Annotated in this window: 32 protein-coding genes and 2 tRNA genes (1 of these 34 running past the window's edge); 18 read left to right on the top strand and 16 right to left on the bottom strand. The window is 38.3% G+C overall.

Going from position 1 to position 42,780, the window contains the following annotated elements:
- Positions 1–164: 164 nt before the first annotated feature.
- Complete coding sequence (gene folD / locus BMW53_RS05560; RefSeq protein ID WP_038554468.1) at positions 165–1,040, bottom strand: bifunctional methylenetetrahydrofolate dehydrogenase/methenyltetrahydrofolate cyclohydrolase FolD; 876 nt, start codon at positions 1,038–1,040, stop codon at positions 165–167.
- A 144-nt stretch (positions 1,041–1,184) separates the two neighbouring features.
- Positions 1,185–2,525, bottom strand: a complete 1,341-nt coding sequence (gene ffh, locus BMW53_RS05555; RefSeq protein WP_074780304.1) for a signal recognition particle protein — start codon at positions 2,523–2,525, stop codon at positions 1,185–1,187.
- Positions 2,526–2,680: 155 nt separating this feature from the next.
- Here ffh and BMW53_RS05550 point away from each other — a divergent pair, with 155 nt between their 5' ends.
- On the top strand, positions 2,681–4,816 hold the full coding sequence (locus BMW53_RS05550; protein ID WP_038554471.1) for a Tex family protein: 2,136 nt from the start codon (positions 2,681–2,683) through the stop codon (positions 4,814–4,816).
- Positions 4,817–4,892: 76 nt separating this feature from the next.
- Here BMW53_RS05550 and BMW53_RS05545 read toward each other — a convergent pair whose 3' ends face one another.
- Positions 4,893–5,114 (bottom strand): PspC domain-containing protein, encoded by a 222-nt coding sequence (locus BMW53_RS05545; RefSeq protein ID WP_038554475.1) that lies wholly within the window; start codon positions 5,112–5,114, stop codon positions 4,893–4,895.
- Positions 5,115–5,158: 44 nt separating this feature from the next.
- Entirely contained in the window at positions 5,159–5,410 is a 252-nt protein-coding gene (locus BMW53_RS05540) for a DUF8828 family protein (RefSeq protein ID WP_051567513.1), read from the bottom strand.
- A gap of 736 nt (positions 5,411–6,146) precedes the next feature.
- On the opposite strand from BMW53_RS05540, the gene BMW53_RS05535 reads away from it, so the two are divergent.
- Both BMW53_RS05535 and BMW53_RS05530 read left to right on the top strand, forming a co-directional pair.
- On the top strand, positions 6,147–7,877 hold the full coding sequence (locus tag BMW53_RS05535; protein WP_038554481.1) for an alanine/glycine:cation symporter family protein: 1,731 nt from the start codon (positions 6,147–6,149) through the stop codon (positions 7,875–7,877).
- Positions 7,878–7,979: 102 nt separating this feature from the next.
- Positions 7,980–9,017 (top strand): sialidase family protein, encoded by a 1,038-nt coding sequence (locus BMW53_RS05530; RefSeq protein ID WP_038554484.1) that lies wholly within the window; start codon positions 7,980–7,982, stop codon positions 9,015–9,017.
- Positions 9,018–9,027: 10 nt separating this feature from the next.
- On the opposite strand, the gene BMW53_RS05525 is transcribed toward BMW53_RS05530, so the two are convergent.
- Positions 9,028–9,495 (bottom strand): hypothetical protein, encoded by a 468-nt coding sequence (locus tag BMW53_RS05525; RefSeq protein ID WP_038554487.1) that lies wholly within the window; start codon positions 9,493–9,495, stop codon positions 9,028–9,030.
- 816 nt (positions 9,496–10,311) lie between these two features.
- Between BMW53_RS05525 and BMW53_RS05520 the strand changes: the two genes are divergently transcribed.
- From BMW53_RS05520 to BMW53_RS05510, 4 genes are all read left to right on the top strand, one after another.
- On the top strand, positions 10,312–12,804 hold the full coding sequence (locus BMW53_RS05520; RefSeq protein ID WP_074780300.1) for an endonuclease MutS2: 2,493 nt from the start codon (positions 10,312–10,314) through the stop codon (positions 12,802–12,804).
- A gap of 70 nt (positions 12,805–12,874) precedes the next feature.
- Positions 12,875–13,201, top strand: a complete 327-nt coding sequence (locus BMW53_RS21105) for an HAD family hydrolase (protein WP_217642893.1) — start codon at positions 12,875–12,877, stop codon at positions 13,199–13,201.
- Positions 13,149–13,568, top strand: a complete 420-nt coding sequence (locus tag BMW53_RS21100) for an HAD hydrolase-like protein (protein WP_217642892.1) — start codon at positions 13,149–13,151, stop codon at positions 13,566–13,568. Before BMW53_RS21105 ends, BMW53_RS21100 begins: the two co-directional genes overlap by 53 nt.
- Positions 13,569–13,624: 56 nt before the next feature.
- Entirely contained in the window at positions 13,625–15,478 is a 1,854-nt protein-coding gene (locus BMW53_RS05510; RefSeq protein ID WP_083404946.1) for a right-handed parallel beta-helix repeat-containing protein, read from the top strand.
- Between the two features lie 1,403 nt (positions 15,479–16,881).
- Here BMW53_RS05510 and BMW53_RS05505 read toward each other — a convergent pair.
- A tRNA-Ser gene (locus BMW53_RS05505) sits at positions 16,882–16,966 on the bottom strand.
- A 284-nt stretch (positions 16,967–17,250) separates the two neighbouring features.
- On the opposite strand from BMW53_RS05505, the gene BMW53_RS05500 reads away from it, so the two are divergent.
- Entirely contained in the window at positions 17,251–17,523 is a 273-nt protein-coding gene (locus BMW53_RS05500) for an HU family DNA-binding protein (protein WP_038554490.1), read from the top strand.
- Positions 17,524–17,607: 84 nt separating this feature from the next.
- Positions 17,608–18,288, top strand: a complete 681-nt coding sequence (locus BMW53_RS05495; RefSeq protein WP_038554493.1) for a TrmH family RNA methyltransferase — start codon at positions 17,608–17,610, stop codon at positions 18,286–18,288.
- A 244-nt stretch (positions 18,289–18,532) separates the two neighbouring features.
- Here the strand turns inward: BMW53_RS05495 and BMW53_RS05490 are convergent, their stop codons facing one another.
- From BMW53_RS05490 to BMW53_RS05475, 4 genes are all read right to left on the bottom strand, one after another.
- On the bottom strand, positions 18,533–19,723 hold the full coding sequence (locus tag BMW53_RS05490) for a glycosyltransferase family 2 protein (RefSeq protein WP_038554495.1): 1,191 nt from the start codon (positions 19,721–19,723) through the stop codon (positions 18,533–18,535).
- On the bottom strand, positions 19,720–20,922 hold the full coding sequence (locus BMW53_RS05485; RefSeq protein ID WP_038554498.1) for a glycosyltransferase family 4 protein: 1,203 nt from the start codon (positions 20,920–20,922) through the stop codon (positions 19,720–19,722). The genes BMW53_RS05490 and BMW53_RS05485 overlap by 4 nt, the downstream gene beginning before the upstream one ends.
- Positions 20,923–20,928: 6 nt before the next feature.
- A complete protein-coding gene (locus tag BMW53_RS05480; protein WP_038554501.1) occupies positions 20,929–22,410 on the bottom strand; it encodes an LptF/LptG family permease in 1,482 nt (493 codons plus the stop codon).
- A 121-nt stretch (positions 22,411–22,531) separates the two neighbouring features.
- On the bottom strand, positions 22,532–22,912 hold the full coding sequence (locus tag BMW53_RS05475) for an START-like domain-containing protein (protein WP_038554504.1): 381 nt from the start codon (positions 22,910–22,912) through the stop codon (positions 22,532–22,534).
- Between the two features lie 148 nt (positions 22,913–23,060).
- Between BMW53_RS05475 and BMW53_RS05470 the strand changes: the two genes are divergently transcribed.
- Positions 23,061–23,134, top strand: a tRNA-Met gene (locus tag BMW53_RS05470).
- Positions 23,135–23,725: 591 nt separating this feature from the next.
- Positions 23,726–24,091 (top strand): hypothetical protein, encoded by a 366-nt coding sequence (locus tag BMW53_RS05465; protein ID WP_038554507.1) that lies wholly within the window; start codon positions 23,726–23,728, stop codon positions 24,089–24,091.
- A gap of 121 nt (positions 24,092–24,212) precedes the next feature.
- Here the strand turns inward: BMW53_RS05465 and BMW53_RS05460 are convergent, their stop codons facing one another.
- Positions 24,213–24,836, bottom strand: a complete 624-nt coding sequence (locus BMW53_RS05460; RefSeq protein ID WP_051567515.1) for a recombinase family protein — start codon at positions 24,834–24,836, stop codon at positions 24,213–24,215.
- Between the two features lie 537 nt (positions 24,837–25,373).
- Between BMW53_RS05460 and BMW53_RS05455 the strand changes: the two genes are divergently transcribed.
- From BMW53_RS05455 to BMW53_RS05425, 7 genes are all read left to right on the top strand, one after another.
- Positions 25,374–25,622 carry a helix-turn-helix domain-containing protein gene (locus tag BMW53_RS05455; RefSeq protein WP_038554509.1) on the top strand — a complete coding sequence of 83 codons (249 nt, stop codon included), beginning with the start codon at positions 25,374–25,376 and terminating at the stop codon, positions 25,620–25,622.
- A gap of 82 nt (positions 25,623–25,704) precedes the next feature.
- Entirely contained in the window at positions 25,705–26,511 is an 807-nt protein-coding gene (locus BMW53_RS05450; protein ID WP_038554513.1) for a hypothetical protein, read from the top strand.
- 154 nt (positions 26,512–26,665) lie between these two features.
- A complete protein-coding gene (locus tag BMW53_RS05445) occupies positions 26,666–27,208 on the top strand; it encodes a hypothetical protein (protein WP_038554525.1) in 543 nt (180 codons plus the stop codon).
- A 229-nt stretch (positions 27,209–27,437) separates the two neighbouring features.
- Complete coding sequence (locus BMW53_RS05440; RefSeq protein ID WP_038554529.1) at positions 27,438–28,277, top strand: radical SAM family protein; 840 nt, start codon at positions 27,438–27,440, stop codon at positions 28,275–28,277.
- Positions 28,278–28,584: 307 nt separating this feature from the next.
- Positions 28,585–28,773, top strand: a complete 189-nt coding sequence (locus tag BMW53_RS05435; protein ID WP_139178028.1) for a hypothetical protein — start codon at positions 28,585–28,587, stop codon at positions 28,771–28,773.
- Positions 28,757–30,880 carry a VapE domain-containing protein gene (locus BMW53_RS05430; RefSeq protein WP_038554535.1) on the top strand — a complete coding sequence of 708 codons (2,124 nt, stop codon included), beginning with the start codon at positions 28,757–28,759 and terminating at the stop codon, positions 30,878–30,880. Before BMW53_RS05435 ends, BMW53_RS05430 begins: the two co-directional genes overlap by 17 nt.
- A 29-nt stretch (positions 30,881–30,909) precedes the next feature.
- Positions 30,910–31,509 carry a DUF1281 family ferredoxin-like fold protein gene (locus BMW53_RS05425; protein ID WP_038554538.1) on the top strand — a complete coding sequence of 200 codons (600 nt, stop codon included), beginning with the start codon at positions 30,910–30,912 and terminating at the stop codon, positions 31,507–31,509.
- 144 nt (positions 31,510–31,653) lie between these two features.
- On the opposite strand, the gene BMW53_RS05420 is transcribed toward BMW53_RS05425, so the two are convergent.
- From BMW53_RS05420 to BMW53_RS05400, 5 genes are all read right to left on the bottom strand, one after another.
- Positions 31,654–34,917, bottom strand: a complete 3,264-nt coding sequence (locus BMW53_RS05420) for a helicase C-terminal domain-containing protein (protein WP_038554541.1) — start codon at positions 34,915–34,917, stop codon at positions 31,654–31,656.
- The gene (locus BMW53_RS05415; RefSeq protein ID WP_074780296.1) at positions 34,914–36,734 is read right to left on the bottom strand and encodes a phospholipase D family protein; all 1,821 of its coding nucleotides are present in this window, start codon (positions 36,732–36,734) and stop codon (positions 34,914–34,916) included. The genes BMW53_RS05420 and BMW53_RS05415 overlap by 4 nt, the downstream gene beginning before the upstream one ends.
- Positions 36,718–37,962 (bottom strand): DUF6361 family protein, encoded by a 1,245-nt coding sequence (locus tag BMW53_RS05410; RefSeq protein WP_038554546.1) that lies wholly within the window; start codon positions 37,960–37,962, stop codon positions 36,718–36,720. Before BMW53_RS05410 ends, BMW53_RS05415 begins: the two co-directional genes overlap by 17 nt.
- A gap of 67 nt (positions 37,963–38,029) precedes the next feature.
- Positions 38,030–41,320, bottom strand: a complete 3,291-nt coding sequence (locus BMW53_RS05405) for a DUF499 family protein (RefSeq protein WP_038554549.1) — start codon at positions 41,318–41,320, stop codon at positions 38,030–38,032.
- Between the two features lie 14 nt (positions 41,321–41,334).
- Positions 41,335–42,780, bottom strand: partial view of a DUF1156 domain-containing protein gene (locus tag BMW53_RS05400; RefSeq protein ID WP_038554552.1) — the 3' end only. 1,608 nt of this gene lie beyond the right edge of the window; the window shows 1,446 of its 3,054 coding nt (coding positions 1,609–3,054); its start codon lies off the right edge, out of view; its stop codon occupies positions 41,335–41,337.

The following is a 42,780-nucleotide window of genomic DNA, read 5'->3' as shown; positions in this document are numbered from 1 at the left end:
GCTTCCTTCAGATTCCACCTCACGATGGACACCCTTGCCTTCGGCTAATGGTTGGCACTACAAACCCCCATTCAGGACTTTCACCCTATAGCTATCTACCATGCACGGCACACCAAAAAAAGGGGACACCGTTATGTCCCCTTTTCTTACGATATAATTTCGTTTTATTTATAAATCTCCTTTTTTGCCGACAGCAAGGTATTTAACAACAGCGAGGTACGTGTCATCGGTCCTACTCCACCCGGAACCGGTGTGATGTACGAACATTTTGGAGCTACCTCATCGTACAAAACATCGCCTTTCAGTTTCCATCCCGACTTTGTTTTATCCGATTTTACTCGGGTAGTACCCACGTCGATAACAACGGCACCTTCTTTAACCATATCGGCCGTTACAAACTCAGGAACTCCCATCGCAACGATTAAAATATCGGCATTGGCACAAACTTCTTTCAGATTAGCAGTGCGACTATGAGCAACGGTTACAGTGGCGTTAATTGCCTTTTGCGACATCAATACACTCATTGGGCGGCCAACAATATTACTGCGGCCCAAAACCACACAGTTTTTACCGCTGGTTTCAATGTTGTAGCGCTTCAGCAATTCAACAATTCCGTAGGGAGTTGCCGAAACAAACGACGGCAAACCAATTACCATGCGTCCAACGTTTATCGGGTGAAATCCATCAACATCTTTTTTCGGATCAATGGCTTCAATTACTTTCTGCTCCGAGATATGTTTTGGAAGTGGCAATTGAACAATAAAACCATCCAAATCGTCATCGTTGTTCAATTCTTCTACCTTGGCAAGCAATTCCTCTTCGGTTACATCGTCTTCATAACGAATCAGCGAAGACTTAAAACCAACGGCTTCACAATCTTTAATTTTGTAGGCAACATAGGTTTCGCTACCCCCATCATGACCAACCAGAATAGCTGCCAAATGAGGTTGTTTTCCTCCGTTGTCGATGATTTGTTTAACCTCTTCTGCTATTTCCTGCTTAATTTCAGCAGCAACTTTTTTTCCGTCGATCAAATTCATATTGTCTAATTTCTCGCAAAGGCGCTAAGACGCCAGGTTATTATTATAGAACTGTCAATTGCGTTTTTTAATCGCCAGTGGATAATTGCCACTTTCCAATGACCAGTGACTGATGACCAGTGTCCAATGACCAGTGACCAGTGACTAAAACTTACGTCCCTGCCCTTGCATTCCGGCCATCATGCGTTGAACATTTTTCCCCTGCGATACCATACGCATCATTTTACGTGTTTCGCCAAATTGTTTCAGCAAACGGTTTACTTCCTGAATATCGGTTCCCGATCCGTTGGCAATACGTTTTCTGCGGCCTCCGTTAATCAACGATGGATTTTCACGCTCGGCCGGTGTCATTGAAAAAATAATGGCTTCGATGTGCTTAAATGCGTCATCGTCGATATCCATTCCTTTTAACGCTTTTCCCATGCCCGGAATCATTCCCATCACATCTTTCAGGTTACCCATTTTTTTAATCTGGTTAATCTGTTTCAGGAAATCGTTAAAATCAAATGTATTTTTCTGCAGCTTTTTCTGCAGGCGTTTTGCTTCTTCTTCATCAAATTGTTCCTGGGCTTTTTCAACCAGCGACACAATATCACCCATTCCCAAAATACGGTCGGCCATACGATCGGGGTGGAAAACGTCGAGCGCATCAACTTTTTCGCCGGTACCCACAAACTTAATCGGCTTTTCAACCACTGCACGAATCGATAAGGCAGCACCACCGCGGGTATCACCATCGAGTTTGGTAAGAACAACGCCGTCGAAATCCAGGCGGTCGTTAAATTCTTTTGCTGTATTTACCGCATCCTGACCGGTCATCGAGTCAACCACAAAAAGAATCTCATCCGGATTGATGGCTTTCTTAACGGCAGAAATCTCGTTCATCATCTGCTCATCAACGGCCAAACGACCGGCGGTATCCACAATCACCACATCGTTACCATTGGCTTTTGCATGTGCAATTGCTGCTTTGGCAATTTTCACCGGATCCATGTTTCCTTCTTCGGTATAAACCGGAACATTGATCTGCTCGCCCAGAACTTTCAACTGATCGATTGCAGCCGGACGATAAACGTCGCATGCCACCAACAGCGGATGACGGCCTTTTTTGCTTTTCAGCATATTTGCCAGTTTTCCGGAGAAAGTGGTTTTACCCGAACCTTGCAACCCCGACATCAGGATGACCGCCGGTTTATTTTCAAGCTTAATATCGGTAAAAGTACCACCCATCAATTGCGCCAGCTCGTCTTTCACGATCTTTACCATCATTTGCCCCGGTTTTACGGCAGACAAAACATCCTGCCCCAAAGCTTTGACTTTTACGTCGTCGGTAAATTTTTTGGCAATTTTAAAGTTAACGTCGGCATCCAATAACGCACGACGAATATCTTTTAGCGTTTCCGCCACATTGATCTCGGTAATTTTCCCTTGTCCTTTAAGTAGTTTGAAGGACTTCTCCAGCCTGTCGCTTAAATTATCAAACATGCTTTTACTTCTTTTTGAAAATGAGGTGCAAAAATAGGGAAAAAAGTTTGAAGAAAGAAGCCGGTTGTATGAAGTTTCTTTACAGATTTACAGGAAGTCATCTTTTTGAAATGATGATATGCTTGTCTACCTTTGCGATTCAAGAAAAACAAAATATGCAAAACAAAATCATAGATCTAATTGCCCTCAACCTGGGACTGAACACCACCCAGGTTTTAAACACCATAAATTTGCTGAATGAAGGCGCCACCGTTCCGTTTATTTCGCGCTACCGAAAAGAACGCACCGGCAGTCTCGACGAAGTGCAGGTGCTACAAATTAAGGAGCAAAACGATAAATATGCTGAACTTGCCAAGCGCAAAGAAACCATACTGAAAACCATTAACGAACAAGAACAATTAACTCCGGATCTGAAAAAGCGAATTGAAGATTGTTTTGATTCGGTTGAGCTGGAAGACATTTACCTGCCCTACAAACCCAAGCGCCGCACCAAAGCCACCATCGCCCGCGAAAAAGGATTGGAACCACTGGCAAAAATTGTAATGAAACAGCTGGAACGCGATCCGGAATACCGGGCCAATCCGTTTTTAAACGATGAAGTGCCTGCAGTTGAAGATGCACTTTCGGGAGCCCGCGATATTATTGCCGAATGGGTAAGCGAAAACGAACGTGCCCGGAATATTGTGCGAAAAGGATTTGACCTGGGAGCTTACATTAGCTCAAAAGTTATAAAAGGAAAAGAGGAAGAAGCCGCCAAATACCGCGACTATTTCGATTGGAGCGAACCCTTGAAAAAATGCCCTTCGCACCGATTGCTGGCCATGCGCCGCGGCGAAAACGAAGGATTTTTGCGTGTTTCCATTTCGCCAAACGAAGAGCGGGTACTGGAAAACCTCGAACGTTTTTTCGTAAAAGGCAACAACGACAGCTCGCAACAAGTAGCACTTGCCGTTAAAGACAGCCTAAAACGCCTCATCCAGCCATCGATAGAAACAGAATTTGCCAAACTATCGAAAGAAAAAGCGGATGCAGAAGCCATAAACGTTTTTACCGAAAACCTGAAACAGTTGTTGCTGGCACCTCCGCTGGGGCAAAAACGAACCCTGGCCATCGATCCGGGCTACCGCACAGGCTGCAAAGTGGTTTGCCTCGATGAACAGGGAAACCTGCTGCACAACGAAAATATTTACCCGCACAAACCGCAGGAAGAAAAAAAGATGGCGGCAAAAAAAGTATCGTCGATGGTAGAAATGTACCAGATTGATGCCATTGCCATTGGAAACGGAACCGCCAGCCGCGAAACGGAAGCTTTTATAAAAAAGCTGCGTTATAACCGCGAAGTGCGTGTGTATGTCGTAAGTGAAGATGGTGCTTCGGTTTATTCGGCCTCGTCGGTCGCCCGTCAGGAATTTCCGCAATACGATGTAACTGTGCGAGGAGCCATTTCAATTGGCCGCCGCTTAATGGATCCGCTGGCTGAGCTGGTGAAAATCGATCCGAAAAGCATTGGCGTTGGGCAGTACCAGCACGATGTTGATCAGAAACAGCTGAAAAATAGTCTCGATTCAGTGGTTGAGCTGAGCGTAAACGCGGTTGGCGTAAATTTAAATACCGCCAGCAAACACCTGCTCACCTACATTTCGGGGCTTGGCCCGCAACTGGCAGAAAATATTACCACTTACCGAAAAGAAAACGGGATGTTCGAATCGCGCGACTCACTAAAAAAAGTTCCGCGAATGGGACCAAAAGCTTTTGAACAAGCCGCCGGGTTCCTGCGTATTCCTGATGCGAAAAATCCGTTGGACAATTCAGGTGTACATCCCGAATCGTACAAAATCGTATCGAAAATTGCCAAAGACCTGAAGTGTGAAGTGAAAGACCTGATCAGAAACGAAGAGCTGATTTCGAAAATTGATTTCAAGAATTATGTAACTGCCGAAGTAGGCCTCCCTACCCTCACCGACATAAAAAATGAATTGCTTAAACCGGGTCGCGATCCGCGAAAACCAATCAAAGTTTTTGAATTTGCCGATGGTATTTTCAACATCACCGATTTACAGGTGGGCATGGTACTGCCCGGAATTGTGAACAACATTACCAAGTTTGGCGCTTTTGTTGATGTGGGCATTAAAGAGTCGGGATTGATTCACGTTTCGGAAATGGCCGATCGTTTTATCTCCGATCCGAATGAAATTGTAAAACTGCACGAACATGTAAAAGTGCGCGTAAAAGAACTGGATATTCCGCGCAAACGCATTCAGTTGTCGTTAAAAGGTGTTGATCAGGAATAAATGATGAGAAATGGTGGTATTTCGATTATAACGTTTGGGAAGCCTTTCCCGTTAATGGATCTTTTGTTTGAAGAGCTTACGAATTAGTTTCCTCATTATAAGGATTGAAAGGTTTCTCAGGCGTTACAATCCAGAAAATAATATAAACCAGCAAGCCGGGAAATCCGGCAGAGAAAAGCGATAGCAGCACATAGATTACCCGTACCAAAACCACATCTATCGAGAAATATTCGGCAAAGCCGGCCAAAACACCTCCAAGTACCCGGTTACGCGAACGATATAAACGATCTGCTGCCATTGCTCTTCTGTGTATTTTGCTGAATTAAATCAGCGCGTTAGAAACTACTCCTCGTCGTCTTCTGCCAGTAGTTCTTCGTTTTCAAATTCTTTTTCCAAAAATTCTTCGGCTGCCTCCACCAGTTCTGTAATAAATTTTTCATCTCCTGGTTCTCCGTCAATCCAGTGAATTTCCTGGTTGTTCCAGAAATCATCAATATCTGCTTCAATAATAAAACGTGGAGTTTCGGTATGAACCACAAAAATAGTATCAGGCGTTTCCTGCGAATTGTCGGCTAATAAAAACTTTGGTAACATGATTAATTGTTTTTTATGTTGTTTATGCGAAATTACGAGAAAATACCTTCGCTTTGGTCATTTATCTGAAAGAAAATGGAAATTCGGTTTTAGTTTGGTATTGGGCACTGGTCATTGGTTGACGGAAGCTCCCCTGATCAGGAAAGCCGGCATCAAGCTACTTTCTGCGTTTCATTGAAGCTGTTTTCCCTTTTTAAGGGAAAATGTCGACAGACAAAAGGGTAAAGCAGTTTTCAATACATTTTTTATTTTAATATCCGTACCCCTCATCCGTCAGTTGAGCTTGCGAAATCCCGTACTTTACATCGGGAACAGAAGGGTACTGAAAATAAAAAGAAAGGATGCTGGTTATTGGTCATTAGTCACTGGTCATTAGTCATTAGTCACTGGTCACTGGTCATTTCCGGTATTAAGCAACAATTTTACAATTTCACAGTTTAGCAATTTAACAGTTTCACAATTTAACAGTTTATCAATCCTCCTCAATCTTCAATCCATCTTTTCTCAATCTTCAATCAACCGCAGCGCATCAAAGTCATCTCGTGTCTTCATTTAATAACATTTTAAAAATAAAAATCTCATTTTTTAGCAAATTGAACAGGATTGCTATTTTTAACTCAGTTTTTGAAACGAGCATACAATAATGCCTTTTATCCGAATAAAAGTATTGGGCGATGCGGGGTTCAAAAGTCATCTTTTGAATGAACAATTCAACGTATAAAAAAAACTGCAAATAATGAACAAACTCAATGAGATTCTCTCAACCATCGACGACCATATTGGAGGCTCGGAATGGTTTGTATTTTTATTACTCGGAACCGGTATCTTTTTTACTATTTATCTGAAATTTCCCCAATTCCGTTACATGAAACATTCGCTGCGAATTGTAAGAGGAAAATTCGACAAAGAAGGCGACGAGGGCGATACATCCCATTTTCAGGCCTTAACAACAGCCTTGTCGGGAACAGTGGGAACCGGAAATATTGCAGGTGTGGCGCTGGCCATCCACCTGGGTGGTCCGGCAGCCCTTTTCTGGATGCTGGTAACAGCAGCCCTGGGTATGACCACCAAATTTGTGGAAGTTACCCTGTCGCACAAATACCGCGACAAAGCTGCCGACGGATCGATTGCCGGTGGCCCCATGTATTTCATGAAAAAACGTTTGAACATTCCTTTAAAAAATAACAAGCTTTTAAAAACAGGCACTTTGCTGGGCGGGCTTTTTGCTATAGCCACCATACTTTCGTCGTTTGGCACCGGAAACCTGCCGCAAATCAACAGTATCTCCAACTCGCTGTTCGAAACATTTGGCATTAACCACATGGTAAGTGGAGGTATTTTGGCCGTACTGCTTGGGCTGGTAATTGTTGGTGGAATTAAACGTATTGCCAATGTTACCTCGAAACTGGTGCCACTAATGGCCATTATTTATTTTGTAGGAGCGCTGGCTGTTATCACTTATAATTACGAAAATATTATTCCTTCTATCGCTGCTATTTTCGGCGACGTTTTCAATGGTTCGGCAGCAGTTGGCGGTTTTTTGGGCGGAAGCATTGCTTTTGCTTTTAACCGTGGCGTAAACCGGGGATTGTTCTCGAACGAGGCCGGACAAGGATCGGCGCCAATTGCCCACGCCGCTGCCCGTGCTCACGAACCGGTTTCGGAAGGGTTGGTTGCCTTATTGGAACCATTTATCGATACCATTATTATTTGTACACTAACCGGGCTTGTGCTTTTATCGTCGGGGGTTTGGACCGAAAAACACCAGAACCTTTTTCAGGAAACCGATATTGTAGTGCTCGACGGAACATATTCGGAAGCCAACCAAAACGATGTTAAGCAGTTACACAACTACCTGGTTGGAAAAGCTGATTTGCCGCTATTCAACAATAGTCTTCAGGTACAAAACGGAGAAATTGTAAACCAGCCAACCATCTTACATGCACGCTCGGTAGCCGAAGATATTCGCGTTTTTGTGGACAACCAACCCTATTCGGGAGAAATAATAATTACCGGCGGTAAGATTGACCGGTCGCCGGACAGCCCGAATCCCAAAGGCCTGGTGCTGGAAGGAAAATCGCTGATGCACAGTGCTCCGCTTACCACCATTGCTTTTACACGCAGCTGGTTTGGCGACTACGGAAAATACATCGTTTCAATCGGGCTGTTGCTGTTTGCCTTCTCAACTGCCATTAGCTGGTCGTATTACGGCGGCCGCGCGGTTACCTATTTGTTTGGCGTGAAGGGCGTTGTTTGGTACCGCCTGGTTTATGTTATCGGCTTCTTCCTGGCATCGTTTACCGACACGACAATTGTTTGGACACTTTCGGGAATTACCATTGCATTGATGACGATTCCCAACCTCATCGGTCTGCTTTTCCTTTCAAAAGAAATGAAGAGCGAGGTGAAATTATTCTGGGTAGAATATGGAAAACGTTTCCCTGACGAGAAAGTACCCAAAGGATAGCTTTCAAAAATACACTCAGTATTTTAAACGGGAAAGGGATGTCATCTTTTCGAAAAGATGACATCCCTTTTTCAATAAAAAGAAAATCACGACATTTGATTTATGAAAAGATCAATCCTGGCGCTAAACTTTCTTTTTCTACTAATTGCGAGTTGCCGCCAAAGTAAAAACATAAACTATACAATTGTTTCCGAAAGCTACATTTCCGACTCAACCCAATACGCCCAATGCCATGCTTCAACAATTATCGAAACCAACAACGGACTTTTGGTATCGTTCTTTGCCGGGCCTTACGAGCGGCACCCCGGGGTTAGCATTTACACAGCTGCTTTTGAACGCGAACAATGGCAAAAACCACAAAAAGTAACCGATGGCAAAGTTAACACAACGTTGTTCCCAACATGGAATCCGGTTTTGTTCAGAAGTGCAAAAAATCAAATTGACCTTTTCTATAAAGTTGGCCCCAGTCCAAACGATTGGTGGGGAATGGTTATGCACTCAACCGACGAAGGAAAAACCTGGTCGACACCCGAAAAACTGGCCGACGGAATTTTTGGCCCTATCCGAAATAAACCGATTCAACTGGCTTCCGGTATAATTCTTAGTCCGTCGAGCACCGAAGAAAGCCACGAGCTTTGGAAATCTCATATTGAACGATCAACAGATGGCGGGCAAACGTGGACAAAAATTGCTATTCCTTCACCCGATTCAGTAAAAGTTATTCAGCCCACATTGCTTGTTTATCCCGATGAAAGCATACAGGCACTTTTGCGCAGCAACCAAAATGTTGTGATGCAAAGCTGGTCGTACGACGAAGGAAAAACATGGTCGGAAGTTCAGCCAACAACCATTCCGCATCCCAATTCGGGAATCGACGCTATCACGCTTCAGTCAGGAGAAAAGTTATTGGTAAACAATCCATTGCCAGGTGGCGATTCATGGGAGGCCGGACGAAACAAACTCGATCTTTATTATTCCGCCGACGGAAAATCGTGGCAAACCATCATGCATTTGGAAGACGAAGCAGAAGGCGAATTCAGCTATCCGTGCATTATTCAAACAACTGACGGGTTAATTCACATTTCGTACACCTACAACCGGCGCAAAATTAAACATGTAGTATTAAGTGCTTCGAACTAGAGGGGTATAATCATTCTTCGGGAATGTATTTTTTTAAACGATCGTAGTAATATTCCTGCTGAAGTTTTGGTAAGTTCTGCTCGAATCCTGTACATGTTCCGGTACTATCAATATAAACCTTTAAAAATGCCTTGTTGGTTCGGTATTCCGTATTGCTTTTCGCATCAGAAAGTGCATCGCCAATCTGCCAAACATCAACATCATAATCTCGTTGGCCATCCATATCAAATTGTGAAGTTACAGCCGGCTTAATGCTTTTCGAATAACCAACCATCATTCTCTCTGATACTTCGTACACCAAAACTTTTTCACCTTCATTGGCGGTATTAATTTCGGTAGGCAGTCCAACTCTTGAATACACTATTTTTTCCTTTTGTCCAACAATACCATGGGACAATGCTTTGTTCGTAATTTTCTTTTGAAAAGTACAAGCGGCAATCGCAAATAGCATTACTGTTAACAATAGCCAATTTTTCATTTGGTAAGTTTAATCGTTTATTAATAGCCTACAAATTAAACACAACCATTAATATTAACTCAAACATTTTAGCTGTTTATTACGAATTTTGTTTTTTTTTCGAATAAGAATTGAACCTTCGGAAACAATTAGTCCACAAAGTGTCCTGTTTTACATTATAAAAGGTAAGCAGTATTGCTTTTTGCCTCAACATTCCAGCTCATTACTTCTAATTCTGAGCTCAGAGCTCAATTGAAGTACCTTTTATATTCTATTTTGAAGTTCGGAGCTCAAAGTTTGAAGTTATTAGGTACCTCCCCCTACATCATTTCCTAATTCTTTAAGATAAAAGCTATTTATTTTAAGCTCTGAGCTCAAAGTTAGCAGCTCAGAAGTCCCCCCTCCCTACTTCATTTCTAAAATCATTAAGTTCGGAGCTCATTGTTTGCAGCTCTGAAGTCCCCTCTTCAAGCTATTTCCTCGGTATTTGAAGCTCTGAGCTTCTTCTTTAAAGCTATTTTCTCCTTACATTAAGCTTTTAAGTGGGAGTAGGTACTTCCGAGGTGGGTCAGGGTACCTCGGAGGTGGGTGGGAGTACCTCTGAGGTAGGGGTAGGAACTTCGGAAGTGGGTTGATAAAGTTCTAAACTAATCTATTGAAGTTGCTTACTCCAATTAAAAATAAATTAAGCCGTTGAAGCGACTAAAAGTTGGAATAGTTGATAAACAATAACAACGCTATCATTTTGTTACAGCAAACAGAAAAGTGAAACTATGAACGCGCCACTTTGTACTTTAAACAATGAAGCGTATTTTTGCAGCTGATTAAGAAAAGGCTATGCAAAACATTTATCCAAATAATTTCGAGGCAAAAATTGGTTTCGACCGCATTCGCGAAATGCTCACCAACAAGTGCATCAGCACCATGGGAGACGAGTGGGTGCAGGAAATGCATTTTCAAACGGGGTACGACACCATTTTGCAACAACTGAATGAGGTGAATGAATTTTGCCGAATCGTCCGCGAATTCGATAGTTTTCCGGCTACGCATTTTTACGACCTGCGCGAGGCTTTGCAAAAAATCCGACTGGAAGGCCGCTTCCTCGAACCCGAAGAATTGTTCGATTTGAAACGCTCGCTGGAATCCGTTCGTGCCATCGTTAATTTCTTTTCGAAACAGGAAGATGAAGTCTTCCCTATCCTGAAACAGAAAACATCGCGCGTGCAGGTGTTTCCGTACATCTACGACCGCATTGATGTAATCATCAATAAATTTGGAAAAATTCGCGACAACGCATCGCCCGAGCTGGCACAAACCCGCCGCAGCATTATGAATATGCAGTCGAACATGTCGAAACGATTGCATGCCATTTTAAAACAGGCACAAAAAGATGGTTGGGTAGATGAAGATGCGTCGGTATCGATCCGCGACGGGCGTGCCGTTATTCCTGTTGCGGCTGCCAACAAACGTAAACTAAAAGGTATTGTTTACGATGAGTCGGCCACCGGAAAAACCTCGTATGTTGAGCCCAACGAAATTGTTGAAATGAACAACGAAATCCGCGAACTGGAATATGCCGAACGCCGCGAGATCATTAAAATACTCACCAATTTTGCCAACGATATCCGTCCTTACCTAGAGGAGCTGGCGTATTCGTACGATTTCCTTGGCGAAATGGATTTTATCAGAGCAAAAGCCTTGCTGGCCGTTGAATTTGATGCCATCCGCCCCGAATTTAAAGAGGAGCCAATTGTTGAATGGTACAACGCCATTCATCCGCTGCTTTTAAAAACGTTACAAAAGGAAAACCGGAAAATTGTTCCGCTCGATATAAAACTTACCGACGAGAAACATATTTTACTCATCTCAGGACCAAACGCCGGAGGTAAATCAGTTTGCCTGAAAACCACAGGATTACTACAATACATGCTGCAATGTGGTTTGCTTATTCCGGTGAACGAAGCCAGCCGCACCGGAGTTTTCGAGCAACTTTTTATCGATATTGGCGACGAGCAGTCGATGGAAAACGACCTGAGTACTTACAGTTCGCACCTGATGAACATGAAACATTTTGTGCGCAACTGTAACGAAAAAACGCTGATTCTGATTGATGAATTTGGTACCGGGACTGAGCCGATGCTGGGTGGCGCCATTGCCGAATCGATTCTGGAAAAGTTAACTGAGCTCGGCACTTTTGGTGTAATTACCACACACTACACCAATCTGAAACACTTTGCCTCGTCGGCCGAGGGGATAATAAACGGCGCCATGCTTTACGATTCGCAGCATATGAATCCTTTGTTTAAACTGGACATTGGCAAACCGGGCAGTTCGTTTGCTTTCGAAATTGCACGAAAAATAGGATTACCCGAAGATATTTTGGAACAAGCCACCGAAAAAGTGGGAAAAGACCATATTGATTTCGACCGCAACCTGCGCAAAATTAACCGCGACAAACGCTACTGGGAAACCAAACGAATGAAGATTCGCAAAGTGGAAAAAATTATCGACGACACGGCGGAAACCTACGAATCGGAATTGCAGGAAATACAAAAGCAGCGGAAAGAAATTCTGAAAAAAGCCAAAGAAGAAGCCGATGCCTTGCTGAAAGGTGTTAACAAGCGAATTGAAAACACCATCCAGGAAATAAAAAAAGCACAGGCCGATAAGGAAAAAACAAAAGAAGCACGCGCCAAACTGAGCGATCTGAAAAAAGATATCGACCGCAAAACAACGGGCAACGATTCGCAGATCTCGAAAAAGATGGAGAAGTTACGCCAACGCGAAGACAACCGGAACAAGCACCGTCCCGATGAGTCGAAAAAGCCGTTAAGCAAAGAAAAGCTGGAGAAAAGTATTGAAATGCGCCCCGGCGATAAAGTGAGAATAAAGGGGCAAGATACCATTGGCGACCTTATTGAAATTAACGAAAAAAATGCGGTGGTTGCTTTTGGCCAGCTGATGACAACAATACCAAGTAAAAACCTGGAACGAATCAGTAATAACGAAGCTAAAAAGCTGGATAAAAACCGCGGCGGAAGAGCATCGGTTCTCACCGAAGGTTTCTCGGAGCGCCGCCTGAGTTTTAAACCCGAAATTGATATTCGCGGGCAAAGAGCTGATGAAGCAATCTCTAAAATCACAGCGTTTATTGATGAAGCAATAATGTTTGAATCGGGTCAACTTCGAATCCTCCATGGAAAAGGGAATGGAATTCTTAGACAAATTATTCGCGATTACCTGCGCTCGGAACCCATGGTTCGTAGCTACAAAGACGAGCATGTTGACTTTGGCGGCGCGGGAATTACAGTCGTTAATTTAGCCTTATAAAGCAGCTAGTTCCGTACATTTATCAAAAATGCAATCAGCGTTTTCAGCGAAATCTGCGAGAAAAATAATTATGAAAACCAACTTCAAAGTAATAGCATTTGATGCCGACGACACCCTCTGGGTAAACGAAACCTTCTTCCGCGAAACCGAGAAAAAGTTTTGTGCTTTGTTATCCGATTTCAGTACTTCGCATGAGACAATGGAAGTGCTTTATGCCACCGAACTACAAAACCTGGAAGATTACGGTTACGGCACCAAAGGATTTGTTCTTTCGATGCTAGAAACTGCCTTGAAAATTACCGGAAACAAAGTACCTCAACAAACTTTGGAGCAAATTATCGAGCTTGGTAAAAAAACAAATCAATCAGCCGGTAGAACTGCTCCATGGCGTTATTGAAACGCTGGAATATTTGCAACAAAAGGGCTACAAATTAATTGTTGCTACAAAAGGAGATTTGCTCGACCAGGAACGAAAACTGCAAAAATCGAAACTGGAAAAATATTTCCACCATGTGGAAGTGATGAGCAACAAAAAAGTTGCCGATTACCAAAAACTCATCAACCACCTGGAAATTGAGCCGGAGGATTTTCTGATGATCGGGAATTCGTATAAATCAGATATTGATCCGGTACTGCAACTCGGTGGCTTTGGCCTGCATATTCCGTTTCATATTACCTGGATTCACGAAAAAGCGGAAGAAATGGAAGAACACCCGAACTGGATAAAACTGCAAACCATCGGGGAGGTTAAAAACCTTATTTAATTACTTATTTTAAATCATTGGCAGGAATTGTATATTGCAAAAAAATAGCAATTACCATGAAATATACATTTCTAATAATCCTGTTTTCCTGGCTGTTTACCTTTACAATGCAGGCTTCGGCCTCGGCATCTCCGAACGATACCACTTATATTTTTCTGAAAGATTACGGCTTATACAAAACACGGAAAAACAATGCCATAAAATACTTCTACCAAGCACTGGAAGACCTGAATACCGATCAACCAAAAGTACTGGTATTCTCCACAGGCACCTATCATTTTTATCCCGACGGTTGCGAAACCAGTGTTTACTACCAGGCAAACACCTTAAATGCAAGTCCGAAAGTTTGTGCATTTCATTTTGAGAGTATAAAAAACCTGGTAATCGACGGGCGCGGCAGCCACCTGATCTTTCACCAGGAAATGCAGCCCTTTACCTTCGAAAATTGTGAAAACATTACCCTTAAAAACCTTACTATTGATTGGGAACAACCAGTTATTGCCCAGGCCGAAGTTCTCCGGGCGACCGACCTTTATATTGATATTGCCCTTAATCCCAAAGAAACTCCCTATCATTTAGAGGAAGGAAAGATCTATTTTGATGTGGGAAATGGCCGGACCAATGAATGGAAAGAGACACTGGAGTTCGACCGAAACGGCAGGTACATTGTACCTGGCACCGGCGATATACCTTGTTTGGGAGAAGACTGGGAGGCTTATACAGCCGAGGCTAGCATGCCGGGGATTGTACGCCTTCATTTTAACTTTAAACGCAAGCCCCAAATTGGGAATTTCCTTATAATGCAACACGCCACACCTACACATGCAGGTGTTTTTATTTCAGAATCGGAGAACATTACGGTTGAAAATACCAGGTTGTATCATGCTGCCGGCTCGGGTATATTAGCGCAATACAGCAAAAATCTGGAGTTCGACCGGTACCAGGCAATTCCCAACCGTTCTAAAATACGTTACTTTGGAGGAGGCTTTGATGGCTTACGGATAGTAAATTGCCAGGGCAACGTTTGGGTTAACAATTGCACTTTCGAGGGGCTGGTTAATGAACCGGTTCATGTTTACGGCATCAGCGTTCGTGTTGACGAAATTTTATCGGAAAACGAGGTGAAATGCAGCTTCCTGGATAAACAAAGTGAGATTCAGAATTGGGCTCGTCGGGGAGATCTGGTAAATTTTATCGGAGCGACTACTACGAACACGGTTAAAACGGTAAACCCAATTAATGAAGAACATTTTTCATTACAGTTGGAACAACCGATACCAACAAACCTGCAAGCCGGAGCTATTATTGAAAATCTGAGCTGGACACCTGACCTGACCATTAAGAACAGTAACTTTAAAAGTAGCCGGGCCAGTGGAATGGTGCTGGCTACACCCGGAAAAGTTGTAATCGAAAACAATACATTTGAATCGAGCGGAAGTGCCATACTTATTGCCGGCGATGCCAATACCTCGCTTCAAACAGGCGGCGTAACCGATGTATCCATTTCGGGCAATATATTTACATCGTTATGCCATACAAGTACTTACCGGTACAACGAGGCTATTATTTCCATTAACCCAGTAATTCCTGCTTTACATGATAATACTCCGGCTTATCACCGCAACATCAACATTCAGCATAACCAGTTTAATGCATTCGATTATCCACTACTTTATGCGCTTTCTGTTAAAGAATTAACATTTACGGGTAACACCATAAGCCGAAGTTACGATTTTTCGCCATTTCACAACCGGCTTTATACCTTTAGCCTTGAGTATTGCAAAAATGTTGAGATTACGGCTAATAACATTTCGGATGACCTGCTGGGGAAAACTATTTATTTGAAAAAGACCCTGGAGAATCAATTAAAAACGGATATGGACTCCATCGCTACCACCGAAAAGAACTGATTACTTAGCAACAACTTCATAAAAACTGATTAACACCGTAAAATAAGCGGAATCGAGTGTTGCCATTGCTACTTTTTCTCTTATTGTTTATACTTTTGCAGCCAGACATAATAATCGAAAAATATTAAAATACTGTTGTGATCCATTCCCTGAATGGTACTACATTTTCAGTACACTTTTTGAAGTGGTTTGTAAATACAAAACCGTTCATGCAGATGAACGGTTTTTTTTATTCTGGCCCCTCTATAATATCATGTGAATTCGATACCTCCCCAAGCTTTATTAACATAACATTAAAGTTGAGATAAAAAGAAAGGGTAGAACTTAAGGACGCTTTTTAGTGATGATTGATAATTTACAAACCCCTTTATACAAAACCAATCAAATTAGAAGTCGTTCTACCCTGTTATACAAACCCTATATTTTTATTTTCCTAATTTGTTCTGCTAATAGCAATCGATGTTCCAAAAACATCTATCTCTTCATTTACTGATAGTTAAGCAGACCACACTTATTACCCATAGTCTCATCTTGGGACATTTTTCTCTATTTAGAACTCAAATGAACCACTCACTCTTTTCTGGTTTGCAAATTTTTGGATGAAAATACTTGGGAAGAAATACAGGTTGAAAGAAATGGACTGTTATAAAACAAAAGGCAACTCAACAGTTGCCTTTGTATATTTTCTTACGTCCTAGTAAGATGTAAAAGAATTGTGCCTTATTTAAACTAAATCGTTTATGTTGAATTGAAAAAGGTATTTGAATAACCCCCTGATCAATTTTCATCTTCCCAACAACAATTTGTTCGATCGTTGTTAATCAAAATTACAAATACGATTACAAAAAACCTTGGAACGACCCGCTTTTTCAGCCTATTTCAGCAAACTGCCTAGAATTCGATAGGCGTTTTTAACATCGCGATAAGTTAATTTATCCTACGTTTTATACTCATATAAATTAAAATATCTACACCAAAGGAATGCGGCGTAACAATAAACCTTTTTCACCGAACTTTCCGTTTGCGCTTTTCGAATCATCTTTTAATTCAACCGAGAACAAAGCCCCTGGGTAAATAGATAAAAAATTTAAAAGCGCAATTGCAAAGTACCTGGAAATACAAACCTTCCTGCGCCGCTTTGCTGTTAATTTTAATGTAAATCCACACGGTTAAAGAATCGGTGAAAAACATAAGCATAAAACAGTACTAAAATCTTATTGATTTGACCTGTTTAAATGGATAAAAGAACGAGGCTTGAAACATAATTTTGTAATATGTCATCAAAAACAGACGAACAAATGCCTTATTCTCTTAAAAAAGAACCAGTTAAAACACAGGTAAAACAAAAAGTTATTAACAGGTTGCAGCAAAAAAAATCCACCAGAAAACTCTGATGGATTTTGCGGAGAGAGAGGGATTCGAACCCCCGGTACCTCGCGGTACAACGGTTTTCAAGACCGCCGCATTCGACCACTCTGCCATCTCTCCGAATGCGCTGCAAAAGTAGATTAATTTTTCAAAGTACAAAACACTTTTCAATAAAAATTTCAGAAATTACTTAAAAAAAAAGGGTGCCAGGGTTTGGTTTTTTAAAACATATTTATGAATTTAGCTAAAACTTAAAAAAGTTCTCTGAAACGCTTGATTTTACTGAATGTTTGACGAATTTTAACCCTTGAAAGAGTAGATAGATTCTGAATATTCTTTATAAAGTACATAGAACTAAGTTATTTATTTTCAATCACTTAATTAATTATTTAAAATTTTGCCTTATGAACAAAGCTCAATTACTTGATGCGATGGCCGAAAAAGCAGGCCTCAGTAAAGCTGATGCTAAAAAAGCTCTTGATGCATTTGTAGGTGCTACTACAGACGCTCTTAAAGCTGGAGACCGTGTTGCACTTATTGGATTCGGCTCTTTCTCTGTTTCAGAACGTGGTGCCAGAACTGGTAGAAATCCTCAAACAGGAAAAGAAATTACAATTCCAGCTAAAAAAGTTGTTAAATTTAAAGCTGGTGCTGAATTAGCAGATGCTGTATCGTAACGAAATACGAGTAGGTAAAAAAACTGATTAAAGGGAAGCCAAATGCTTCCCTTTTTCTTTTAACAACATCAATCTTGAGCTAAAATGAACAATAAACTTATTAATTACCTTTCCGGTTACCTAACCCCACAGCGGCTGGAACTTTATGACAAAGTGTTAAACAGGCGCACCAGGCACCTCACAGTTGTTTTGGAAGACATTTACCAGAAACAAAATGCAAGTGCAGTTTTGCGCACCTGCGATTGTTTTGGTATTCAGGATGTACATATTATTGAAGACCGGAACGAATTTCAGGTTAACCGCGAAATTGCCATGGGAGCTTCAAAATGGTTGTCGTTACATAAATACAATAACAAAGAGAATAACGCACTTGATGCAATACAAACACTAAAAAAGCAGGGTTACCGGATTGTTGCCACCACTCCGCACAATAACGATTTGGGATTACAGGATTTTGATATTGCCAAAGGAAAAACGGCGCTGGTATTCGGATCGGAACTACCGGGAATAACAGAAACCATTATGCAGGAAGCCGATGAATTTCTGAAAATTCCGATGTATGGTTTTACCGAAAGCTTTAATATCTCCGTTTCTGCTGCAATTATTCTACATCACCTAACCATGAAAATGAGAGATAGCAAAGACCTGCACTGGCAGTTGAGTAATGATGAAAAGGATGAACTTAAAATGGAATGGATTCGAAAAACCATAAAACGAAGCGAACTGATTGAGAAACGCTTTTGGGAAGAGAACAAAAAGAAATAAGCCGCTGGTTTATGACAAAGCCATATCTTACTATTTTATGACTTTTCGCGAACGAAAGCCGGCTTTAAATGACGAATTTTGATTAACGATTTCTGATTGTCGATTGCTAAGGAAACATGCATTGAGCCTTACTTCGTAATTTTGCATTGGTTAATGATCATTCAAAATTCAATTTTTCTAAAATCATTGGAGAAAAGAAAACTCCTTCCGTTCAAGTGGAAATTCCTGATCATATACATAAGAACTACCCTGCCCTTTTTGATTTTTCCCAGTTAACCGATTGATGGCCTTTTACGTAACGAAGAATCCCCAAAACAGAAGCATAGTTGATCATTACAAAATAATACGGTACGAAAAGCATTTTCATTCGCAGCTTTCTATTTTCGAAATACCACCCGAATGCCGCCATCAGGTAACACAAAACCTGCAGATACAGTGATAGAGCATAAAAATTGCCCCAATTCCAATTAACTGAACTCACTACCAGCAGCAAATTTATAATAAAAAAGAGGAATAAAACCGGCGGAGCAACAGCCCAGCGCAAAACTTTGTGCGAAAAATACTGCCAGCTCAAAATGCCATTCTTAAATGGATTGAGCAGTCCTTTTAATCGCATAATAGTTTGAATTCCCCCGGCAGCAATTCTTACTTTACGTTTTAATTCTTCTTTTACGTTTAAGGAAGCAGTTTCTTCGGCGTATGCATTTGGCGCATACGCGATTTTATAGCCGCGCCGGGCAATACGCAACGAGATAATAAAATCGTCAAGCAGAGTATCGGGTTCCACCTCCTCGAAAAGTTCGGTTCGTATGGCGAAGAGTTCACCTACTGCTCCAACTGCCGAATTCAATTCCCAGTCTTTACGCTTTATCCACGATTCCATTTTCCAATATAGACCTTCGCCGGCACCGGCAGCAGCTTCTGTATCTTTCTGCACAATCCGTTTCTCTCCTGCCACGCAACCAACTTTCGGAATGTTAAAACATTTTACAATCTCACGTATCGATTGCTTTCCAAGAACCGTGTTCGAGTCGGAAAAGATGACAATGGGTGCTTTAACAAATTTCATTCCCCGGTTTATAGCATGCGTTTTCCCGCGTCGTTGCGGCTGATGATAAACCTCCAGTCCCTCTATCTGCTTTAACATTTCCGGGCTTCCATCGTCCGAGCCATCAGTTACCCACACATACTGTATTTTCTCTTTCGGATAATCGAGCGCAAAAGCGTTCTTCACTTTCTGATAAACGTAATCCTTCTCATTAAATGCTGTTACGAACAAACAAATTTCGGGTTCGTAACCATTGCTTTCCGGTGAGTTTTCAGGTTGGGCCAATAGTTTTTTCACCCCCACAAACAACCACAACAAAAGTGCATACCCGGCGTAGGTATAAAAAAGCACAACTAAACATACCCAGAATAAAACGCTTAAAATCATTTAGTGTATTGTTTGTAAAATCCGATCAGCCTTTTCGATAGCACTAAATTATCAAAATTCTGTTGGATAAAAAGGCTGGCATTTCTTCCAATACGTTCAAAACAGTCACGGTCTTCAAGCAAGTTGGAAACAGCTTTAATAAACCTGGTTGCCTCGTTAGCCATTAAAATGTTTGCCCCATCGCTAACATTGATACCTTCAGCGCCGATCGAAGTTGACACGATACTTTTTCCCAGGGCCATTCCTTCAATAATTTTTATGCGCATGCCACTGCCCGAAAACAGCGGAACAATCATAATGGCTTTCGAATTCATAAATTGATAAGCATCGTTAACTTCTCCTTCAAAAAACACCCCTTCAACATTCAATTTATCGATTAGCCACCGCGGAGCATTTCTTCCGGCGATGTAAAAACGCAAATCGGGATATTTGTTGTGAATCTTCGTCCAGCAGTTTTTAATAAACCACAAAAGGCCATCCTGGTTGGGCGCCCACTCCAGCGATCCGATGTGAAAAAGTGATGGAAATTCGAGACTGCTTGTATCCGGCACAACAACCGACGAATCGATTCCGGTTGGAGAAACCTGCTTATCTTTTATGTTTCCCAACGAATCCAGAATATTGCCATCGCGATCAGTAATCGGGACTAACAAATCGTATGAGTTTAACAATCCTGTCTCGAACCGTTTAATCCTTTTTGAAAGATTTTGCAGGTAAATCTTTTTTAGCCCTCGTGATAGTTTTGCCGCCCTTTCCCAAATCTCGAACTCAATATTATGGGCACGATAGACCAGTGTTGCATTGGAGTATTTTCGTATTAACGGAATATACGGACAAACATAAAGGCCCTCGAACTGAATAATATCAAATTGGTTTTCACTTATCAAATCAACCAGCGCCGTGCTAAAATTTTTATTTATAAAACGAACGGCATTATATGGTTTTCGTGAAAAGAGGAGATTTGCCAATGCGGCAAAAGCATTTATTTGTGCCGGAACATCAACCAGCTTAAATGTTGCCAATTGATTTATTTCATCGGGAATTTCATCCGGATGAACATGATGTTTCAAGGTATTCATCGCCAGTACGGTTACCCGATTTCCAAGTTGCGAGAATCCTTTTGTTAAATTCATACAGGCAATGGCCCCACCATCCCTGGCCGGAAACGGAACCTTATTTGTTACCTGCAATATGTTCATTCGGGTTTAATCGTTTGATTTTCTTTTCTTGAAAAACCGTTCGAGCCCCAGGCGCGCAAAAAACTTGGTATAAGCTTCGGCCGTCATGATAGCGGAATCGGTAGCTGCTTTATACGTTAACCACACACCAATGGGCAGAAAGATATAAGACGAAAACCACATTCCGTTAAACATTGCCCAAACATCTTCGCGGGCAGTTTTTTCGCCGCTCATGGAAACTATGTAATACAAAATAAACAGAAAAATAGATACAACAACCGGCATTCCAAGTCCTCCCTTTCGGATAATTGCTCCCAAAGGTGCTCCGATAAAAAAGAAAATTAACACGGCAACCGACAGCGTAAACTTCCGATGTCGTTCCATCCGGTATTTATTCAATGTTTTCTTTTTATTATAAAGTTGCCCCTGAAACATGTTTACCTGTTGCATATTGCTTCGGGCTTTATCAAGTGCGCTTTTGGCAATATCAGCCTGCACCCATTTATCCAGGCCTGCATAAAAAGTATCAAAATTAAATATCGTATCGGCCTCAACTTCATCAATATCGCGTTTCAACGAATCGGCTTTGGCAGTCAGATTATACATTCTCCGGGTAATTGTCGGATTTATATTAATCTGCATCATATAATTTCGAAGCCGACCGTAATAATCGTCCGTTAAACTATCATCGGCAGTCATCAACTGATCGATAGTAAGCATACGGTATTGATTTTTAAAAATGCTTTCATCGCGGCGGTTAAATTCAAAATCGCGCACTTTTACCCTTATCGTTTGTTCTTCAAAACGATTGCGCTGATAAGGATACGTTTCTTTTTTACCCCGGCTTTGCGATTTCTGCTCCTGATACGTCACTCCGCTAAACAGATTTAGTACCATGTACTTTTTATCTTCCGTAATCCGAAGCAATCCCGAATCGGCAACCGTAACACTTTCGTTGGGCTTATTTTTTGTGTGGTCGTATATCAGCAGGTCATATAGCATTTTTGTATCGTTATCGCGCTTGCCAACTTTAATGCTGTAGCCATCCATTTCGTTGGTAAAAACCCCTTCCTGCAAAACCAGTTCGGGTCGCTGCTTTTTTACACTGTATAAAAGCGTCGAGAATTTCAGGTTTGTTTTCGGCAGAATATTATTGGAAAAATAAAAGGCGGTTCCGGTAATAAGAATTGCAATAACTATTAACGGACGCATGATTCTGAACAGCGAAATTCCGGAAGCTTTCATGGCTACCAGCTCGTAATTTTCGCCCAATGCTCCAAAAGTCATAATTGATGCCAGTAACATGGCCAATGGGAAAGCAAGGGGAAGCAAAGCGAACGATGCATAAAACATCATTTCGCCAAGTACTTTAAAATCCAGCCCTTTACCCACCAGGTCATCAACATACTTCCACAAAAACTGCATAAGCAGAACGAAGACCACAATAAAAAAGGTCATAAAAAATGGCCCAAGAAATGATTTTATAATAAAAAGGTGCAGACGTTTCATGTATTTTATTTCAATCTGGAAACGCTTACAAAACTAAGTTATTTTAGGAATTAGTAAAGCAAAAAAGGTTAAGAAACGTTATTACTGCCGGAACACAGCTGTTAATAAACTGAAAAACGAATTACGAGCCCAGCACATGTTTTAAAGCGTCTACCTGCGAATCCCATAAGCCACGGGTTTCTTCAACTTCATCTTCTTCGGCAAAATCGGTTATTAAAAGCGAAACATCGCCGGTAAGTTCATCGCGTGTAATTTTAAATTCGAAGTACGAATCATCTTCTTCATCTATCCAGCTAAACCGTACCAAACGGTTTTCTTTGTGCAATGTCATTTCAGCAGTTTGCTCCGATCCGTCCCAAATAAAAGTATAGCGTTTTCCCCGAACGCGAACATCGTCGGCGAACCACTCAGTTAACCCGGAAGCCGTGCTTAGTCTGTTATAAAGCACCTTAGGAGAACAATTGATAATATATTCCAGATTGATTTTTACTTTACTAGTCATAAGTTTGATTTTTGGCAATATAATTAATAAGAATGTAACTTACAACTAGTTAAAATCGCGGCAAGAAAGTTATTTCGAAAATTTTAAAAAATGATTAGTGAGAATAAAAATAAACACTATATTTGCACCGCAATTTTGAAAAACAAATGGCGAGGTAGCTCAGCTGGTTAGAGCGCATGATTCATAATCATGAGGTCGGCGGTTCAAGCCCGCCTCTCGCTACGAATCAAACAACAAAAGACCTGTAATTTCAACTATTACAGGTCTTTTTATTTTAATGCAGTGTCTTATTCAGTGTCAAATTCAATAAATTTGTTTTTAATTAAAAACGTTTTAACCTTGTCAATATAATCACATTTAAAGATACAAATTTTCATGCAATTCTAACTCAAAAAACCGTTTAATTCAACATCCAATTTTTTCTACCCAGAATTTTTTAAAACCTTACTTTTTCGAAACCAAATTTCATTTTCTGTAAATTTTTCACTGACCCGAATAAAAGCACTTTTCTATATACCCTCAGATTTTTTTATAAAAAATTTGGCAATCACAATATGCAAAAACTGCTTTCCCTATCTGGATTCCCAATTTTTTTTGGCAGAAATTTTTATAAAAAATTATAATAATCAGTTATTTACGACTCTGGAAAACCAGAATTAGGCAAATACCTGTAAAACAACTGCTTGGCGCACCTACAGCACCAGAAGGGGGGCTGGGTGGGAATATCGGCAGTGGGGGTTACCGTGGGGGGTATAATATTGAACATTATTGTCTAAACCAGTTTGCTTCAGTATTTATATTAAAGCAGAGACTATGACTCCAGAGATTAAAAAACATATTCAAAACCATGATACTCACAACACATTTGGATTTCTTCGACTTAAAGGATTCTTTATTCTTGATTATGATTGCATCATGACCAACGATTCTCAAATAGTTAATGTACTTAGTCATTATCTACTTGTCGAATTTGAGGATGGTGGAAAAATAAAATATCGAACGGTTATGTTTTGGCATGCTTTGGTCAAGGATGGATATTTAAAAATAATTGTCTACGATATCAACAAACAGGTTATTATAACAAGACTGCACAATATCGATAAGACTAATTCTATTTGCAACTGGGTTCTGTTGGATAAGAACATCTTCAAGGATGACCGTTTAGAAAGTGACTTTTAATTAAAAATGATGCCATATCTCCATTTCATGCATTTTTAATTAAAACTATATCAAATCACCCATCTAAACATTTTTAATTAAAAGCATAATCAAATCGCAACCTTCATCAATCTAATAAATATCACCTAATCAACTCCATAACTTTTCTAACAGTAGGTGGTGTCGCTATTGGTTTACCAGTATCATCTTTAACCATTTTTGAAATTGCGTTAGCTGTAAGTTTCCCATTTGAATTTTTAATAATATTCACAATAGGTGTGTACTTCTTTAGGAATTTTTCTGAATTTTCAGCAGTTCCTTTTTTCCTTCCGATATACACACCTTTGGCTTTCGCCAATTCAACACCTTGACGTTGACGTTCTCGAATGTTATCCCTTTCCATTTGTGCGATATTGGCTAAAAGGTCTGTGATTAGCTTGAACATCGGGTTTATTTTGCCACTATTAAAAAGTGTTAGACCGTATTCGCTGATTAATAACTGGCAACTGTGGTCTTCAAGATATTTAATGGTCTGTTGGATGTCATATGCATCTCTACCAAGTCGGTCAATTGATTTAACCTGAACAAAATTTATTTCACTTGATTCAATGGATTTAACTAATTTACTTCCACTGGGTCTTTCTTTAAATGGTATCACACCACTACAAGTATCTTTAAACACTTTGCCATTGAAATTTTTTATTTCTTGCCTTAAAGTGCTCTGTGAACCAGAACTCACACGGATGTACAATGCTTTCTTTTCCATAATCCAAAGATATGAAAAAAGTTTCAAAATAGAAATTATTAGGGTGGTTTTAATTTATCTATTATTTCAACGGTTTTGTTGACTTCTAGGGCACGAAAATTTATTCATTGCAGAAAATTTTGATGTACACTCTAATTTTTTTTTATTATCCATGAAAATCAATTATGATTTTAATTGTTCACTTAGTGCTAATATTTGATTATCACGAAATTTCGCTTCACATTTCTTCAAAGAATTACAATTAGTGAAAATTGAAACCAACTACCTTGAAAATTTATAATTCCCAATAATTATTTTTTATTTTCTTGTCGATGCTCTTGATGTTGGGCATACTTGGACAATTTTACGGACAACATGCCTTAAAAACTAAGGTGTTTAGCGTTCTACTGCCCAACGGGGCTGGATTCTGGATTCTCTAATCACCCCGGTAAACCAGCATTAATTGCATCAAAAAGTACAATAAAACGCTATTAATTACCCCCTACATATGGCTTTTTTGAAACCTTGACAGTATCAAAATTTTCAGTATTTATTATTATGAAACAGCAGAGAAAATCAGAAGTAAGCACTGAAAACCAAACCAGATTAAAGGAAATTGCATCTTTTCTAAAGGAGTATCGGTTGCTCAGCCAGCTAACACAGGAAGAGATTTGTAAAATTAGTGGATTAAGCAAATCATCAGTAATTCGATTAGAGGCAGCAGAACCAACCTCATTTCTGACAATCTGTAAATATCTAACAGCAGTTCAATTACCACTTAATCAATTATTCCTAGAAATTTATTAAGCATTTATTTTTGTAGTTTTAGATTCTTAAAATTTAAAACCTTAATTGGTATTTTAAATATCTTTTTGAGCACTTTGTAGTTATGAACACATTCATCGACCAATTTGTAGAAGTATTTGCCGATAATGAATATAAGGCTGATGTCCAACATTACTGCGAATTGAATGGGAAGTCTTCCTCGAAGGAATTAAAGAAATATCTTGAAAAACATTTTCGGAAATTTAAACGAGAATATCTTGGTGTCAACTCAGACAGAAAGGATGAATTATACAGCACTATGCTTGCAAGTCTTAATCGAATACTTACTGATTTCACTCCAGCGTATAAAGAAGTTATGGACTCGAATAATTCTTCGTTGAAAGAATTGTTTAATGTTAAACTGACAATTTTAAAAAGATTAAACGAATTTATTTCTTCAAATCCAACACATGCCGAACTTAGTGCAAAAGATATCGTCTACTATTTCACTGTTAAGAATGATTTTAAATATAAGTATGATATTTACCTTAATAATTTATATTACGGACTTAAAGATGATTTAAAGTATATCAATTGTACTCCAGAACAATTTAAAATGCTGTTCAGACCAGAGGGAAAAAAAAGAATGAAAACTCCTGAGCCAATAATATGGTTGTCTGCATATAGTCACTTATTGCATTTTATAAAATGTTTAGTGGATGCAGATTTTATCCCGAACACAAAAAAACCTTCTTTCAATATCATCGCAAGAAATCTATTCTACGAGAAAGAGGATGGCAAATATTTTAGACAGAGTGGCACTAAAAGAGATGTTAAAGACCTAACCAAGTTTCCTTATGTCGATATCAAGAACATGGTTGTAGATAAATTGAACTTAAAGACCCGACCTTCTTCAGAATTGAAAAAATAAAATTCAACATTTTTTACATTTAATTACCCGTACTTTTTCGCCTTTACGTGGCTTCATACCTGACCATTGACCCGACCATACATAAAGGTCGGTTGTCCTTCCATTGCCTTCCCAATATATTTGTTTCATTATTAACAATTAAAATTCTAATGACATGGAAACAAAAATTTTGACGGAGCAATCATTGAAAGCAAAACAGCCAATGCCACCAGAGCACGCTGCTTACCTCGAACTAAAACTAAATCATTATATCGAAGAAACACCCAAACACTCGGGGGCATATCTTGCAAATACTCCTAAATCGTACGATTACGGCAATCTTAAAGAGCTAAAATCCTTAGCAGCTAATTATATTCTTACGAATTTTAGCCTAGAAGACCTTTGGACAATATTTTTTGACTTCAACGACTCCTCTTATACTATAGACCTGATGTCAATAAAGAAAAAGAAGAAGTTTGCAATTGACTGTATCAATGAGGAGATATTCATAGATGATAATTATCCAGAGAGGCTTAAAAGAAAGGTGTGGAATATGAGTCCTTTAGTTTTCGGACTAATTTATATCGTAGTTTGTGAATCTAAAATATTTTTGGATGAAGAAGTAAACACAGGTATTGAAGGTGCGATTAGACCCGAAAATATTAACGATTTTATAAAGACGGATATTGCATATTCATTGACTAATAATTGGATTTAAACCCTCACAACGGATAGTTTAAGTTTTACTATTCCACTACTGACAGTCGAAATAGCCTGAAAACAAAGGAAACTGCACTGTCGATGTAACCAATGCTGGTTACAACAATAACCAAAACAAAATATAACCAATTGTAAAATTGATGCAAGGCATTAATAGTGGGATAGGTCTGTCCAAATGGAATTGGACAGGTAAAGAGATTGAGTAATAATTTTAAAAACAATAAAAGATGAAAAAAGAAAATTTAAAAACAGAAAAGATGAAAAACGTGTACAAAGGAAAAGCAATTTATAATCCAAGTGGTAAAGCTGGTGAATATAGCAATTGGGCTTGTAATTTTTATGTAGGATGTTCCAACGAATGCAGTTACTGTTATTTGAAAAAAGGAATTACAGCAAAGGTATTAGGAGGCAGTACACCTGTACTGAAAAAGTGTTTTAATAACGAGACTCATGCACTTGATATATTTTCGGCAGAATTGCACAAAAATATTAATGAGTTAAAGCAGCATGGTTTATTCTTTAGTTTCACCACTGACCCAATGTTAAACGAAACGATAAAGCTAACCTTAGAAGCGGCAAAATACGCTGTAGATTTTGGCGTACCTGTAAAGATATTAACTAAAATGGGATTGCTTGCTTTTGAAGTGTTTGATGATGATTACACCCTTAATGCTGGGCGTGACAAAGGGATGGTAGCTTTTGGTGTTACATTAACAGGGCACGATGAATTAGAACCAAATGCAAAGAGCAATAAAGAAAGAATAGAGATGCTTCGAACAGCAAAAAAGTTTGGGTATAAAACATTTGCAAGCATTGAACCTATAATTGATTTTAGAAGTGCGAAAAACGTTATTGAAGCGAGTAAAGATTTCTGCGACTTATTTAAAATAGGACTAGAAAGCGGTGGAAAATATGATGTTTTAGAATCGCAGAACTTTGTTGAATGGCTTAATCAGATTAAGCAGCCTAAAATTTACCTTAAAGAAAGTTTACAAAAACTAAGTAGATATACCAATGCTGAATTGGGTAATTATTTTGTAGAAAGTAATTACAATCTTTTCACTTAGATATGGTATTCTTTTTATTATACGACAGGGTGACAGGATGAAATTGAGTTTTCAACCAATTACTAAACAGTGACAGTAATAAATCAGTATACTAAATAACAACTGTCACTGTCTACATTCCTGTTTAAAACCTGTTTCTATCTTGTCTCCTTGTCCATCCGACCTAAAAAACAATAAAAAGAATAATTATTTACGAGAAAATACCACAAAAAATGGCGTTTACTTTTTTTCTGAGTATTTAGTTTTAGATGGGTGCTAATTGTACCTCAAAAAAATAACAGGATTTAATCTTAAAAAAATGAAAAAGATGAAAAACCAACAAAATGTAAAAATGAACTTGTCTCTGGACAGAGACTTCTATGAGCTACTTCAGGCTAATGCAAAACGAGACTATGTTAAAGTAGCAACATGGACAAAGCAATTCTTAATGAAGAACCTGCTTGAAAAAAATAACAGCGATTCTAAATGTTTAATTCAAAATGAAAAAGAAATGTGATAACAAACAGTCAGAAAATATCGATAAGCTCGACATTGGTTTATCAATAATTCCCGTAAGTTCAAAAAAGACTCCTTTCACCCCTTGGACGGAGTACCAAAGCAATATCGCCCCGATATCACTCTGGCATTCACATTATATTAACCAAGGAACTGTTGGCATAATAGCAGGTAAAGTAAGTGGTAACCTCGAATGTATTGACATTGACACTAAAAACGACCCCAAAAAAACTATCATAACAGAGTTTAATGCTTTGATTCCCGATGAATTGCTCAACAGACTCATTATCCAATCAACTCCAAGTGGCGGTCTACATTATATTTATAGATGCCCTGAAGCAGTTATTGATAAAAATCTCAAACTCGCACGTCATTCCAATGGTGAAATTATACTCGAAACCCGTGGTGAGGGTGGATATTTTTGCACTAGCAAAACCAATAACGAGATAATGCAAGGCAAATTCAACCTTGAAACACTTGAGGTTGACGTACCAATTATCACAGCAGAGGAACGTAATCTTCTGCTAGAGACTGCCAGAAGCCTTACCCGATATTTTCCCAGTGGAAATACTAATTCAAAGAACAATAAATCGTTTAATTACAAAGAACCTGCAATCAATGAGTTCAATAATAAATACGACATAATTGAATTATTTACAAAAGATAATTGGTCTGTTGTTAATGAAGATGATGACAAATTCTATTTACTTCGTGACGGTTCTGCTGCTAGCCATTCAGGGTATTATTTTAAAGCAACCAAGACCTTCTTCTGCTTTAGTACCTCAACTGAATTCAAAACTGAAAAGCCATATAACAACTTCCAGATACTTCAGGTTCTTGAAGGAAAAAACGACTACAAAACAACATTGAGACTGTTATCGAAATATGGTTACGATGTGAAAACTAAACCAGATAAGGTTGATGTAGATGACATTGCATTGTACTTAAATAATATAGGTGTTCGATACGATTCTTTCATTCAAGACCTTACCCTTAATGGTAAAATCATTGAGGAAATGGACTACAATACTGTCTATATCGATTTGAAAAAACACTTCGATAAGCAAATACCCAGAACTAGGTTTGAAGAAACCATCAAGTCACATTATATACAAACGGTAAACCCGATTCTTGATTTTATTGAAGCCAATAAGGAAAGACAGCCATCAGGTACATTTGAAAAATGGCTGGATTGCATCGAATTAAAAAACAAAAGCATCAGCAAATCCAATGTCTTATTTTTTCTGAAAAGGTGGTACGTGGGTATGATTGCTCAGGCATTAGGTGCAGAATATCCAAATGAGTTCTTTCTAACTCTATTATCCACTGAGCAGGGTGTAGGAAAAACTACATTCCTTAGAACTTATACTATTCCCGAGCAACTACATAGTTATCGAAAGGAACACTCACTTAGTTTTGATGACGATTTTAAAGTATTGATGTCTCAGGCAATGCTCATTGTGGATGATGAGATGGATGGTCGAACATTTGGTGAGGACAAAACATTCAAGACGGTTTTAAGTACTAAAGAACTCACCATGCGAAGGAAATACGACAGGAGAATCAGTACAATAAAACGTAGATGCAGTTTTGCTGGTAGTGGCAATAATCTTGCAGTGGTAAGAGAACAACAAAACCGTAGAATCATTCCAATTGAAGTCGAAAAATTTCATTTCGAAAGACTAGCTGCAATTAATTTAGTTGATTTGTTTATGGAAGCCTATCATCTGTATTCTGGTGGTTTTCGATACTCATATCAGCGAGATGACATGGTATTACTAAAGCAAATCTATGATGATTATGTGCAAAAATCCGATGTTGATTTATTGCTTGATGAATACATTATGCTGCCAGAAACAATAGGTGACATCTACTATATCTCAACCCTTGATATTGTCCTGAGTTTAACCCGCAATTTTCCGCAGTTCAGCAAACGAATTAACGTGGTCTCCATCGGTAAACAAATGGTAGAGCGCAACTTTAATTCGGTTAGAAAAGGAAGTAACCGTACATCTGGTTATGAAATAAATAGAAAAAGTAAAATTTTACAAATTCTTGGAAACGACTCCGAATCTTGGAGACTTAATGTTCAGGGATTAGTAGGATAAAAATAATATTAATTAAAAAATAAAAAATTATGCCAAATCATATATATAATAGACTTGAAGTCATCGGAACAGATGAACAAGTAAAACAAGTTTTAGAATTCATAAAAGGAGAACCTTTTGAAAATGGTTCAGAAATGTACATTGATTTTAATAAAATCATTGAAAAGCCAAAAGAATTAAATATTAAATCTGATAGTATTAGTACGACTATCCAATTTCTTTTATTTGGAACAAGGAGTGGAATTCAGGAAGAAAATATTGAAGAAGAACAAAATTTCATAAAAAGGTTCAATTCCAAGGAACTCCGCAAAGGATTTAATTTAGCTATAGCTAGACAAGCCAATTTTGAAAAGTTCGGGTATTCAGATTGGTACGATTGGAGTTATGCAAATTGGGGTACAAAATGGAATGCATATACCCAGTCACTTGAAAAAAATAATGTAGTGTTTTTTAATACAGCCTGGAATGGAGTTCCTGATTTAATGATAAAGCTAAGTTTGATTTTTCCCGATGTAACTCTTAAATACACATTTGAAGACTACTATATTTCATGGAACCTTGAAATAAAGAATGGAGAAGTAGTAAACCAACAGAAAAATGAAGTTGAATGGGTGCCGGTGGATAAGTAGAAATCATGTGTGATATCATTGCCAATATAATTGGAATTTTAATACGATACAGTTTCACAAGATAATAAGTTGAAAATATCAAGGGTTTAGCTATTTATAGCTGAACCCTTTTTTAATACCAATCTATTCGTTTGCAGGCTAAAATCAATTATTCGTTGGTTTATGATTCGCTATGGGAGATAAATTAATCAGAAATTCTTTTTGTACATTTTCTATTTCTTCAGCACTTAAATTTTCAATCAAGTGATTTACGAGTTCTTCTTGCCTGGGTTGTCCCAAAGCAATTCGGTAAACAGAAATTGTTTTCAGCAAATTATTCAATTTTTTGACTTCCTTACTGTAAGGTATTGTTGGTACTTGGCGTTCAATGAATACATGTTCCGGTTCAACATGCCAATATGGAACAAGGTCAGATTTGTTACCTTTCTCATGGTCTATCGCCAATTGAAAAAGTTGTTCCCAAATGTTTGAGGAATCAATTTTTTCCAATTTATTTCTGTATTTCAGAGCAAGGTTTTGCCGGATAGCAAGATTTTTGAAACGATTTATTCTTCCTTCTCTTTGCTCAAAATCAACTGGATTTGCTGGAAGATTCCAGTGCAATATTTTTCGACAATACAAGTGAAAGTCAAGACCTTCCTGACCAATTGAGGTTGTTGCTAATATAAAAGGTCTGAATGGAGAATTGAAGGCATCTCTAACATTATCACTTCGAATAACGTTTTTTTCATTATCTAATGATTGGCTCAAGGCAACACCAAAGTGACAACGGAAATGATTTGGTTTAGAATCTTTTACAAAACTATCATAAGTGTGACCTGCTACTGAAACTGTCCTGAGTCCGATATTTTCAGAAAGTATGGTAATTAGTTTTTGTAGTTTGTTTTTAACAGTAATATTCCACAAGCCATTATGGTCAACCATTGCATTGGAGAATTCATCTAACATGGATTGAAAGTTCCCCGAGGCTGAATAAATTAATACATTCTCCCAATAAGATTTATCCTTTATGGCATATTTATCAACTACAGCAATGTTCTCAGATACATTAAAAAACTTTCTGAAGCTATCTGCAATTTGAAATGCCCCGAAAAATGAAATGTAATCAATATCTTTCTCCAACCTGGAAAATGAATTCAACAGCCGATAAGAGCAAATTGCAGGAGATGAAATTGTAAGGTATGCCAATTTTTGTGCGATGTCAGCAGGTGGCTGTCCAAGCCTTAATTGAATTAATGTATTTCTTATTGCATTTTCAGGTCTAACACCACGAGCTAATTCCCAGGCTGGAATAAATTTTGGTCTTTCAGCAAATAAAATTTCTGTAAATACTTTCTTGTAATATTCACTGGCAACTGACACTTCTGAATCACCTTTTAACCAATCCCAATTATATTCACTTTCGCATTGCTTGATGTGATTTATTTGCTCCAAATTATTCTTTCTGTCGAGCAGAAGCATATAAATCAATGCCCACCGGTCATCATTCTTTTTATTGGGTTCAGAAATGAATTCCTTGACTGAGATTCCGCTAATTAAAGATTTTATTTGTGTGGTAAGGGTAGAAATTAGGTTGGTTAGGTTGGTAGTTTTAATAGCAGGTTTCCAAAGATTACTAAGTGTAATGCACGGATAAAGTAAGGCATAACTTGAAAGTGTACTATAATTATTTCTTTCAATTCTGAATCTTAATCGTGCTTTTGGATTTCTCTCTGAACCTGTTTGAAAATATTTTCTTTCGCTTCTGTCATCAGCATTATTAATGGCACTTTCGTCACCAATTGTTAGTCTTTCGCATTCATAAGATGAAAGTGCTGCTATCATCTTTGGAACCATTATCCAGGAAGAAAATACCAAACATTTCGAAAACAGTTCATTTCCTGCAAATGGTGCTTCAAAATCGTAATATGGCAATGAGGGTGGTATCCAAAGTAAATCGCTTCCACCGTTATATAGTGAGTCATTTAAAAGATAGGCCAGTTTTGCATTAGGACTTCCAATTTTTTGGTATTCGTCCATTTTTGAAACAGGAAGGAATGAGCCACTATTCTTTTTTAAAGCAGATTTTAGTTCACCGTTCCCTTTTTCTATTTCCTTTTGTGCAATTTTTTGAAGTTGGTAACCTTCCATAAATGAAAAGGGGAATGCAGATGATTTACAATATTCAATGGGACTGTTTACATTACTAAGTTTTAATGCAACAGAATCAGCAGAAATAAAACTTAGGATATCATCTTGGTTTATCCACAGAATATCTGATTTTGATGGTTGCAACATCGTATTTCTGTCGTCTGAAACCGTTATACGCTCAGTTCTTGCAATTACATCTTTAAGAAGCCTTTCAACCTTATTCTTTTCATTTCTTATAAAGTCCCAGTTCCCTTGCTGCAAATGAATTAACGAGTTGGAGTAAACTTTCCATGCTTCTTCAAACTGCTTTCTTTTGATTACATCGTTTAATAAGAAATCAACAATGAATTTAAATTCTTCAAAGTGGCTTTCACCTTCATCTTCTTCTGACTGCATCACATACATTTTATATGGGGTTGCAGACAGCAGTAAAATTTTTATTTTATCATTAGTAAACAGACTTTCAGTAATAAGTTTTACATCGTTATCTTCATCCAAATCAATTAAATATTTAAACCTTTGGAATTCATCCATGATAATTAAATCAGGCTGTAAATAGGACACGCAAATTGATGCAAGTAACCTTCTTAAACTACCAATCAATCTCCTATAATCGGCAAATTCCTTTTTGCCAAATCTGTCTTCGCAGACTTTAAATAATGCCCAATACATGTCAGTTGTTGGGTCTAACTTTTGATTGAATTTCGCAACAATTTCGTCTCTCAACTGGGTTTCAACAAAGTTTACCCACCATTCCCAGTTTTCGTCCTTGACATCCAACTGAAAAATCCTTTTTAGCTTCCGTTTATATGGACGAAAATCTGGATGTTTTCTTAGGATATGATAAATTATCGCCCTTTCCTTTACGATTCCGCCACCCCTTGAGATATTGAATGAAGTATTGGGAGATAATGCTATAATATCTAAAAATGATTTTCCATCATGGTTTATGTTTGTGACTGCCAAATCATTAATTCGATGAATTTGTGAAAGCGAATGTTTTTTTTCACGTTCAATATTCAATCTACTTATATTCTGATTTGCAATGCTTTGATTAGAGCATATATAAATGACCTTTAACTGATTTAATTCAATTGATTTGTGATAATCGTAGAACTTGTGAATGATTCCCCGGGCAACTAATGTTTTACCCAATCCAACTTCGTCAGCAATCAAAAAGCGATTACATGGATTTTCTGAATCAGTAAATCTTTGAAATACATAATCTACTGTAGCTATTTGAAAATCTTTTAACTGACTATGAGGATTTGATGTCATTTATCTTTTAGTTTTATTTCTTCGAAAATTCTCCACAGAGTTTTAAAATCCTCTGGGATAATTGATTCTTCCCCATTTCCTTCTTCGCTTAATTTATCCATCACAGTTTTTATCTCTGTCAATTTCTCCGGTTCTCGTGAAATGGCTTTTAGCATATTTTCATAGATGGGTTCTTCACGTGCCATGTAATCTCCAAGACCATGTCCTTTGTAAGGTTTTCCGTTTATTCCATTGAAAGTATGTTCCTCGTCCCAATAATTCTCTGCCAACAGGAAACGAATGTATTTAAAGAAGTTTGCAGTATTTGAGATAATGTCTTTAAAAATCCTTGAACTTCTCGATTCGGGTAAATTATTAATTTGAATTTTTAGAACAAAACGTAGGGCAACCATGGTTCCCTTTATTCTTAATTCAATTATTAGAAAACAGGATAAATCTATTTCAGCAATATTGTAAACTGTCCATTGAGTTTTATCTCCTAATTTTAGCTCTTGACTTTGTTCTTTGTTATTAAGTAAATATGCCGTTGCTTCTACTTTTGCATTTAAAGTTAGGTTGGCCAGGTCACAAACAAATTCGATTGAAAAGTTTGAGTCTTCCTGTTTATTTGCATTTGCTGTAATTATTGAATTGACAATATCTACTTTAAGGTTCTGCAAAACTTCTTCCTGACTGTTCAATTCCTCTTGTTGTTCTGAAAGCGGTTCAGAAGGAGTATAAAGTTGGAATACATTCAAATCCTCATTCACCAATTCTTTAAATAATGCATCGGGGCCAATTTTTGAATTCTTCCCTTTTAGTTGAATCATAAATTCCACGTTACGATGCATGGCTCTTTCACTGCAATTTGCTGAACCTAATAGCAAAACTGCATCCCATCCTAATTTGCAAGAATAGACTTTAGCATGCAAGTCTTGTAATTGGGCGGAAATGTTTTCATCTGTATCAGATTCAATTTTTTCTTCACCTTCAACAAATTCATTTACCAAATGATAGACTGAAAAATCCCCTAAATACTGCTGATTTATCTTGTTTAATTCATATTCTCTGCTAAATAGTTTTGCCTTATTAATTGAATACTTTTTCGCTATATCCAAACCACTATTGGTGAGAAAGGGACTGATAATAAGCATATCATCATAAAACTGATTATTAAAAAGTACGTTCTTTTTATAACCAGGGAAACCTGAAGGTTCAAAAGTGAAACTTTCGAATTCGTTGGAGTTTAACTGAAAGTTTGTTTTTCCTAAATCCGAGATAAAGTCTTCAAACCAATCGGCTTCTTCATAGGTTCCCAAATATTTAATAAAATCAATAAGTGGCTTTGTATTACCGTAATTTCTTTGTCTTTCTTCTATAAAATTTCCATCCAACTGAAATGCAACATCCCAGCTACGGTCGAATGTTAAATTCCGACTTAAAACAATCACCCTGAATTTTATGTCGCCTAAGTTATTCTTGTACTTAATAACCCAAACTTTTGGATGGAATGAATGTCGGTGACTTGGTGGAACCTGAACAATACATGGTTCAATAAAACTGTAGAGCCGGTGTTGGTTATCGGGTACGGAAATCTGACCTTTTTGACAAAAGACTTTTATGGTATCACTTGCTCTCCGAATGGAATCTAAAACTTGAACTATGTCTTGTTTTAAATCGAGTTCTAACGAATGTGAAAAATATAATGCAACCGGAATAGAAATTAGCGCATCCAGGTTAATTGAATAACTTGTTGCTATTGCATTTTCCAGATAATATCCTTCTGGTGGCATTAGCAAACTTCCATAATCTAATCTGTCTTTACTGGGTTGTAACATTATTTGCTATTCCGTTATAAATGTCATTTAAATAAGTTTTTACAGTATTCCATCTGTAGGTTAGATATGAAACAGAACCATCCTGGTAAATGGAAATACCCGTATTATTTTCCTGCTTTTGGGCAATTGCTTTATCACTAAGTCTGGCTCTGCGTAATCCTTTTAATCGTAATTCTCTATTTTTCAACATCAGGTCAGCCTCAGTCTGATTGTAATAATCAGCTTTGACAAATTCAATCCATTGTTCAACGAATCTTCTTGTTGATTGCTTTATGTATGGGCAATATCCCCAAAGTACTTTTGTTTGCCAATCATTCCAATTAAAACGTTGCATCTCGTCCCAATAATTTTCCCAAACGAGTTGCAATTGATTTGTATTCCCATTTTCCCTGTTTGACTGAATCAGTAGATTATACCGAATCAAAGCACCCTGCATAATTGAATTAAAGTCAATGGCAACTTTTATAATTTTTTGTAAATCATCAGGAAGATTAGGAACAGAAAGAAAATCATCAATACCCGAAAAATCCTTTGCATCCTCTAAACAATCTGTAAGTGCAAAGGCAAATAAAGTTTGACTATTGCTTCGGACTATGCTTTCATTTAAAAATTTAGCTTCATCGTTTGATAGCTCAATGGAAAGGTTTTCTTTCCAATCTTTGGGTGGTCTTGGAACCGATGCCCACAATTTATGCTGGTAGAGATGATTCGCATCTTTATCATCTCCAGGAACATTCCCAGTTGCATCTGCCAGTTGATTTTTTGTTTTTTGTTCCTTTTGGAAGTAATATTTTTGATTTTTTATGTAATCGCTTAAAGAACCATGAAATCTAAGAATGTCGTAAATTCTTAATCCATTCCAATAAATTGATGAAGGTTTCCGCTTTGGATTTGAATTCAGTAAAGTTTCGCCAATGATTCTGCTTTTTGTTGGTGAGTTCTTTTTTAACGTTTTTACAAAATGAATTTCTGATTGCTCCAGTTCTGACTGAAACCGGTCAAGTCTTCCTTTTTTTTCGATATCCTGAATTATCCAGGGAATCAGCAGGAAATATTTTGCCCTCGTTTGGATTGTAGAAGTTCCTGGAAATAACAAATCACTCAAAGCATCCCGGATTGTTCCCAAACCAAGTTCGTCAATAACACCTTGTTCTTTGAACATATCCATCACTAACATTACTTTGTTGTGATGTGCTTTTGAAAAATCTATCCATCCAATCTGAGCCATTTGTTCAACTTACTTGTTTGGATTTTGTTATTGGTTCTATCAGGTAATTTGATATGTATTAAAAGATTTATTCTTCCTCGAAATTTAATCCCAATTGTTTAGCTGCTTCTTTTGCCGATTTGTACTGTTGTTTACTTTCATCAATCGGACTGCTTTCGGATGATTTTATTTTGAATTTTACTTCTATATCGATTTTATTCCCACTCATAGCAAAAGGGGTAATAAAATAGTTAAATAGCTCCGTATAACGTTCAAGCGGTACTTTCCCTGAAACAGTTATTGATGAAAATCTTTTTACATCCGCATCATTGGCACTACCGGTATTTGTGCTACCATCAGGTTCGTTTACTACTGGTGGTGTTGAATTTCCACCCCCTGGGGTGTCACTACCAGTGGTAGGTTGTGTGTCCGGTTTTGGAACATCTGGTGCAGGTTTTAAACTTTTCTCTACCATCCAATAGGTACTGTCCATAATATCAAAAAATGGTATGTTCTCCTGGAAGTAATATTTAGTGAAAGTATTACCGTCACCGGTAGCAACACAAAATTCACCATTCATACAATACCGCAGGATACTTTTAGCAATGGCTGGACTTCCGGTAATCATCGGTTTATCATCAAAACGAAGGAATGCGTCATAAACATCTTTTGCTTTAATGGATTGTTCCGTTGTAGGAAGGAGATTATTTTTCCTAAGTGTACTTAATCCAACAGCATCAAGTAACCATTCTTCTTCTTTCAATGCTGAAATAACGTTATCGTTAATCTGGTAATCTAATCGGTCTTTAAACTGCTTAATCAATAATCTCTCAGCACCATTCTTCACTGAATACTTCACAACTATTGAATAAGCGGTTACAATTGAAGAATCGGACTGTTTGCTGGCATCATCGATTCGCTTTTTAATATCAATTTTTTGGTCATTCGTTAATTGTGAAACATATTCGCTACTGATTTTTTGACAAGCCAGATAGTTTTTAATTTCATCATTCAGCTTCCCAATTCCCAGTTCAGAACACACCAAATAAAGCATTGTGTTTCTGTAAATTCGTTCGCTGTTTCCTTTCTTTGTGGCCAGCTTTTCAATAACTGGTTTAGTCTTTCCGTTTACCTCGTTTGGATTTGCGAGATATTTCGGACTAAGTATAACCAGTGTTGGTTTCATCTGTTCAGGGATATCTTCTGAAGGATTTACGAGCGTATTAAATAGCTGAACCATTTTAGCTTTTTCTGTTACCCTGCGAAGGATTTCAGCCGTAATATCTGGCGCCTTTACATCCCCCTTTGCCTGATTAATGAGGATGTTGATATTTGGTGTAGTATCAAACCAATATCTTTTTTGACCAGTAGTGCTATAATACAGATAATGAGCATTTTCTTCCATCCTATCCAATGCTCCGTTGATGTCGTTGTGATTAAAACTCTCTGGTTTTAACATGCACAACTTAATTTCATCAATACCAACTCCTTTGTTCTGTCCTTTTGAACCGAAGGTACCTAATAAAACAGTGGCAGCTATACCCTGTGAAACGTTATGTTTCCCCAGTTCCTTAATTTCTGAATCAATTCGAAACGCATTGGAAGATGAACCCGATACATCAGCACTAATGACAGAATCCCAACTGGGGCCATTCAGTATCGTAATTTGACTGGTAAGGGCTTCTACATTCGCCATAACAACATCAGAGGTATGGATAAGAAATTGACTACCTGCCAAGGATGATTGCCTTTTCCATAGGTCTGAGACAATCGAAGCAAGGATACGTAAAACACCACGAGTACGCTGGAAGTATGGATTGCTGGCCCAACGAAGGCGGAACATATCAATCAGTTCAGGATGGAAAGGATATGATTTCCGTAAACGTTCCTTATACTCTGATTTAACAGCATAACTTGGAATTTCTGAAAATAAGGATTGATACAAATGTGCATATGATGCAACCACCTTCTCAATTTCAGCGCTGTCTCCCAATTCTTCAAAAAGTCGTCTACGAACTACTTCAAAAATTTCATCATCTTCAACTGGTTTCAGATTTGCACCAACTCGGATGATACGATTCTCCAAAGCTGAAAGAATTTGTGAAGAAACAGGTGATGCAGCTAATTCCTGTGCACTGGCAGGTAATGTTGCAATCATTACACAATTATCCGTTCCTGAAACCGACTCAGTTAGTTCCTGCATAAAACTAACGGTCTGGTCGCTTAAATTCGATGATTCAATTTTAACCGCAGATGCACTTACACAATAGTCTGCCAACTCGTCAATAAGTATCAAAGCTGGCTTGCATTTTTGCAATACTGACTTAAATAAACCTTTCGGTGCAGTTCTTTTTTCATCGTTTTCCCGAATAATTTCGTAAGCACTTTTTCCACCTAATTGGTATGCCAGTTCTCCCCACAGCGTTCTGATGTGTACATCATCTACTTTCCTTCCCTGGATAGGGTCGTTGGTGGTGTTGGTGAAAACCGCAATTTTGGCTGTATCAAAAGTTGGTTCACCTGTAATAGCCAGCAAGTCTTTTGTATATTCACTTTGAGTCGCCTTTTTACCCCACTTCGCCAAATGGTAAAGAGATATAAGTGTGTGTGTTTTACCACCTCCAAAACCAGTTTGCAGACTGATAACACGATTATCGGTATCTGCGCCACCATTTAATCCTTTAATAACCCTTTTGGCAATATTTGATAAACCAGCAGTAAAATAGGTTTTTGAAAAGAACACTACAGGATTGGTATAAATCTCTCTACCATAACCCAAAGCAACTTCTGCAAGGTTTGCTGCAAATACAGATTCATCGAGCCGACCTTGCTTAATATCCAAATGGGGAGTAACAACTTTAAACCAGGGCAATTTACCTGAATACGTAATTTGTGGTTCAGAAACCTTTGGTTCTGCAACTTTAGCTTTCCCTTCCTGTAGATTCTGCAAAATAGTCTCCAATTCGTCCATTTTCAATGCACGGGCAATGTTTCGCATGCTAATGAATGTTTCCAAAAACTCGTCTACCGAAATTTCCTGGAAATGAGCCAGCTTATTTCGTGTTTCGTAAATCGTTTCGAAACGTGTGGCTAATTTATTTGTATCCTTTTCAAAGTCTTTTTTAAGCAAATCTTTATACTTCAACGAAAAAGCCTTTAAATAAGGATAATCAATCAATGCTTCAGGTGGAGTACCTGCCTTGATACCCATATTCCAGTTATCCTGTTGGTTGGGATATAATGATTCTACAAACCAGGCCGGCCATTTGTCACCTGCCTCTGCCATTAATAATTCAACCACATAGGGTCGAAACCCTTCAATAAAAAGTCCAAAGGCTTTATATAAATTATCCGATTGGTGTTTTTGTATTGTATTCATTTCCTATTGATTAGCTATTCAAAAAGTCTGGTTTGTTCTGAAGATGTTGTAATAACCGTTTTACTGTCACGAATGAGGCTATCTTTATTTGATAACACCCCAGTTGCTTGTATGAGGTCTTCACTTCCTGCCGGAAGTACTTCGCAAAGGGATGTAACTACACGCCAGAAGCTGCTTTCTGGACTGGATGCCACTTTGTCGATGTATTGTAATAAGGCATTTCTATTTGTTCCTTTGTAAAGAGCCATGGCACGGTGAACCTGGTCAATCAATAGGTTATTTGCTCTTTCTCCAATGTTTTTATTGGCTTTTAATCTTTCCTGAAATCCACCCAAGGTTTGTTTGTTCCCATTCTTAATAAGGATATGTTCGGTAAAAAGTTCCTGAACATTAATGCTGAGTCCAACCCGACTGAATTTGGCTGCATCATCAAATTCACTTTCGGTAAAACCATATAGTTGTAACCATCCAATGTAAAATTTAGTGAAATCATCTCCGTCAAATCCTTTTAATAAAGCATTAAAAGCACTTTCTCTGGCTATTTCCAGTAACTCAGCAACAGTTACTTCACTACCATCAGCCTTCTCCACTTTTTCATATTGACCAAACTCACTTACAGCTTGTCCAAAACAAGCGGTTAACAAATCCGCACCTCTAAAACCAAGACGATACAATTCATCAACTTGTATTGTTACTGTTTTTTCTATTGCTTTTCTTACTTCCCTATAATCTCCAAATCCTTTTCTTTGAGCTGGACGACATGATACTGTTACAGAGGATGATAAAGCAGCATTACCCATTGCTAACATTCTTGCCCCCATTTCTGTATCAATTGCCCAACTACCTGTTATATTCATTCTTGCGCCAAGAATAGAATTACAAAGAGTTGTCCATGCTTCTGTACTTTGATGGGCAAACATAATACTTACAATATCTGAAGTTTGATGTTCAATTGCATCCAAAATCGAAAGTAATTTCCCCTCGAAATGTTTCTTTGCATTATTCAAATTATTCTGATGATGATACTTAATTGCTGTACATTCTTCACTTTTTGGAGTTTGAGGTGTTGCATAGTTGAGAGGATATATATCACCAAGAGATTGTTTATGCCATACATAAAAGAAGTCAGAAAGGTCAGCATACGCAATTGCATCATAGTAAGGGGGGTCCGTAATAACAGATGTTAGATATTTTTCTTTGAATTGACTTTTATCCCCACTTGAAGCATTATTGCAAATTGAATAAAATTCAACAACTGATTCTGAATTAATATATCGTATTAGCCAATCAAGTTGGTTTATTGCGCTTCCAGTAGATTCACAGAAAGGATTTGACTCTGGATAATCAAAAACCATGGGAATAGCTTGCCGTGAAAAGGGAGTTTCTATCTTTTCACCTGGAACATTCCAACGTCCAAAGGAAGTATTTACAGGGATTATTCGGTCAATCCAGATGGCAAG

The organism is Draconibacterium orientale (assembly GCF_900111425.1).
GTDB lineage: Bacteria > Bacteroidota > Bacteroidia > Bacteroidales > Prolixibacteraceae > Draconibacterium > Draconibacterium orientale.
Note: the sequence above shows the minus strand (reverse complement) of the source record. Positions and strands in the feature narration are given on the sequence as shown.

Excerpts from the sequence above, each read along its gene's own strand:
- BMW53_RS05500 (WP_038554490.1), top strand. The coding sequence starts at position 17,251 with ATGAACAAAGCTCAATTACTTGATGCGATGGCCGAAAAAGCAGGCCTC.
- BMW53_RS05445 (WP_038554525.1), top strand. The coding sequence starts at position 26,666 with ATGGAAACAAAAATTTTGACGGAGCAATCATTGAAAGCAAAACAGCCA.
- BMW53_RS05420 (WP_038554541.1), bottom strand. The coding sequence starts at position 34,917 with ATGACATCAAATCCTCATAGTCAGTTAAAAGATTTTCAAATAGCTACA.
- BMW53_RS05540 (WP_051567513.1), bottom strand. The coding sequence starts at position 5,410 with ATGTTACCAAAGTTTTTATTAGCCGACAATTCGCAGGAAACGCCTGAT.
- BMW53_RS05550 (WP_038554471.1), top strand. The coding sequence starts at position 2,681 with ATGCAAAACAAAATCATAGATCTAATTGCCCTCAACCTGGGACTGAAC.
- BMW53_RS05410 (WP_038554546.1), bottom strand. The coding sequence starts at position 37,962 with ATGGCTCAGATTGGATGGATAGATTTTTCAAAAGCACATCACAACAAA.
- BMW53_RS05435 (WP_139178028.1), top strand. The coding sequence starts at position 28,585 with ATGAAAAACCAACAAAATGTAAAAATGAACTTGTCTCTGGACAGAGAC.
- BMW53_RS05455 (WP_038554509.1), top strand. The coding sequence starts at position 25,374 with ATGAAACAGCAGAGAAAATCAGAAGTAAGCACTGAAAACCAAACCAGA.
- BMW53_RS05450 (WP_038554513.1), top strand. The coding sequence starts at position 25,705 with ATGAACACATTCATCGACCAATTTGTAGAAGTATTTGCCGATAATGAA.
- BMW53_RS05520 (WP_074780300.1), top strand. The coding sequence starts at position 10,312 with ATGCAAAACATTTATCCAAATAATTTCGAGGCAAAAATTGGTTTCGAC.
- BMW53_RS05415 (WP_074780296.1), bottom strand. The coding sequence starts at position 36,734 with ATGTTACAACCCAGTAAAGACAGATTAGATTATGGAAGTTTGCTAATG.
- BMW53_RS05480 (WP_038554501.1), bottom strand. The coding sequence starts at position 22,410 with ATGAAACGTCTGCACCTTTTTATTATAAAATCATTTCTTGGGCCATTT.
- BMW53_RS05430 (WP_038554535.1), top strand. The coding sequence starts at position 28,757 with ATGAAAAAGAAATGTGATAACAAACAGTCAGAAAATATCGATAAGCTC.
- BMW53_RS05465 (WP_038554507.1), top strand. The coding sequence starts at position 23,726 with ATGACTCCAGAGATTAAAAAACATATTCAAAACCATGATACTCACAAC.
- BMW53_RS21105 (WP_217642893.1), top strand. The coding sequence starts at position 12,875 with ATGAAAACCAACTTCAAAGTAATAGCATTTGATGCCGACGACACCCTC.
- BMW53_RS05425 (WP_038554538.1), top strand. The coding sequence starts at position 30,910 with ATGCCAAATCATATATATAATAGACTTGAAGTCATCGGAACAGATGAA.
- BMW53_RS05530 (WP_038554484.1), top strand. The coding sequence starts at position 7,980 with ATGAAAAGATCAATCCTGGCGCTAAACTTTCTTTTTCTACTAATTGCG.
- ffh (WP_074780304.1), bottom strand. The coding sequence starts at position 2,525 with ATGTTTGATAATTTAAGCGACAGGCTGGAGAAGTCCTTCAAACTACTT.
- BMW53_RS05485 (WP_038554498.1), bottom strand. The coding sequence starts at position 20,922 with ATGAACATATTGCAGGTAACAAATAAGGTTCCGTTTCCGGCCAGGGAT.
- BMW53_RS05495 (WP_038554493.1), top strand. The coding sequence starts at position 17,608 with ATGAACAATAAACTTATTAATTACCTTTCCGGTTACCTAACCCCACAG.
- BMW53_RS05525 (WP_038554487.1), bottom strand. The coding sequence starts at position 9,495 with ATGAAAAATTGGCTATTGTTAACAGTAATGCTATTTGCGATTGCCGCT.
- BMW53_RS05405 (WP_038554549.1), bottom strand. The coding sequence starts at position 41,320 with ATGAATACAATACAAAAACACCAATCGGATAATTTATATAAAGCCTTT.
- BMW53_RS05460 (WP_051567515.1), bottom strand. The coding sequence starts at position 24,836 with ATGGAAAAGAAAGCATTGTACATCCGTGTGAGTTCTGGTTCACAGAGC.
- BMW53_RS05475 (WP_038554504.1), bottom strand. The coding sequence starts at position 22,912 with ATGACTAGTAAAGTAAAAATCAATCTGGAATATATTATCAATTGTTCT.
- BMW53_RS05440 (WP_038554529.1), top strand. The coding sequence starts at position 27,438 with ATGAAAAAAGAAAATTTAAAAACAGAAAAGATGAAAAACGTGTACAAA.
- BMW53_RS05490 (WP_038554495.1), bottom strand. The coding sequence starts at position 19,723 with ATGATTTTAAGCGTTTTATTCTGGGTATGTTTAGTTGTGCTTTTTTAT.
- BMW53_RS05510 (WP_083404946.1), top strand. The coding sequence starts at position 13,625 with ATGAAATATACATTTCTAATAATCCTGTTTTCCTGGCTGTTTACCTTT.
- BMW53_RS05535 (WP_038554481.1), top strand. The coding sequence starts at position 6,147 with ATGAACAAACTCAATGAGATTCTCTCAACCATCGACGACCATATTGGA.
- folD (WP_038554468.1), bottom strand. The coding sequence starts at position 1,040 with ATGAATTTGATCGACGGAAAAAAAGTTGCTGCTGAAATTAAGCAGGAA.
- BMW53_RS05545 (WP_038554475.1), bottom strand. The coding sequence starts at position 5,114 with ATGGCAGCAGATCGTTTATATCGTTCGCGTAACCGGGTACTTGGAGGT.